Source organism: Rhizobium sp. BK491 (assembly GCF_014194925.1).
GTDB lineage: Bacteria > Pseudomonadota > Alphaproteobacteria > Rhizobiales > Rhizobiaceae > Rhizobium.
Window position 1 is genome coordinate 1,302,311 of the sequence record NZ_JACIAR010000001.1, and the last position, 53,447, is coordinate 1,355,757.

Annotated in this window: 66 protein-coding genes, 1 tRNA gene and 1 pseudogene (2 of these 68 running past the window's edge); 20 read left to right on the forward strand and 48 right to left on the reverse strand. The window is 59.7% G+C overall.

Features of this window, described 5'->3' with window-relative positions:
* The 7 genes from FHX05_RS06475 to FHX05_RS06505 form a co-directional block, all read right to left on the reverse strand.
* Positions 1-506, reverse strand: the beginning of a protein-coding gene (locus FHX05_RS06475; protein WP_348648307.1) for a phage portal protein. The gene continues 745 nt to the left of window position 1, outside the view; the window shows 506 of its 1,251 coding nt (coding positions 1-506); its start codon is at positions 504-506; its stop codon lies off the left edge, out of view.
* 1 nt (position 507) lies between these two features.
* A complete protein-coding gene (locus FHX05_RS06480) occupies positions 508-2,217 on the reverse strand; it encodes a terminase large subunit (RefSeq protein WP_183871013.1) in 1,710 nt (569 codons plus the stop codon).
* The gene (locus tag FHX05_RS06485; protein WP_183871014.1) at positions 2,204-2,689 is read right to left on the reverse strand and encodes a hypothetical protein; all 486 of its coding nucleotides are present in this window, start codon (positions 2,687-2,689) and stop codon (positions 2,204-2,206) included. Before FHX05_RS06485 ends, FHX05_RS06480 begins: the two co-directional genes overlap by 14 nt.
* Positions 2,690-2,770: 81 nt before the next feature.
* Positions 2,771-3,022: a hypothetical protein gene (locus FHX05_RS06490; protein WP_183871015.1), complete on the reverse strand. Its 252-nt coding sequence runs from the start codon at positions 3,020-3,022 to the stop codon at positions 2,771-2,773.
* A gap of 1 nt (position 3,023) precedes the next feature.
* Complete coding sequence (locus tag FHX05_RS06495; protein ID WP_246698848.1) at positions 3,024-3,425, reverse strand: HNH endonuclease; 402 nt, start codon at positions 3,423-3,425, stop codon at positions 3,024-3,026.
* Positions 3,426-3,600: 175 nt separating this feature from the next.
* On the reverse strand, positions 3,601-4,239 hold the full coding sequence (locus tag FHX05_RS06500) for a transcription termination/antitermination protein NusG (protein WP_183871016.1): 639 nt from the start codon (positions 4,237-4,239) through the stop codon (positions 3,601-3,603).
* Positions 4,223-5,374 (reverse strand): helix-turn-helix domain-containing protein, encoded by a 1,152-nt coding sequence (locus tag FHX05_RS06505; protein WP_183871017.1) that lies wholly within the window; start codon positions 5,372-5,374, stop codon positions 4,223-4,225. Before FHX05_RS06505 ends, FHX05_RS06500 begins: the two co-directional genes overlap by 17 nt.
* Before the next feature lie 80 nt (positions 5,375-5,454).
* Here FHX05_RS06505 and FHX05_RS06510 point away from each other — a divergent pair, with 80 nt between their 5' ends.
* Entirely contained in the window at positions 5,455-6,168 is a 714-nt protein-coding gene (locus tag FHX05_RS06510) for a hypothetical protein (RefSeq protein ID WP_183871018.1), read from the forward strand.
* Positions 6,169-6,210: 42 nt separating this feature from the next.
* Here the strand turns inward: FHX05_RS06510 and FHX05_RS06515 are convergent, their stop codons facing one another.
* The 6 genes from FHX05_RS06515 to FHX05_RS06540 are packed head-to-tail and all read right to left on the reverse strand — an operon-like array spanning position 6,211 to position 9,343.
* The gene (locus FHX05_RS06515) at positions 6,211-6,510 is read right to left on the reverse strand and encodes a hypothetical protein (RefSeq protein ID WP_183871019.1); all 300 of its coding nucleotides are present in this window, start codon (positions 6,508-6,510) and stop codon (positions 6,211-6,213) included.
* Positions 6,507-6,905 (reverse strand): hypothetical protein, encoded by a 399-nt coding sequence (locus tag FHX05_RS06520; protein ID WP_183871020.1) that lies wholly within the window; start codon positions 6,903-6,905, stop codon positions 6,507-6,509. The genes FHX05_RS06515 and FHX05_RS06520 overlap by 4 nt, the downstream gene beginning before the upstream one ends.
* Positions 6,902-8,449 (reverse strand): MT-A70 family methyltransferase, encoded by a 1,548-nt coding sequence (locus tag FHX05_RS06525; protein ID WP_246698849.1) that lies wholly within the window; start codon positions 8,447-8,449, stop codon positions 6,902-6,904. Before FHX05_RS06525 ends, FHX05_RS06520 begins: the two co-directional genes overlap by 4 nt.
* On the reverse strand, positions 8,446-8,643 hold the full coding sequence (locus tag FHX05_RS06530; RefSeq protein ID WP_183871021.1) for a DUF6525 family protein: 198 nt from the start codon (positions 8,641-8,643) through the stop codon (positions 8,446-8,448). Before FHX05_RS06530 ends, FHX05_RS06525 begins: the two co-directional genes overlap by 4 nt.
* On the reverse strand, positions 8,640-8,876 hold the full coding sequence (locus FHX05_RS06535; protein WP_183871022.1) for a hypothetical protein: 237 nt from the start codon (positions 8,874-8,876) through the stop codon (positions 8,640-8,642). The genes FHX05_RS06530 and FHX05_RS06535 overlap by 4 nt, the downstream gene beginning before the upstream one ends.
* Positions 8,873-9,343 carry a phage regulatory CII family protein gene (locus tag FHX05_RS06540; RefSeq protein WP_183871023.1) on the reverse strand — a complete coding sequence of 157 codons (471 nt, stop codon included), beginning with the start codon at positions 9,341-9,343 and terminating at the stop codon, positions 8,873-8,875. The genes FHX05_RS06535 and FHX05_RS06540 overlap by 4 nt, the downstream gene beginning before the upstream one ends.
* 104 nt (positions 9,344-9,447) lie before the next feature.
* Between FHX05_RS06540 and FHX05_RS06545 the strand changes: the two genes are divergently transcribed.
* Positions 9,448-9,591 (forward strand): hypothetical protein, encoded by a 144-nt coding sequence (locus FHX05_RS06545; RefSeq protein WP_183871024.1) that lies wholly within the window; start codon positions 9,448-9,450, stop codon positions 9,589-9,591.
* Between the two features lie 33 nt (positions 9,592-9,624).
* Here FHX05_RS06545 and FHX05_RS06550 read toward each other — a convergent pair whose 3' ends face one another.
* Positions 9,625-9,816 carry a Cro/CI family transcriptional regulator gene (locus tag FHX05_RS06550; RefSeq protein ID WP_246698850.1) on the reverse strand — a complete coding sequence of 64 codons (192 nt, stop codon included), beginning with the start codon at positions 9,814-9,816 and terminating at the stop codon, positions 9,625-9,627.
* A gap of 78 nt (positions 9,817-9,894) precedes the next feature.
* On the opposite strand from FHX05_RS06550, the gene FHX05_RS06555 reads away from it, so the two are divergent.
* From FHX05_RS06555 to FHX05_RS06590, 9 genes are all read left to right on the forward strand, one after another.
* Entirely contained in the window at positions 9,895-10,635 is a 741-nt protein-coding gene (locus tag FHX05_RS06555) for an XRE family transcriptional regulator (RefSeq protein ID WP_112337840.1), read from the forward strand.
* Positions 10,636-11,132: 497 nt separating this feature from the next.
* Positions 11,133-11,327, forward strand: coding sequence for a hypothetical protein (locus FHX05_RS06560; protein WP_183871025.1), 195 nt, complete (start codon positions 11,133-11,135; stop codon positions 11,325-11,327).
* An 81-nt stretch (positions 11,328-11,408) separates the two neighbouring features.
* Positions 11,409-11,819, forward strand: coding sequence for a helix-turn-helix transcriptional regulator (locus FHX05_RS06565; protein ID WP_183871026.1), 411 nt, complete (start codon positions 11,409-11,411; stop codon positions 11,817-11,819).
* Positions 11,820-11,878: 59 nt separating this feature from the next.
* A complete protein-coding gene (locus FHX05_RS30725) occupies positions 11,879-12,010 on the forward strand; it encodes a hypothetical protein (protein ID WP_281411843.1) in 132 nt (43 codons plus the stop codon).
* 2 nt (positions 12,011-12,012) lie between these two features.
* Complete coding sequence (locus FHX05_RS06570) at positions 12,013-12,219, forward strand: hypothetical protein (protein WP_183871027.1); 207 nt, start codon at positions 12,013-12,015, stop codon at positions 12,217-12,219.
* Positions 12,216-12,797: a hypothetical protein gene (locus FHX05_RS06575; RefSeq protein ID WP_183871028.1), complete on the forward strand. Its 582-nt coding sequence runs from the start codon at positions 12,216-12,218 to the stop codon at positions 12,795-12,797. The genes FHX05_RS06570 and FHX05_RS06575 overlap by 4 nt, the downstream gene beginning before the upstream one ends.
* Positions 12,798-12,999: 202 nt before the next feature.
* Positions 13,000-14,151 (forward strand): DNA polymerase III subunit beta, encoded by a 1,152-nt coding sequence (gene dnaN / locus FHX05_RS06580; RefSeq protein WP_183871029.1) that lies wholly within the window; start codon positions 13,000-13,002, stop codon positions 14,149-14,151.
* Positions 14,148-14,720: a DUF1643 domain-containing protein gene (locus tag FHX05_RS06585; RefSeq protein ID WP_246698851.1), complete on the forward strand. Its 573-nt coding sequence runs from the start codon at positions 14,148-14,150 to the stop codon at positions 14,718-14,720. The genes dnaN and FHX05_RS06585 overlap by 4 nt, the downstream gene beginning before the upstream one ends.
* Positions 14,717-15,256, forward strand: a complete 540-nt coding sequence (locus FHX05_RS06590; protein WP_183871030.1) for a hypothetical protein — start codon at positions 14,717-14,719, stop codon at positions 15,254-15,256. Before FHX05_RS06585 ends, FHX05_RS06590 begins: the two co-directional genes overlap by 4 nt.
* Before the next feature lie 19 nt (positions 15,257-15,275).
* Here FHX05_RS06590 and FHX05_RS06595 read toward each other — a convergent pair whose 3' ends face one another.
* Entirely contained in the window at positions 15,276-15,503 is a 228-nt protein-coding gene (locus tag FHX05_RS06595) for a DUF982 domain-containing protein (protein ID WP_183871031.1), read from the reverse strand.
* 82 nt (positions 15,504-15,585) lie between these two features.
* Between FHX05_RS06595 and FHX05_RS06600 the strand changes: the two genes are divergently transcribed.
* Together FHX05_RS06600 and FHX05_RS06605 are read left to right on the forward strand one after the other, a co-directional pair.
* Positions 15,586-15,954, forward strand: coding sequence for an HNH endonuclease signature motif containing protein (locus FHX05_RS06600; protein WP_183871032.1), 369 nt, complete (start codon positions 15,586-15,588; stop codon positions 15,952-15,954).
* A 106-nt stretch (positions 15,955-16,060) separates the two neighbouring features.
* Positions 16,061-17,125 (forward strand): annotated as a pseudogene (locus FHX05_RS06605) (recombinase family protein); the annotation flags it as partial.
* Between the two features lie 111 nt (positions 17,126-17,236).
* On the opposite strand, the gene FHX05_RS30830 reads toward FHX05_RS06605, so the two are convergent.
* The 9 genes from FHX05_RS30830 to FHX05_RS06645 all read right to left on the reverse strand — a co-directional run bounded on the left by FHX05_RS30830 (position 17,237) and on the right by FHX05_RS06645 (position 25,130).
* Entirely contained in the window at positions 17,237-17,608 is a 372-nt protein-coding gene (locus FHX05_RS30830) for a hypothetical protein (protein ID WP_348648308.1), read from the reverse strand.
* Between the two features lie 22 nt (positions 17,609-17,630).
* Positions 17,631-17,707 (reverse strand) — tRNA-Met (locus FHX05_RS06610).
* A gap of 163 nt (positions 17,708-17,870) precedes the next feature.
* Entirely contained in the window at positions 17,871-19,070 is a 1,200-nt protein-coding gene (mnmA, locus tag FHX05_RS06615) for a tRNA 2-thiouridine(34) synthase MnmA (protein ID WP_183871033.1), read from the reverse strand.
* 273 nt (positions 19,071-19,343) lie between these two features.
* On the reverse strand, positions 19,344-19,997 hold the full coding sequence (locus FHX05_RS06620; protein ID WP_183871034.1) for a CDP-alcohol phosphatidyltransferase family protein: 654 nt from the start codon (positions 19,995-19,997) through the stop codon (positions 19,344-19,346).
* Between the two features lie 6 nt (positions 19,998-20,003).
* Positions 20,004-20,405 carry a hypothetical protein gene (locus FHX05_RS06625; RefSeq protein ID WP_183871035.1) on the reverse strand — a complete coding sequence of 134 codons (402 nt, stop codon included), beginning with the start codon at positions 20,403-20,405 and terminating at the stop codon, positions 20,004-20,006.
* Entirely contained in the window at positions 20,402-21,352 is a 951-nt protein-coding gene (locus FHX05_RS06630) for a phosphatidate cytidylyltransferase (protein ID WP_183871036.1), read from the reverse strand. Before FHX05_RS06630 ends, FHX05_RS06625 begins: the two co-directional genes overlap by 4 nt.
* 2 nt (positions 21,353-21,354) lie before the next feature.
* Positions 21,355-22,002 carry a lysophospholipid acyltransferase family protein gene (locus FHX05_RS06635; RefSeq protein ID WP_112335291.1) on the reverse strand — a complete coding sequence of 216 codons (648 nt, stop codon included), beginning with the start codon at positions 22,000-22,002 and terminating at the stop codon, positions 21,355-21,357.
* A 208-nt stretch (positions 22,003-22,210) separates the two neighbouring features.
* Positions 22,211-23,806 (reverse strand): phosphoglycerate dehydrogenase, encoded by a 1,596-nt coding sequence (gene serA / locus FHX05_RS06640; RefSeq protein WP_112604080.1) that lies wholly within the window; start codon positions 23,804-23,806, stop codon positions 22,211-22,213.
* Between the two features lie 145 nt (positions 23,807-23,951).
* On the reverse strand, positions 23,952-25,130 hold the full coding sequence (locus FHX05_RS06645; protein ID WP_183871037.1) for a phosphoserine transaminase: 1,179 nt from the start codon (positions 25,128-25,130) through the stop codon (positions 23,952-23,954).
* Between the two features lie 266 nt (positions 25,131-25,396).
* On the opposite strand from FHX05_RS06645, the gene FHX05_RS06650 reads away from it, so the two are divergent.
* The gene (locus FHX05_RS06650) at positions 25,397-26,182 is read left to right on the forward strand and encodes a glycosyltransferase family 25 protein (RefSeq protein WP_183714756.1); all 786 of its coding nucleotides are present in this window, start codon (positions 25,397-25,399) and stop codon (positions 26,180-26,182) included.
* 10 nt (positions 26,183-26,192) lie between these two features.
* On the opposite strand, the gene FHX05_RS06655 is transcribed toward FHX05_RS06650, so the two are convergent.
* Both FHX05_RS06655 and FHX05_RS06660 read right to left on the reverse strand, forming a co-directional pair.
* Positions 26,193-27,026, reverse strand: coding sequence for an outer membrane protein (locus FHX05_RS06655; RefSeq protein ID WP_183714703.1), 834 nt, complete (start codon positions 27,024-27,026; stop codon positions 26,193-26,195).
* A 237-nt stretch (positions 27,027-27,263) separates the two neighbouring features.
* On the reverse strand, positions 27,264-28,115 hold the full coding sequence (locus FHX05_RS06660; protein ID WP_015340974.1) for an outer membrane protein: 852 nt from the start codon (positions 28,113-28,115) through the stop codon (positions 27,264-27,266).
* A 323-nt stretch (positions 28,116-28,438) separates the two neighbouring features.
* Here FHX05_RS06660 and FHX05_RS06665 point away from each other — a divergent pair, with 323 nt between their 5' ends.
* A complete protein-coding gene (locus FHX05_RS06665; RefSeq protein WP_183871038.1) occupies positions 28,439-28,999 on the forward strand; it encodes an SH3 domain-containing protein in 561 nt (186 codons plus the stop codon).
* An 87-nt stretch (positions 29,000-29,086) separates the two neighbouring features.
* Here the strand turns inward: FHX05_RS06665 and glmM are convergent, their stop codons facing one another.
* The 11 genes from glmM to ybgC form a co-directional block, all read right to left on the reverse strand.
* A complete protein-coding gene (gene glmM, locus FHX05_RS06670; protein ID WP_112335047.1) occupies positions 29,087-30,439 on the reverse strand; it encodes a phosphoglucosamine mutase in 1,353 nt (450 codons plus the stop codon).
* A gap of 368 nt (positions 30,440-30,807) precedes the next feature.
* The gene (ftsH, locus tag FHX05_RS06675; protein WP_041677649.1) at positions 30,808-32,751 is read right to left on the reverse strand and encodes an ATP-dependent zinc metalloprotease FtsH; all 1,944 of its coding nucleotides are present in this window, start codon (positions 32,749-32,751) and stop codon (positions 30,808-30,810) included.
* A gap of 115 nt (positions 32,752-32,866) precedes the next feature.
* Entirely contained in the window at positions 32,867-34,192 is a 1,326-nt protein-coding gene (tilS, locus tag FHX05_RS06680) for a tRNA lysidine(34) synthetase TilS (RefSeq protein WP_183871039.1), read from the reverse strand.
* A gap of 5 nt (positions 34,193-34,197) precedes the next feature.
* Positions 34,198-35,208 (reverse strand): tol-pal system protein YbgF, encoded by a 1,011-nt coding sequence (gene ybgF / locus FHX05_RS06685; RefSeq protein WP_183871040.1) that lies wholly within the window; start codon positions 35,206-35,208, stop codon positions 34,198-34,200.
* A 156-nt stretch (positions 35,209-35,364) separates the two neighbouring features.
* Positions 35,365-35,898 carry a peptidoglycan-associated lipoprotein Pal gene (pal, locus tag FHX05_RS06690; protein ID WP_015340980.1) on the reverse strand — a complete coding sequence of 178 codons (534 nt, stop codon included), beginning with the start codon at positions 35,896-35,898 and terminating at the stop codon, positions 35,365-35,367.
* Positions 35,899-36,051: 153 nt separating this feature from the next.
* Positions 36,052-37,356 (reverse strand): Tol-Pal system beta propeller repeat protein TolB, encoded by a 1,305-nt coding sequence (gene tolB / locus FHX05_RS06695; RefSeq protein WP_015340981.1) that lies wholly within the window; start codon positions 37,354-37,356, stop codon positions 36,052-36,054.
* A gap of 28 nt (positions 37,357-37,384) precedes the next feature.
* Positions 37,385-37,552, reverse strand: a complete 168-nt coding sequence (locus tag FHX05_RS30835; protein ID WP_348648149.1) for a hypothetical protein — start codon at positions 37,550-37,552, stop codon at positions 37,385-37,387.
* Between the two features lie 248 nt (positions 37,553-37,800).
* Positions 37,801-39,024 (reverse strand): hypothetical protein, encoded by a 1,224-nt coding sequence (locus FHX05_RS06705; RefSeq protein ID WP_183871041.1) that lies wholly within the window; start codon positions 39,022-39,024, stop codon positions 37,801-37,803.
* 9 nt (positions 39,025-39,033) lie between these two features.
* Positions 39,034-39,495: a protein TolR gene (tolR, locus tag FHX05_RS06710; protein WP_112335052.1), complete on the reverse strand. Its 462-nt coding sequence runs from the start codon at positions 39,493-39,495 to the stop codon at positions 39,034-39,036.
* A gap of 26 nt (positions 39,496-39,521) precedes the next feature.
* Complete coding sequence (gene tolQ, locus FHX05_RS06715; protein WP_041677650.1) at positions 39,522-40,244, reverse strand: protein TolQ; 723 nt, start codon at positions 40,242-40,244, stop codon at positions 39,522-39,524.
* 419 nt (positions 40,245-40,663) lie between these two features.
* Positions 40,664-41,119: a tol-pal system-associated acyl-CoA thioesterase gene (ybgC, locus tag FHX05_RS06720; RefSeq protein ID WP_112335292.1), complete on the reverse strand. Its 456-nt coding sequence runs from the start codon at positions 41,117-41,119 to the stop codon at positions 40,664-40,666.
* Between the two features lie 136 nt (positions 41,120-41,255).
* Between ybgC and FHX05_RS06725 the strand changes: the two genes are divergently transcribed.
* The 3 genes from FHX05_RS06725 to FHX05_RS06735 are packed head-to-tail and all read left to right on the forward strand — an operon-like array spanning position 41,256 to position 44,289.
* Positions 41,256-42,476, forward strand: coding sequence for an NAD-dependent epimerase/dehydratase family protein (locus FHX05_RS06725; RefSeq protein WP_183871042.1), 1,221 nt, complete (start codon positions 41,256-41,258; stop codon positions 42,474-42,476).
* Positions 42,477-42,490: 14 nt separating this feature from the next.
* Positions 42,491-43,339 carry a glycosyltransferase gene (locus FHX05_RS06730; RefSeq protein ID WP_183871043.1) on the forward strand — a complete coding sequence of 283 codons (849 nt, stop codon included), beginning with the start codon at positions 42,491-42,493 and terminating at the stop codon, positions 43,337-43,339.
* A complete protein-coding gene (locus FHX05_RS06735) occupies positions 43,336-44,289 on the forward strand; it encodes an NAD(P)-dependent oxidoreductase (RefSeq protein WP_183871044.1) in 954 nt (317 codons plus the stop codon). Before FHX05_RS06730 ends, FHX05_RS06735 begins: the two co-directional genes overlap by 4 nt.
* Here FHX05_RS06735 and FHX05_RS06740 read toward each other — a convergent pair.
* The 8 genes from FHX05_RS06740 to ruvC all read right to left on the reverse strand — a co-directional run bounded on the left by FHX05_RS06740 (position 44,234) and on the right by ruvC (position 49,286).
* Positions 44,234-44,797: a DinB family protein gene (locus FHX05_RS06740; protein ID WP_183871045.1), complete on the reverse strand. Its 564-nt coding sequence runs from the start codon at positions 44,795-44,797 to the stop codon at positions 44,234-44,236. The genes FHX05_RS06735 and FHX05_RS06740 overlap by 56 nt on opposite strands.
* A gap of 8 nt (positions 44,798-44,805) precedes the next feature.
* Positions 44,806-45,315 carry an NUDIX hydrolase gene (locus FHX05_RS06745; RefSeq protein ID WP_181476129.1) on the reverse strand — a complete coding sequence of 170 codons (510 nt, stop codon included), beginning with the start codon at positions 45,313-45,315 and terminating at the stop codon, positions 44,806-44,808.
* Positions 45,316-45,321: 6 nt separating this feature from the next.
* Positions 45,322-46,224 carry a metallophosphoesterase gene (locus FHX05_RS06750; protein WP_183871046.1) on the reverse strand — a complete coding sequence of 301 codons (903 nt, stop codon included), beginning with the start codon at positions 46,222-46,224 and terminating at the stop codon, positions 45,322-45,324.
* Complete coding sequence (ruvB, locus tag FHX05_RS06755; protein WP_183871047.1) at positions 46,225-47,265, reverse strand: Holliday junction branch migration DNA helicase RuvB; 1,041 nt, start codon at positions 47,263-47,265, stop codon at positions 46,225-46,227.
* 153 nt (positions 47,266-47,418) lie between these two features.
* Positions 47,419-48,033: a Holliday junction branch migration protein RuvA gene (ruvA, locus tag FHX05_RS06760; protein ID WP_183871048.1), complete on the reverse strand. Its 615-nt coding sequence runs from the start codon at positions 48,031-48,033 to the stop codon at positions 47,419-47,421.
* A 12-nt stretch (positions 48,034-48,045) separates the two neighbouring features.
* On the reverse strand, positions 48,046-48,459 hold the full coding sequence (locus tag FHX05_RS06765) for a type II toxin-antitoxin system VapC family toxin (RefSeq protein ID WP_183871049.1): 414 nt from the start codon (positions 48,457-48,459) through the stop codon (positions 48,046-48,048).
* Positions 48,460-48,461: 2 nt separating this feature from the next.
* On the reverse strand, positions 48,462-48,713 hold the full coding sequence (locus FHX05_RS06770) for an AbrB/MazE/SpoVT family DNA-binding domain-containing protein (RefSeq protein ID WP_112335060.1): 252 nt from the start codon (positions 48,711-48,713) through the stop codon (positions 48,462-48,464).
* 60 nt (positions 48,714-48,773) lie between these two features.
* A complete protein-coding gene (gene ruvC, locus FHX05_RS06775; protein WP_112335061.1) occupies positions 48,774-49,286 on the reverse strand; it encodes a crossover junction endodeoxyribonuclease RuvC in 513 nt (170 codons plus the stop codon).
* Between the two features lie 189 nt (positions 49,287-49,475).
* Between ruvC and FHX05_RS06780 the strand changes: the two genes are divergently transcribed.
* On the forward strand, positions 49,476-50,474 hold the full coding sequence (locus FHX05_RS06780; RefSeq protein WP_183871050.1) for an LLM class flavin-dependent oxidoreductase: 999 nt from the start codon (positions 49,476-49,478) through the stop codon (positions 50,472-50,474).
* A gap of 70 nt (positions 50,475-50,544) precedes the next feature.
* Here the strand turns inward: FHX05_RS06780 and FHX05_RS06785 are convergent, their stop codons facing one another.
* The 3 genes from FHX05_RS06785 to FHX05_RS06795 form a co-directional block, all read right to left on the reverse strand.
* The gene (locus FHX05_RS06785) at positions 50,545-50,982 is read right to left on the reverse strand and encodes a DoxX family protein (protein WP_112609502.1); all 438 of its coding nucleotides are present in this window, start codon (positions 50,980-50,982) and stop codon (positions 50,545-50,547) included.
* Positions 50,983-51,086: 104 nt separating this feature from the next.
* Positions 51,087-51,548: a tetratricopeptide repeat protein gene (locus FHX05_RS06790; protein WP_183871051.1), complete on the reverse strand. Its 462-nt coding sequence runs from the start codon at positions 51,546-51,548 to the stop codon at positions 51,087-51,089.
* Between the two features lie 25 nt (positions 51,549-51,573).
* Positions 51,574-52,548 carry an MBL fold metallo-hydrolase gene (locus tag FHX05_RS06795; RefSeq protein ID WP_183871052.1) on the reverse strand — a complete coding sequence of 325 codons (975 nt, stop codon included), beginning with the start codon at positions 52,546-52,548 and terminating at the stop codon, positions 51,574-51,576.
* Between the two features lie 344 nt (positions 52,549-52,892).
* Here FHX05_RS06795 and FHX05_RS06800 point away from each other — a divergent pair, with 344 nt between their 5' ends.
* Positions 52,893-53,447: the 5' portion of a sigma-70 family RNA polymerase sigma factor gene (locus FHX05_RS06800; RefSeq protein WP_183871204.1), read on the forward strand. It continues 198 nt past the right edge of the window; the window shows 555 of its 753 coding nt (coding positions 1-555); the start codon lies at positions 52,893-52,895; the stop codon falls past the right edge of the window.

Consider the following 53,447-nt stretch of genomic DNA (forward strand, 5'->3'; position numbering starts at 1 on the left):
AGTGTCTGCTGCACGCCTTTCTTTGGCGTATAGACATACGAAACCGAAAAGTCGGCATTTTGCACCGGTCGCATGGTGCTGCTATCCACCGGTATCAGTCGCGAGATCTTTTTCCCGCCGCGCCTGATATCGGTCGACTCGACGATCAGCGCATACCCATCCCCTGTCGCCAGTGCCTGCATTTGCAGGTATGCCTTGAAGTCATAGGCGCTTTGCCAGTTATTCGGCTCGCGATGCAGCAGGCGATAGAGCGGATGGTCGGTCGCCTTCTGCTTCGTATTCTCCTCGATGAGCTGCAGCGGCAACATGCCAATGGCGTTCGAAATCAGCATGAACGCGCGGAAGAGCGCGGGATTTCGCATCGCAGTCGCGACCGTGACAGGCTCGCCGGCCGCCGACTGGCTGCCATAGAAGAGGTAATCGATCACACGCGGATCGGTGAGATCGTACGCTTCTGATTTTGGCGACGTGTCGCGGCGCGAAAAGATGCGATTGAACAGTTTCACGTCAAGCCATCCTAATGCCACGGGTTTCGTAGACCGACACTCCAGAGGCTTCGGGGTTCTGGAACATCAGCATAGCGGCGTTGAACAACGCCATCAGCATGTCGATCTTGGCGGCGCCGGAAACTTCCTTTGTCACGACGTAGTTGCTGCCCTTGAGCGTTTGCTTGGCATTACCTACCGACCACGACATGATCGATTGGTCGCCATGGACAAATCGGCGATCTTCTAGTTTTAGTGGCACAGATGAAATCGCCGTCTGCAACTTCCACCCCTGCATGACGGCCGTCACAAGCGGCTGCGCCAGCCCCTTCGCTTCCAGGGCATCGACAAGAAGCGCCACACCAGCGGAATCGAGGCCGATGCCTGCTTGCTCAGGCAGCAGTCCGGCATCGAAAACCTTCTGGCAGATTTCGGCCGCCATCGTGGCTTGCTCCTCGCCGGATTTAGCAATCACCAGATCCTGATCATGCTCGAACTGCTTCAGGCGCGGTGCGATGCTCTTGCGCTGTTCGAAAACAGTGGATCTCGCCCAAGCCCTTCCCCAGCCAAGCCACCGCTTCGACCCGATTTCCCGGCCCAAGACATACAAGGCGGCCAGGTCGTCTGCGCCGCCCCAATCAACACCGATCGTGCAGACTTCCGACCTCCGGAGCAGCGCATCGAGGCCGGTCAGCTTCTCGTCAATACAGTCCGCCCAATGGAGGGCACCGGACCAGCCGTCACCGCCAAGACCGATACCGATCTCGATGTTCAGGTGCTGGCTCGTCCAGACCTGTTCGGTCTCCTTGCTGACCTTGCCGTTGTTCTCGTAGTCGTCGACCAGCGCCTGCGGATCGATGGACAGATTGAGGTTCGGCAGAACGCAATGCCAATTGCGCTTGTCGCTCCAATAATCCTTGTTGCGCTGCAGCTCGACGGGGAACTCATATAGTACCGGCAGCATGATCGGCGAGGAACCACCCTTTCCGTCGCGAATGGCCCGCGCCTTGTCTAGCTCAGTTCTCCAGATCCCCGCTGGCGGCTCATCGGACTGGGTTGTGATCATCAGAACCTGGCCGCGCTGCTTGGTGATGCCGCCGCCCCTGATCTGCTGCATGACACGAACCGCCTTCGAAACCTTGCCCAGCTCGTGCAGCTCGTCGACAATGGTGAGAACCGGAATTTCCCCGGTGACGATCGATGTATCGAAGGTCTTTACGTCCAGCTGCGTGCCGGTCTTGTGGCGTGTGATCGATTTTAGATGCTCCTGCACCTTGAAGATCTCGACCAACTTCGGGTCGTTCTCGATCATCAACTGCGCCTGGCTGAAGCACCTTTCCGAGATGTTTTGGCTCGGCGCGACGATAAGCATCTGGCGGTTCGGCGCCTCTTCCATATAAAGCGCGGTCAAACCGAGAGCGGCGACATAGGTGGTCTTGGAGTTCTTCTTCGGGACCATGCACAGCAGCTCCCAAACAAGCCGCTGTTTGGTCTCCGGATCTTCGCTGGCGAGGAACGCGCAGAGGATTTCCTTGAACCACTCCCCGCACGCGTCCGCCAGGGCTGGCTTTCCCGGCACATCGGGAAGCCGCAAACGGTTGAAGAATGCTAACGCCTTCGCCGCCTTCGTCTTGTTGAGCGGAACGTCAGCAATCGGCGTTTGACCGGCCTGCAGCTTGCTCCACCAGTCTGGACAGGCAAAGCGAGGCAGATCACCATCAATGGCGAGCATGCTGCGAAGCTTCTCGTTCAAGTTCGGCCGTTAGCTCGGCGTCGGCATCTAGCGCACGGCGTTCGTTCATCAGCTTCTTTCCGAGACGTTCGGCCGCAGGCTGCTTTTCGGGCGGCGGCGATGAAGACAATTCCCGTTCGATCTCCATGCGATCGTTGCGCTCCAGTAACCGACCGAATTCCTTGAATGCGCCGACATTGCCCTTTTCGGCAAGTTCCCAAGCCAGCTCCAACCGGCGCGCTTCGAGCTGATCTCGCGAGGCGTCGCGCCCTTTCAGCTCGTGAAAATAATTCTTCCGCAAAGTCGGCAACGAGACTGCCAGAGCGTTGGCAATTCTGGGGTTAGCCCAACCAAGCGCGACTAACATCTTGACTCTATTGCGGTTTTTATCCGTCACCTCATGAGCAGGCCGACCACGCTTGCGATCAAGCGGCTCGAATGGGTTGCCAAAGAGGTCGAAATTCTGCGTCACGAGAAAAAATCTCCAAATGAGGGGGGCGCGGGTCTAGGCCGGAAGGCCTTCTGAACTTTTGACCCACCCCCCCCTGTCGGGTCAGGCCGTGGGTGTCTCGCCGACCTCGACCATGACCGGCGGGTGCGCGGTGCCGAGGAGGCGAAGGTGGACAGATGCGCCAGCATTGAGGCGCGCAAGCTCGTCAGGCGTTGGCCGCCATGCTGTCACCATGCAAGGAGTGCCTTCGCCACCCACGGTGCAGTGGATGGCCTCGTCCCTTATCGGCAAGCCGAGATAGCCTTGGCTCTTTCCGATGATGCGGGTCGCGCCTTCGATCATTGCAATCTGCATGTCACCAACTCCGAAACGATTGCCGTTCCTGCTTCTGCTTCAGGCTGTCGTGGCAGGTCTTGCAAAGGCAATGCAGGTTGTTCTCATCCCAGAACAATACCTCGTCGCCATGGTGCGGTGTCTTGTGGTCAGCCACGAGCTTCGAGGTATCGGCCTCGATGCGACCGCATCCCTTCATCTGGCAGGTGAAGAGATCACGCACCAGAACAGACATGCGCAGCTTCTGCCAGCGTGACGTCTTGTACCAGGCGCGCCATGGCTGCGTGCGGTCACGCTGGCGATGACGCTCGGCTTCGGTTTCCTGCCTGTCCGATGGCGCAGCGATGCGCGAGCCCAACGCCTTCAGCCGTGGTTTGATAGACGAGAGCCTGCCCATAACTCTTAAATGAAAAAGGCGACCCATTGGCCGCCCATCTGTAAGTCATAGCTTGCGCACTGGCCCTGAATCGATGTCTCCGTTGAGACGTTCAAGGCGGGGTCCGACCGGTGTACCGACCCCGGAACTTCGTTCCCGCCTGCTACGGCGTTTTCAGGGGCTCACTTCAGGATCATCGGATCATCCGTAGGGCAATTTGTAGTCATACCTTTTCGAGGATTGCAAGAGGCATGAGGGTTGGCGTCGTCCTGCCGAAAATGTCGATCTCCACAACGGCATCACCACGGCCATCGTTCCGGCAAGAGACGATCTTGCCGCTGAAGGATGCAAACGGACCGGAGCTAACCCGCACCGTCTCGCCGGCCTTGAAGACTGTTGTTTCAAGCTCCCAGTCGAGCAAGCCCTCATCAGCCGATGCCTTGAATCTACTGACCTCCGAGTTCGGCACTCGGCGTGGATTATCGCAGCCACCGAGCACGCCTATGACGTGTTCGATCCCCTGAATTCCCAAGAAAGCCTCGTCGCTAGGCATGAAGCGGACAAGCACATAGCTGGTCATTGCAGGGATCATTTTCGACGGAATAACGCGACCTCTACGTCGATATTCTGGCCCCTTCCGCATAGGAACAACTGCCTCTATCCCGGCGTCGTCGAGTGTGTTTTTCACAGCTATTTCGCGTCCAGACATCACCCTGACGGCGAACCATGGCGAATCATCATGCGCACGAAGCGTTGCAGCGTGCAGCAGATCAGCCCTGATTCGGCGCATACGATCCTCGAACCGCTCCCCAAAGCTTGCTGCGATTAGCGTTCCGTCGAACTTGTCATGCTGCATCATCATGGCCCCTACTCTCGTTCAATCGCTTCTGAAATTCGTTCATGGCATCCTCTGGCCGCCCGTCCGGCACCTGCAGGCGGTTGAAGCCAGATGTCGGCCACGGCCAGCCCATGCGCTCGGCCAGCGCCTGCCAATCGGCCGCAAGATCCGATTTCGGATCGATGCCGGTAAACTGCTCGGAAATGCCGACTAGCAGCGCGGGAACAGGCAATGGCTTCTGCTCGGAAACCATGCGAGAGGCCTTCGGCCATCCGTATTTCGTCCGGCGCTCCATATCGACGGCGCGAGCCGCTTGCGGGCTGCTTGCCGCCTGTTGCCGCTGGAACGCTGTCATGGCAGGCCACGCGGTCGCCATCGGCTTCGACACTTCGGCAAGCAGCAGCGCCATCCATGGCTGGCTGAAAGGCGCATGGGTGGTGGGTGGCCCGATCTCGTCTTTCGGGTCGTCCATGCGTTTCCATGCCCGTTCGTTCAGATAAACGGCGGCATAGGTGAATTTCGGGTGCCGCGTCGCCTTCACCGCTGCAATGAAGGCCGGAGTCTTGTCTATGCACTCGGCGCGCTCTTCCGCCGTCATGGCGATGAAAGCGTCTCTCGCAGCCTTCTCGCTGCTGTTAAGGCAGGTCGGCCACTTCAGAAACCATGCTTTGAACTTCCGCTCGATCCTCTTCGGATCTTCATCCGGGGTCGCGCTCGCGCTCCCTCTCTCAGATGATGGTTCTAATGGTGGTTCTATTACGGTTCGGGTGTCACCGTGACACCCGTCTCCGTCTCCGGTGTCACCCGTGTCCTGCTGGATTGTCACCCCTTGGCCATCTTCAACGGGTGACACACTGTCACCCGTCTCTCCGGGCTTATAGGCGAAGAGGCGCCCCAGATCGTAGTCATAGGCATTCGCCACGCCCGGCCTTCCGGTCGCTTCCTTGACGACGACGAGCAGGCCTTCCTTGACAAATTCGGCAAGGATGCGCTGAACCGTTCGCTCCGAAAGCTCCGTTTCCGCAGCGAGCCGCGCCACGCTCGGATAGATGCCGCGCCCGTCATCGTCGGCGAAGTCCGCCAGACGCACCGCCAGAAGCTTTCGATTGCAGCCGCCGAGATTCATCTTGAACAGGCGGCTCATGATCATGATGCTCATGCCGCCATCCTCTCAATGCGGCAACATCCCATGTTTGCGGTGGCGTACAGGGCGGCCGATGTTTTGAATGGAGGTGGAACATGATTGAATGGCTCAAGCGATACTGTGGTCCAGTATCTATCCTGATCCTTCCGGGGACTGTGCTCTTGAGCTGGGTCAGCCCTTGGGAACACGCAGCATGGTTCTGCAAGACCAACGAACCTTGTGTGCAAGGCTGGTTCTCGGCGCTCAGCGGTTGGGCCGCTGCGTTGGCCGCCTACTTCACCATCCGAACCATGAACCACCAACGCGCGGAGGCAACTCGATATCAACGCGAGAACGTTGAATTGGAAATTATGGGGAGGCTCGCTCTTGCGCGCAAAATGCTCACTATCTTGCTTCCATGCAAGGCAGGGTGCGCATTGATGATGGTCCGCCTTAGTAGTGAAGACGCTGATCTGTATGAGATATTCAGCGAACTCCCCAAGTTCACGAAAGAGACGCGTGAGGCGATGGAGAGTCCAATCATTGCAGAATATGCGGAAAAAATCGGACTGAACCGATCTTTGATGCAAATAGCTCCAACCGAACAGATTCCTGGTATTTTGGGGGCGGCAGAGAGGTTTAGACGCAGCATGAACCTGTATCCGGTGATGAATGCCGCAACCCTGATCGAAGACGGACGCTCTCTCGCAAAACAGGTCGTCGGCTGGAACGCAAAATGTGTCTCCTTCCTTGATTTGCTTATAGACGATGCCATGCGATTTAGCACGAGATGGGCAAGCAAGATTGAACCTTCGGAGGAAGATGATTAGAGCGCGATCATCAGTGTGTATTGAGCTGCCACGACGCGACATTCAGGCCCCCAGGTTGCGCGGCGGCAGGCCGCTTGCGATTCTGTCCATGCGGCCGCGTGCGACTTCGATCCCGCAGTAGTCGACGGGACTGCCATCATCGCGGCGTGGATTGCGAAGAAAGGAAAGCTCGGCTTCGAGATAGGCGATGCCGGCATGGAATTGCGCGAGCTGCAGGCGACGGCGGATATGGCTCTCGTCGCGCAGAAGTTTCGCCAGCGACGCGCGGATCAGCCAGCTGGCGCGCTGCTGATCGGTCTCGGCATCTTCGAGATTGTCGACGTCAGGAAGAAAGGCGGTCATTCGGCCGCCTCCTGATCATCGTCAGGATATTTAAACTTCATCCAGCGCTGGATATCGGCAAGCAGGCCGCAAGGGTCTTGCGGGTCGTACCCGTCGCCACAAATGTCCGTGCCTGGCGGCCAATAGACGATTGCATTGCGTGGCAAGTGCTGGATGAAGACGAGATTATGTTTCCGCCAATAGCTCGAATGCCAATGCGTCGGATACATCGGTCCGCCGCTCATGGACGGCTCGCTCTTGCCTACGCGAATAAAATGGTGGGCCGGATACCTATGATACTTGATGAGGATATCGCGCGCACGTTTCGTCCACAGAACATACTGCCGCGAGCTGTTGAACTGCTGCGGCATATCGAAATCCGGGATAACTGGGTCTGCGTCGAACCACCTTCTCACGCGGCCTCGCCTTCCGGCGTGCCCGCCTGGTTGCCCCAGAAGTCCCATTTGCCGTTGAGCCGGATATCGCCCGGCTGCAGGCTCTCCTTGCGCTGGAAAAGCTCAAGCTTGCGCATGTCGGGATAAAGCCGCTCGATCTCCTCGGCGAACCAGACAGGCTTGCGGCTGTGCTCTGTCTTCGCCTCGCGGTAGAGGCTTTCCGGCTTCGGCGTGTACAGGTCGATGCCGGGGAAGTTGCCGCGCTTGCAGATGATCAGGTGCTCGGTGCGGTCGCGCACCCAGCGGCCCATGCCGATATTCACTTTGTCCCATGTGATCATGCTGACATAGGTGAAGCCCCACGCGCCTATGATGCGCAGCGCATCGGCAAGCCTGTTCGTGGTGGTCCAGAAGTAGAGAATGGCATCCTGCGTGAACGGGCTACGGTCGCCAGCGCAGAGCGACATCAGCTCGTCGACCGTCATGGATGGATATGACAGACCCTTGTCCTGCCCGGTCTCGTCGCTCCACGCCTCCTGCTGCCACGGCACATCGCAATAACCGACTGCGAATGCCGCGCGCGGCATCTCGCCCGCTACCCGCTTGCCCTGTTCGGCAATGTGGTTGATGACCGCCGCGCGGATCATGCGGGAATGCTGAAGCCGCTTGGTGCGGTTCTCCTTGGCGTCGGCAGCTTTGCGCTTCTCGTCGGCAAGCGCGGCTTCGACATAGAGAAGCTGCTTGTCCTGTGGAACCTGCTTAAGGCGATCGAGGAAGGAACCGTTGTCGAGACGCGAGCCGCGCAACCGGTGCAACGCCATATCGACGATCTTCTCGCCGCGCGATGCGTCACGCTGAACGGTTCTCTTGTCTTGCCCTGTCGCCTGCGCGGTGGATTCAGCAAACGACAACTTGTCGCTTGCTGTGCTTTGCCTCGCGCGGCCACCTGAAACATGCTGAGCCGTTTCCGGATGCTTTTCGAGATAGATTTCCTTGCGCCGCGCGACGAATAGCGCGCGGTCTGCCGGCGTCAGTTCGGCACGGCAAAGGTTCTCGTCGATCTCCCATAGCTCGCGGTCGAGATCGTCGAAGGCCTCGTGAAAGCACAACACCTTTTCCCAACCGAGTTGCTTTGCCGTTTCCAGCCTGTGCAGCCCTGCCGAGAGAATGACGCGCTCGTCGCCTTCCCGGCCCTGAACGGTAATCGGGGTTTTCTGCCCGATTTCGAGGAAGGACGGCTTCAGTCCGTCGACCTTGGACTGATCGGCAAGCCGCAAGCGCGTGCCGATCTCGATGCTGGCGATATCGCGCCAGACCGCCAAGCGGCCGCCCGCGGGATCTTCCGCAGGTTCAGCCACGGTCGCGGCGGGGCGATACTTCTTGGTGCCCGCCTCAGTCGGATACCAAAGGTCCGCATCCTTGCTGTCGCGGCGCAGCATACCTTTGACGTTGAGCTTGATGCATGTTCTGCGCTCGTTGTGGTCGGCGCTCCGCACTTGACCGTCGCGAACGGCAACGCCCATGATCGCGGAAACACGTTCATGCGCCGTCTTGACCGTATTCATCGCGCCGTCCTCCGCTCGAAACGGAGAATTCCGCGCAGGATCGTCTCTGGCTTGCGGCCTCGCGCAATGCGCGCTGCGGTCTCCTTGGGATCATAGACAAATGCCGCTCCGGCGATGGCTTGCCGGAGCGGCTTTGGCAGGGAATCGAATGCCCGCATGGCTTCGACCAGTGACGACCTGGTGCGCTTCATCATTCGCACCTCATCAAACGGTCGAGATAGTCTTCGCCCTTGGGCGTAAGTGTCACGAAATTGACGGCTACGGGCGTGCGCCGCAGATAACCGCCTCGCGCAGCGTTTCTCGCGCCGCATTGGTCATTCTCGCATTGCAGCAGGTATGATCGTCCGTGCCGCTGCTGATGAATGCGGACGCGGTAGAGGAGCGTCCGCCCCTTTCGGCTCACGCCGGGTTCGGTGACGGCGCTCATTCGTCATCTCCGTTTTCGATTTTGATGAGGACCTGCTCGATGGCGCGAATGGCTTCGCGCGCCTCCTTGGCGATCCGCTTGCGTTCCAGCGCATCGACATGCTTGTTCAGCAGCGCATCGAGGATGGCGCGGGAAACGTCCATGCTTTCCCGCAGAACATCGTGGGCATCCTGCTCGGTCACAGGTCCGCGTGCGGTGTCGGGTTCATCTGGCACGAGCCGATAGCCGAGAAGCCGCGCCATGCCGGCGGCGATGACCGGGCTTTTCGCCTGTCGATCCGCCTCGACAGCGACATCGATCGGAATGAGGCTGTTCGTGTTCTCGTCGTTGAACGACGAGTATTTTGAGAGCGTCGATGCATTGACGCGCGTCAGCAGCTCGAAGCAGCGGATGCCGCCGCCAAGGGTATAGCTGGCCTCTGTTACCCCCTTCAGGGAGCGGATCTCTTCCTCAGAAATTATGCGCAAGACAAAACCCCTCGAAAAATCAAGGAAACAAAACTCGGAAATGATTCGGTGCTCGCCGCGAGATTGCGGGCTATGCGTAGGTCAGCAGATCAACGGAGGCCCGCATGACCACGGCGCAAGAAAGCGGAAAAAGCCGCCAGAGCCCGGCCAACCGCTCTGGCGGCAGGAAGTGCCGGAAAGGAAACGGCACTCAGGGAACTGGCCGTGCCAGCCCGGTGGAGCTGGCGCGGTTGATCGGCGACCCATAGAGCGGCCCAGATCGCCGGATGGAAAAATGTTCATCATTCGGCGGCCTCCGGCATTTCGCCGAAGACATCGGGCCGAAGCTTATGGCGGGAAACGCCTGTTGCTTTCTCGACAGCGAGCACGCGATCAGCAGGCACGATCTCCCATTGCGCGACCGCCTGTGGCGAGATGCCGAGCGGGCGAGCGATATTGGTCCAGCCGCCGGCGGCGTCTCTGGCGAGTCTCAATGCTTCGATTGCTTGTTCCCGGTACGTCATGAGCGCGGATACAAGCATAACTTAAATTCTTTTTCAAGGTACTCTTAAATGGATAGCTTTAAAGAACCGCTTACAAATGCAAGCATGGCTAAGAAGGTAAAAAGCGAGAAGGCAATCCTAGTGGGCGCGGCAATCCGCGCCGCACGCAAGCAAAGACGCTTGGTAATGCAAGACATTGCAACGCACCTTAACGTTGATGTCGCTGCCGTGGGGAATTGGGAAACAGGCAACAATCTGCCCTCGACCGAAAACCTGTTGAAAACGGCAGAATTTCTCGGCGTCGATTACGCTGCCCTCGATCGCGGAGAGGTCTCTTTCAAAGATAAGGAAGCCTCACTCAACGAGGCAGAAATCGTCACGGAAGCCGAGCCGCCTCGCTTGGGGCCCATGGACATCAAGGTTCTTGGCAGTGGCGTTGGCGGCGACGATGGCGACTTTTTCCTCAACGGCGAAGTGGCGGGTTATGCTCGTCGTCCGCCCGGCCTAGCGCATATCGCCAATGTCTTTGCCATTCATATCCTATCGGACAGCATGGTCCCAAGGTATGACCCCGGCGAGCTTTTGTATTGCGGCGGCCGCGCACCGGTACCGGGGGATCACGTTCTCATTGAAATGCTGCCGGAAGACGGCGAGCGCAACGGGAAGGCCTACGTCAAAAAACTGGTTCGCAGGACAAAGGGCGAGATCATCTGCGAACAGTACAATCCCGCGACTACGATCACATTCGACGCGTACGCGTTGAAGAACATGTGGCGAATCATCCCGCTGCGCGAGTTGCTGGGCTTTTAGAAGCTACATAGGCGTCAGCCAGTCTCCTTCCCTCCGCCGTGAGGAAGGCTGCCTGCACAACAACGTTCTTTCCAGGTAAACCATCGGCTTTGCAGCTTGAGCAGGAAAGGCGCATAGCAACCGCCTCTAGGCGGTCCGTTGGCCTGATCCCAAATCGGTAAAGATCGGCAGGGCGCCGCCAGCGCGAGTGCCCGCATACCGCGCATTCAATCGAGATGGAGACGACATCGCAGATCGCCGGCCCTGTCTTGACATCCATTTTTTCACCCTGATGTTCTTTTTCTGTTCTCATAATTGATTCCTTTCTCCGGCGAGTCGAGTCGAATCTTAATTTCAAGCATTTTCAAGTTACGCTTGAATTATGATTTAAGTTATGCTTCTCATTAGCTCGTCCGGTGATCTCCTCCTCCCTAGCCGGATACCAAAGACCGCCGTCGCTCATCCTCCTCCCGAGCGACGGCGGCATGGTCCCAGGAGGCTTTTGAGAGGAAAGAACCATGCAGACAGCCGCATACAATCCCGTCCGAGTCCGCAACATCGCGCAGGAAATGGCCGACCTCGCCCGCGAGCGTGGCGAAGGCCTGACGAAGTCGGAATTTCTCCGGCTCGGTTTCACCGAAGAGCAGATCACTCGCTACGCGCACGATGCGTCGGTGCTCTACGCGCAGTCGCTCAATCGCGCGGCGGCTTGACCCGATCCGCTTTGGCGACCGCCACGTCTCACCCCTGGCGTCGGCGGTTTCCCAATCGGAAGCAGGTCAAGGAGATCGACCATGAAACAGACTTTAGTGCAGACTACGCGCGAGACGGATATCGCCATCGGCGCGACCATCAAAATCCTGCGAAAGCAGGCCGGACTTAGCCAGGAGCGACTGGCGGCGGCGATCGGCGTCACGTTCCAGCAGGTCCAGAAATACGAGAAAGGCACCAATCGTGTCGCCGTCTCCACGCTGATTGCCATCTGCCATGCGCTGGGCGCCGAACCGATGGCCGTCATTGGCCCGGTCTTGGGCAAGGCGCCAGCGGGCCAATCCCTTGCGGTTCTCCACCTTCACAACCGGCTTGCCGACGCAGAGGAGCGGCTGGAGGCGATCAAAGCCATTGCGAGCGGCAAGCTTCCTGTCGTGAGCGGCGCCGACATCGCCGCTGCTGCCGATCTCAATGGTTACTTCGTTACGCAGTGATCATCCGCTTAGGTTTCCGGCCTGCGGGCCGGTTTCCCAATCGGATGCGAGAGGCAACCATGAATTATTTCACTCCGGCAATCGGCAAGGTGCAGAAAGCGAAGCGCAACGGCTTCGCCGGCATCTTCCTGATCATCATCGTCAACGATCTGCTGGCAGCTGTTGCCGCCTTCTACGTGTTTGGAGGTTGACGGTGGATAAGGCGGATGTTTTGACCATCAGTAACGATCGCGGGCAGAGGCGGGATGTCTCTTGGTCTGAGTTCTGCTTCATATTTGTGGGCAGCAAGAACCGGGACGAGATCAATCGAATCGCCGCCGAATTGACTGCGAACGGCCGGTCTCACTGGATCGCTCCGGCAGATGGTGTTCGCGTCGATATTGAGCTGCAGAGGGCATGATGGACATCATCGGCCTTCACACAATCTACGGCGACGAAGACGGCCAGCGCACGCCATATATGACGCGCGCATGGATCGGCCGTCTTCGGCTGCATATATTCCATCGCGGCGACGCCGATCCGGATTGCCACGACCATCCGTGGGATTTCTGGACCTTTCCGCTGACGAGCTACGTCGAGGAAGTCGTCGACCGCGATATCGCCGCGCTGGCACAGACCGGTAGCTTCACCCCGGCGATCAAGCCGGATGCGCCCATCGTCGCACGCAATGTGGTTCCCGCCTTCCGCTGGACATACCGGCCGGCGACCCACTGCCATCGCGTGCTAGGCCGCTACAGCGGCGTCTATTTCACCTCAGGCGGCGTTGCTGCCGGGGAGATGGCGAGCGCCGCCGCGGAATGGCGCATTCCGCTGACGGACCGGCGGCGCATCGTCACCATTGTCTGGCGCGGCCGCAGCGGCCGGCGCTGGGGTTTTCTCAAATTTCGCGACGGCCGTTTCTGCTGGGTCCACTGGAAGGAATACGTCTTCCGTGGCGGCAAAACCGCGCCATGCGACAACGGCCAGGAGGGCGTTTAATGAGCTTTTGCCGATGCGAACTGATTGTTCATGACGGAAGAGTAGCCGAGATCGAGCGGCTATACCGTGCGGTCGCCGATGGCGAGCCCCGTCGCGAGGTCCTTCAGCTGATCTACGACATGTTCGGCTGCTCTTGTCAGCTTCGCCCCCCCCGTCGACGAGATGCGCCTTGCCGACCGCTGCCAGCCGGAGCGCAGCGCCCATGGCTAAGCAGCAATCCCTTTTCCGCGTCCATCGCAGCCAGCTCCTGCCCGCGCTCGACGCCGCTTTCGAGGCCGTCGACAAGCGCGCCAAGATCCCGCAGCTCGGGAATATCCTTCTCAACCCCGAAGGCGATACACTTACCCTTCGCGCCACGGATCTCGACATCGAGATCGAGGCCGGATGCGAGCTGCTTGATATTGCCGACGAGGCAGAAGCCATCACCATCAAGGGAACGGATCTGCGCGACATCGTGCGCAACCTTCCGGAATCAGCGGAAATCGAATTCCTGCCCGGCACCTACAACGGCCAGGTCCGCATCCGCTCCGGAAAATCCAGCTTCTCGATTTTCACGCTGCCCGCCAGCGACTTCCCTTCTATGTCCTCAAACCTCAAGGGCAAGACTTTCGAGATCGCCATGCCAGAGGTAACGGCCGCATTCGGCAAGGTCGCCCACGCCGTCCAGACCAAGGATATCGGCCGTCCGTGGATGACGGGCATTCACATGCATCCGATGCAGGATGAACGGATCGGCTTTGCTGCGCTCGATGGCATCGGCCTCGCCGCCGTGCAGATCCGCACGGAACGCCTGCTCGACTTTCCCGGCATCATCATTCCGCTCAAGTCCGCACAGGCGATCCGCAAGCTCTTCGACGAGGTGAAAGAGCCGGCGCAGATTGAGGTTGCCGATAATCTGATCCGCATCAAGTGCAACGGCGTTTCCCTTCTGTCGAAGCTGATCGAAGGCAAGTTTCCGGAACACTACCTGACTGCTGCGCCAGAAGACTACGAGCGCGAAATCTTCGTGACTGTCGCCGCCTTGAAGGCTGCCGTTGCTCGAGTCTGCCTTGTCGCCACGGAAGCGGATAAGGATGGCATCAAGCTCACCCTTGAGCGCGATACCATGCGGGTCGAGCTGACCAGCAAGGAAGGTGAGTCGGCGGTCGATTACGTGCCGATCCAGTACGAGGGTGACACCGGCTTTTCCATCGGCCTCAACAACGAGGCCCTGCGCGGCATCCTCAGCACCATCGAAACGCAGGACGTCATCATCCGTTTCGGCGGCTCGCTGCCCAACGCCGTGTTTCGTCCATCGGTCGGCGTCGATGAACTTTACGTGATCTCTCCGATGATGGCGCGAGGTGGCGAATGATGGGTAGCACGACGTTCCCATTTTCAAATGCGATGAATAAATCGGCAGTGATTTCCGACTGTGGCCTCTATCGCTATGAACTGTGCCGGCATTGGGACGCGTACCTTTATGCATTGCCCGTCTGCATGCTCAATCCATCCACAGCCGATGATCAGAAGGATGATCCGACCATCCGCGAGCTGATCCATTTCGCCAAGCTGTGGGGATATGGCGGACTATACATCGTCAATCTGTGTGCGTTTCGGGCGTCACATCCGTCAGACATGCAGGCCGCTTTAGATCCGGTCGGCCCACAGAACAATCAGTTCCTGCGCGATGCGCTGGACTATGCGCGAGATCACAATACACCGATGTTGGCCGCATGGGGCGATGGCGGCGCATTCAATGCGCGCGGAACTTGGATGTGTTCGAAAGCGGCTCACCACCTGGTTGACCTTGTGTGTCTCGGCAGAACCTTGGGCGATCATCCGAAGCATCCGATGTCGAGAGGCAAGAACCGCATTCCACGTGATCAACAGCCAATCATGTGGCGCAAGGTTCGTGACGGGAGCATGGGGTGGGTCGATTGATGAACCTCGACCAAGCCCGCACCTACCTGCCTGAAGCTCGCGACCTCGCTGGCCTCGCCAGCGAGCAGTTCGTCGAGTCCTATGACACCAAGACAAGCAGGGCGGAAATCTGCGTCGTCAATCGCATGACGGGCGAGATCGAGCCGATCGCGTACTTCACGCCCGATTGCTCCTATGACGACCGCCGGCTGCTGCTCAAGGCGCCCGAGCTCGTGCGCGCGCTGCTGGTGATAATGGAAACCGCGTTCGACAAGATCCGCAGCCTTGAGCCCCGGCCACCGCGCCAGCACGGCGGCAACGATAAGCCGAAGGACTACGCGGCCGAATGCGCCATGAAGTGCAACGACCGCCAGTTCCGCCGATTCCTCATGGACCGCCATAACGTGCCCGACGTAGCCGACGCCGAGCGCATCGCCGTGTCCGTCCGCAACATTTTGCGGATCAAGTCACGCGGCGAGCTGAACACGGACCCGGCCGCCGCGCAGCGCTGGATCGAATTTCGAGGGTCATTCGAGGCTTGGAAACGCCATGGATGATCATTGGACCGTCGAGTTTTCACTCGGGAAACACATAGATCTGGCTCTCGGTCAGGGCGTCCAGAAAGGCCTTTCGAGCCGTCGTTGGTTTTGTTTTACCTTCGAGCGCGCCAAGCAACACCGCCTGCGCTCGGGCGAAGGCTTTGCCTCGAATGCTGGAGGGCCATTCCTGCAGCATGAACTCAGCCGCTCGCTCCGGATTCGTGATCACGAGCCGCTGGCCGATCTTGTTCGTCTCAACGATCACCGGCTTTCCCCAACCAGACATGTCGAGATCCTCCCGCCTCTCAACGTTGCGGATGGGATGAAGTTCCTCGCAGGGAGTAGCCATGACCCGGCGTGACAAGATCCGCGCCCGCATCATGGAGCGCGTCTCCATCGATCCTGAAACAGGCTGCTGGATATGGACCGGCCCGACTTCGGGATCGAACGGGCGCGGCCATGGCTATCCGCGCATGTCGCTCAACGATCGCACCGTCGCCGTTCACATCGTCATGTGGACGAACGAACACGGCTATATTCCCGGCAACAAGGAGCTTGATCACGCCTGCCGCAATCGTCTGTGTGTGCGGCCGGATGAAGGTCACCTTGAGCTAGTCAGCCACAGCGTCAACATCAAGCGCCAGTGGAAGGCGCGCAAAGAAGCGTCGATGATCGGCCATAACGGCGGGCCACCGCTGGTCTGCGAGGAGGCTTGATGTCGCTGCTGCCTCCCAATCCGCTCCTGCTTGATTTTGTGCGCGCTTTGGCGAAAGCTGATGCGCGCCGCGATCGACTGGCGGCTGCGCAGCAAATGGAGAAGACATGTCATCACAGCGAGCAGCAATCTACGCCCGCTTCTCAACCGACCTTCAAAGCGAAAGATCGGTCGATGACCAAATTGCCATCTGTCGAGAATTCGCAGTCCGAAATGGCTACGTCGTCAGCAAAGCCTACTTCGACAAAGCGCGGTCGGGGGCGTCCATCCTTGGAAGAGATGGACTACTCAGTCTTATGGACGATGCCAGGGCTGGAAACTTCAACGTCATCATCGTCGAAGCGCTAGACCGCCTTTCCCGCGATCAGGAAGATCTGCCGCATCTTTATAAGCGTCTTACGCACCATGGCGTAGAGATAATTGCCGTGCACGACGGCAGGGCCGATCCGATACAGGTTGGGATCCGTGGTCTGGTTTCAACCCTATTTCTCGCTGATCTCAAGAATAAGATACGTCGCGGCATGACGGGCGTCGTGCGCGATGGCCGTCATGCTGGAGGTCGCGCCTATGGCTACCGGCCAACGCCCGGGCAACCTGGCGTGCTGCAGATTTACGAACCAGAGGCGGCCGTCGTTCGTCGCATCTTCGCTGAGATCTTGGCCGGCAGGCTCCCACGCGAGATCGCCAATGGCTTGAACCGGGACGGCATACAGCCGCCGCGAGGCGTGTCATGGAACGCCAGCACGATCAACGGTTCTGCCCAGCGCGGTAATGGCATCATCCGCAATCCGCTCTATGCAGGGAAGATTGTCTGGAACCGCGTCCGAATGGTGCGCGATCCTGAAACCGGGAAACGCATCAGCCGGATCAATGGCGCGGATGAACATCGCGAAGCGGATGCGCCTCACCTTGCTCTGATCGAAAGCCATGTGTTTGAGGCGGCTATAGAAATTGTCGAGGGCCGCGCGCGCAGGGCGAAAGGCGGTGAATATGTTCGGCGGCCTAAACGGCTACTGTCCGGCTTGCTTCGATGCAGTTATTGCGGCGGCGGCATGTCGATGCATGATCGACAGGGCGATGCAATTCGCATTCGATGCTCAAGGTCGATTGAGAGCGGCACATGCGAGAACAAGCGGCGCTATCGCCTGGACAAGATCGAAGCCGCCGTCGTCGCCGGACTGCGCACACAGATGCTTCATCCGGACCTGCTGACGGAATACGTCAGGGTATATCGAGAGGAAAGGCGCGACGAAGCAGCGAAAGCCGCGCGCGAGCGCTCGTCGCTAGAAAGACGGCTCTCCGATGTCAGCAGCCAAATGGATCGCCTGCTCCAGGCAATGGCTCGCGGTATCCTGCCGATTGAGGCAGTGGAAGCGCAATTCAAGCCTCTTGAGGCAGAGAAGGCGCAACTGGCCGCCGAGCTTGCAGTCGTTCCGCAATCGACAGCGGTCGAGCTGCACCCGCATGCGGTGACGCAGTATCGTAAGGCGGTCGAAGATCTTTCGGGCCGGCTTAGTGATCTGGATCAGCACGCCGATGCAGAAGCTCTCGCTTCCTTCCGTGCCCTCGTCGACCGTGTTGTTATCCACGACACGCCGACAGGTGGCGTAGAGGCCGAAGTAATCAGCCGCCTCTCGGCACTGATTGGCAATCACGCTGATATGTTGGGGGGACGAGTGGTAGCGGAGGAGGGATTTGAACCCCCGACACAAGGATTATGATTCCTCTGCTCTGACCTACTGAGCTACTCCGCCACGCCACATTTGATGTTGAACATCAAATGCAAAGGTCAAACGAACCGCCGCTCGAAAGCGCTAGCTCGTCGGTTGAGCGGCTTATAAGGTGCGGTTCGGCATGGTGTCAAGCGGATGATTTGGAAAAATCAGTGCTTTCTCTTGATGCCGACGCCGCCTGCTCTCAGGCGGCGACAGGACCTGTCAGCAGCGCCTTCAACGACGCCTCCGCAATGGGCTCGCGTTCCGAACGCTCGATGAAGCCGCCGCCATAGACGCGGGCGTCATCACCGGGTGCCGAATAGAGCGCGCAGGCCTGGCCGGGAGCCACGCCTGCCTCACCGACGGTGAGGTCGACATAGATGCCGCTGGCATCGGCATGCAGTACAGCCGGCGACGGCGCGCGGGTGGAGCGGACCTTGGCGAAACAGGCAAAGCCCGCGCCGAAAGCGGCCTGCGCCAGCGGTTCGTCGCCAAGCCAGTTGACATCACGCAGATAGACGCGGTGCGTTTCCAGCGCTTCCTTCGGGCCGACGATGACGCGGCGCGAGCGGGCGTCGAGATAGACGACGTAAAGCGGCTCGCCTGTGGCAACACCGATACCCCGGCGCTGGCCGATCGTGTAATGCAGGATGCCCTCGTGCTGGCCGAGCACGCGGCCGTCGAGGTGCACGATCTCGCCGGCAAGTGCCGCATTCGGCTTCAGCTTGGCGATGACATCGGAATATTTGCCCTGCGGCACGAAACAGATGTCCTGGCTGTCGGCTTTCTTGGCGACGACGAGGCCCATCTCTTCGGCAAGCGCGCGCGTCTCGGCCTTGGGCATGCCGCCGAGCGGAAAGCGCAGATAATCAATCTGCTCCTGCGTTGTCGCAAAGAGAAAATAGCTCTGGTCGCGATCGGCATCGGCCGGGCGATAGAGGGCGCGGCGATTTGGGTGCTCCACAGATGGATTCGGGCGCGAGCGGATATAATGGCCGGTCGCCAGCGCATCGGCGCCGAGTTCCTTGGCGGTCAGCAGAAGATCGGCGAACTTGACCGTCTGGTTGCAGGCAACACAGGGGATCGGCGTTTCGCCAGCGACATAACTCTCGGCGAAGGGATTGATCACCGTCTCGCGGAAGCGCTTTTCATAGTCGAGTACATAGTGCGGGATGCCGAGCGTTTCGCAGACACGGCGTGCATCGTCGATATCCTGACCGGCGCAGCAGGAGCCGGCGCGATGCACGGCCGCGCCATGGTCGTAGAGCTGCAGCGTGATGCCGAGCACATCATAGCCCTGCCGCTTCAAAATGCCGGCGACGACGGAGCTGTCGACACCGCCCGACATGGCGACGACGACGCGAGTATCTTCCGGCCTCTTGTCAAAATCCAGTGTATTCACGGTCGTTGCCGCCAGTCTTGAACGATCTTCGATGCTGCCGAGCGGGAGACGCTTCTCCGAAACGTTGTCACCCTCTCACGATTTCATTGCGCATGATCTGATCCAAAAACCGCTGCACACTTTTCAGGATCATGCTTGCTGCCGCCGGATGCCATGCAAAAGCGGCAAATTTTCATTACACAGGGCCTTTAGCCGCTCTTTGCAGCCAGCCTCAATTGTGGACGGATATAGAAAGGATTGCCAACCCATGCAAGGGGTGGGCGAAATCGCGAATCATCCCTTTGCCTTCAAATGCCGGATCAGATTGCGGCTACGTCTCAATACCGTGACCGCCGAGCCGATGGCGACGATCCAGAGCGCGATCGTCAAAATCCAGCTGCCGCCGCTCCATAACGCCTCGATAATCGAAAGCAAAGCCGCAGCGGTGGCGACCGCCATGCGATGCTGCTTGGCCATAGGACCGCCGAAATCGCTGGGATTGCCTGTGGCACGGCCAAGCTCGCGGACATAGGCGGTCAGTACAGCAAAGGCGGCGGCGGCCCAACCGAGGCCCGGCATCGCAATGCCATAGCCGATACCCGCAAAGATGAGGATATCAGCAATGCGATCCGGAAATTCGTTCCAGAACGGTCCATCGGCCTCACCTTTCCCGCCCTCGACCGCCACCATACCGTCAAGCAGATTGCAGAGCAGACGCAGCTGGCAGAACAAGGCGGCGAGGATCAGCAAGATCACTCGCGCCCCCTCACCGCCAGCGACGCCGGAGAACCAGAATGATGCTCCCGCCAAAGCTGCCATGAGCATACTCGCGTGAGATATCTGATTTGGCGTCACCGAAAGCCCGGTCATGCGCCGCGCCAGTGCCTGTGCCCACCGCGTGTTGCGGCTCGCCAGCGGCCGCCTGTCGCCTGTTCCCTCGCCGGTCATACGCCCTCACCCCTCATGACTTCGCGGCCTTCCGCCCGATATCGAATAATTGTAGATCGCCGCATAGCTGGAAGAGACCAGCAGCGGTACAGCAATGGTCTTCAGGATCTCCGGCGTGCCGCTCAGCGCATGGATGACGATCAGGATCATTGCCGAGCCGAGGCAGGCGATCAGCGGCGGCGCCCAAAGGCGCGTAGAGCCGCCGAACCGCCGCGACAAAGCTTCGACCACGGATTTCAGGAACAGCGTCAGGCAGCCCGAAAGCACACCTTGCACGAAGCCCGCGATCAGTGGCCTCGGCATCGGGTGCATACGGTTGGCGAAGAAAGCCCAGCCGCCCATGGCGAGGAAGGCGAAAAGCACATGCACGATGCTGCTGCCGGCAAGCGCTTTCAGCTTTCCTGTCATGACAGCGACCACCAGTAGCGCACGAGATGGAAGAAGATCGGCGCGGAAAAGACGACCGAGTCCAGACGGTCGATCAGCCCGCCATGCCCCTCGATCAGGTGACCCCAATCCTTGACGCCACGATCCCGCTTGATCGCCGACATCACGAGCCCGCCGAAGAAACCCATGAGCGTGATGACGAAGGCGAGAAGTCCTGCCTGCAGCGGCGTGAACGGCGTCACCCACCAGAGCGCCGCCCCGATCAGCGAAGCGCTGATGACGCCGCCGACGAAACCCTCCACCGTCTTCGATGGCGACAGGCGCGGCGCGATCTTCGTTTTCCCGAACAACTTGCCCCAGACATATTGCAGGACGTCGCTGAGCTGCACGACGATCACCAGAAAAGCGATCAGCAGCACATTGCGGCCTTCATAGCCCGGAATGTGCAGCGTCAGCAGCGCCGGCACATGCGAGGCGCAGAAGACGCAGATCATCAGCGCCCATTGCACCTCGGCGATCCGCACCAGAAACCGCTCCGTGTCGCCGCGCAGCACCGCGATGATCGGCATGAAGAGGAAGGCGTAAACGGGGATAAAGATCGAATAGATGCCATATTGCTCGGCCCAGAGCAGATAATATTGCAGCGGCAAGGCCACAAAGAAGGCCGCGGCAAGTGCCCAGTGATCCGCCCGCTTCGTGTTGATCAGCGTCATGAATTCGCGCAGCGCCGCAAAGGAGCAGAAGGCGAAGAGCAGGATGACGCCGGCGCGCCCTGCAATGAAGGCGATGCCGATCAGCACTACCATCACCCACCAGGCCTTGATGCGCGCATTCAGATTTTCGATCGCAGCATTCGATCCGTCAGGCGACAGCCGCCGCTCCAGCACGTAGCCGATGACGGAGGCGACAATCAGAACGCCGAAAATGCCAAGAACGAGGTGGATCAGATCCGCACTTGCCGCGCCCATGCTCAGTCTCCCGCCCGCTTGGGCGCCAGCGCCAGCAGCGCCGCTTCGGCTCGCGCCAGAAACTCCGCCTTCTCTTCGGTCTCGCCGATATGCAGCGCCTCGCCGAAGGTGACCGTGCAGATCAGCGGAATGGGTACGAACTCGCCCTTGGGCATGACGCGATTGAGATTGTCGATCCAGACGGGCACGAGATCGATATCAGGGCGAGCCTGCGCAAGATGGAAAAGCCCGCTCTTGAAGGGTTGCAACGGCTGCTCGGTGAGATTGCGGGTGCCCTCTGGAAACAGGATGAGCGAGGAGCCGGCATCGAGCGCCTGCGTCATCTGCGTGACCGGATCTTCCTTGCGCGCTTCACGATCCCGTTCGATCAGCACGGCGTTGAAGACGTCCCGGCCGATGAAGCTGTTCAGCGGCGATTTCAGCCAATAATCGGCGCCCGCCACCGGGCGTACGCGGCGGCGCAATCGTGGCGGCAGGACAGTCCAGATCAGGATGAAATCGCCATGGCTGGAGTGATTGGCGAAATAGACGCAGCGGCGGGTTTGCATGCCACTTTCGGGCCAGATCGCCCGAACGGCGGTAATTGCTCGCGCAAAGAGCACGATCGCCACGGAAACGGGTTTCGCCAGCCATTCGATCGGCGTGCCCATTCCTTCCCCGAGGATGTTCTTCCGCAAAGCCTCCATGACATAGAGATAGGCGCGTTTCATCGCCCCCGATAGCCTGTGCACCGGGCTTATCCACAACCCTCACAACCATGAAGAAAGCCCGGCGCAACTTATGTCGCGTCGGGCTTTCGGATTGGCTCTTGGGAGGAGCGAATTCTATAGCTGCCGCCCTTCTTAAGGGCGGGCAGGCTCAATCGACGTTGAATACCAGCGGCTTTGCCTGACGGATCGCCTGATGCGCCGTCAGCTTGCCGAGCACCTCATCACTGATCGGACCGTCGACATAGAGAAGCGCGATGGCATCGCCACCCTGCTTGTCGCGGCCGAGCTGGAAGTTGGCGATGTTGACGCCGGCGGAACCGAGCGTCGTGCCGATGAAGCCGATCATGCCGGGAACGTCGGTATTGGCGAGGTAGACCATGTGGTTGCCGACATCGGCGTCAAGGTTGATGCCCTTGATCTGGATGAAGCGCGGCTTGCCGTCCGAGAAGACGGTACCGGCAACGGAGCGGCTCATGCTGTCGGTGGTAACAGTCAGCTTGATGTAGCCGTCATAGACGCCGGTCTTGTCGCGCTTGACTTCGGCAAGAACGATACCCTTTTCCTTGATCATGATCGGCGCCGAAACCATGTTGACGTCGGCAACCTGATTGCGGATCAGGCCGGCAAGCAACGCGCTCGTCAGCGCCTTGGTGTTCATGTTGGCGGTGACGCCGTCATAGAGGATCTCGATTTCCTTGATCGGATCGTCCGTGACCTGGCCGACGAAGGCGCCGAGAACGTCGGCGAGCTTGATGAACGGCTTCAGGATCGGGGCTTCTTCAGCGGTAATCGAGGGCATGTTGATGGCGTTCGAGACCGCGCCCTTGACGAGGTAATCCGCCATCTGCTCGGCGACCTGCAGGGCGACGTTTTCCTGAGCTTCGGTCGTCGAGGCGCCGAGATGCGGCGTGCAGACGACGTTCGGCAGGCCGAAGAGCGGGCTTTCCTTGGCCGGCTCGACTTCGAAGACGTCGAAGGCGGCGCCGGCGACATGGCCTGATTTGATGGCGGCAGCAAGGGCTGCCTCGTCAACCAGGCCGCCGCGGGCGCAGTTGATGATGCGCACGCCTTGCTTCATCTTGGCGATCGCAGAGGCGTCGATGATGTTGCGGGTCTTGTCGGTCAGCGGCACGTGCAGCGTGATGAAGTCGGCACCGGCGAAGAGCTCGTCGAGCTCGACCTTGGTCACGCCCATTTCCTCGGCGCGCTCCTTGGACAGGAACGGGTCATAGGCCAGAACATGCATCTTCAGGCCGAGGGCGCGGGCAATGACGATGGAGCCGATGTTGCCGGCACCGATGATGCCGAGCGTCTTGCCGGTGATTTCGACACCCATGAACTTCGACTTTTCCCACTTGCCGGCCTGCGTCGAGGCATCGGCGGCCGGAAGCTGGCGGGCAACGGCAAACATCAGTGCGATGGCGTGTTCGGCCGTCGTAATCGAATTGCCGAACGGCGTGTTCATGACGATGATACCGCGGCGCGAGGCGGCGGGGATATCGACATTGTCGACCCCGATACCTGCGCGGCCGACAACCTTGAGGTTCTTGGCCGCTTCGATGATCTTCTCCGTCACCTTGGTGGCGGAACGGATGGCAAGACCATCGTAATTGCCGATGATTTCGAACAGCCTGTCCTTGTCCTTGCCAAGCTGCGGCTGGAAATCGACTTCGACGCCGCGGTCACGGAATATCTGGACGGCGGTTTCCGACAATTCGTCGGATACGAGAACGCGAGGTGCCATGGAGGCCTCCTGAAAAAGATCAGCTAAGACGCGCAATCCGGGAAAGGTATGAAAACGGCTTTCCGTAGGGAATTGCATGAAAACAACGAGAATTTCGGGATTCGGGGCTCCGCCTGTCCTGGCGGAGCCATAAACGCTTCAAGCCTCAGGCAGCAGCCTGGGAGAGCGTCGCCTTCTGCGTTTCGAAAGCCCAGGCGAGCCAGGGCATCAGCTTCTGCATGTCGGAAGCTTCGATCGTGGCACCTGCCCAGATGCGCAGGCCCGACGGCGCGTCGCGGTAATGGCCGACGTCATAGGCGACGCCTTCCTTCTCAAGGAGCGCAACCAGGCCCTTGGCGAAATTCGCCTGGCCATCGGCATCAAGCGCGACGACATCCTTGTCGACGATCTTCAAGCATACGGAGGTGTTGGACGCCGTCTCCGCCTTGACGGCGAGATTGGCGATCCAGTCTTTGGCGGCGACGAAGTCATGAATGACCTTGGCATTGGCATCAGCACGGCCGATCAGCGCCTTCAGGCCACCGAGATCCTTCGCCCAGAGGAGCGCGTCGATATAGTCTTCGACGCAGAGCATCGAAGGCGTATTGATCGTCTCACCGGTAAAGATGCCTTCGATCAACTTGCCGCCACTGGTCATGCGGAAGATCTTCGGCAGCGGCCAGGCCGGCACATAGGTTGTCAGGCGTTCGACGGCGCGCGGCGACAGGATGATAACACCATGGGCGCCCTCGCCGCCGAGAACCTTCTGCCAGGAGAAGGTGACGACATCGAGCTTGGCAAAATCGAGGTTCTGAGCGAATGCGGCCGAAGTAGCGTCGCAGATCGTCAACCCCTTGCGGTCGTCCGGAATGAAATCGCCGTTCGGAACGCGCACGCCGGAGGTAGTGCCGTTCCAGGTGAAGACCACGTCGCGGTCGAAATCGACAGCGGAAAGATCGGGCAGCTCGCCGTAGCCGGCTTCAAGCTTGCGGACGTCCTTGAGCTTCAGTTGCTTCACGACGTCGGTAACCCAGCCCGCGCCGAAGCTTTCCCAGGCGAGCATGTCGACGCCGCGCTCGCCGAGCAGCGACCAGAGCGCCATTTCGACGGCACCGGTGTCGGAAGCCGGAACGATGCCAATGCGATAATCGGCCGGCACTTCTAGAATTTCGCGGGTAAGATCAATGGCCTGCTTCAGCTTCGCCTTGCCAACTTTCGCGCGGTGCGAACGGCCAAGAGCCGCGTCGGAAAGAGCGTTAAGCGTCCAACCGGGGCGCTTCGAGCATGGACCAGAAGAGAAATGGGTATTATTCGGACGGATGTCCGGCTTGGCGAGCTTAGTCATGATGCTATCCTCTCAGATAGAAAGCTCCTCGTTGGGGAGGAGTGTCCCGCCGCCGGATATATTGGAAGCAGCCCGTTAGCGCAACAATAAAAATTGCGCATGGCGCTCCCTCACGATTTCGTGCGAGATTTTGATGCCAGGCAAGTCACGCGCAATGGAAATAAGCCAAATTTAACGCCACAAAAGCTGGTTTCTATGCTGATGCACAATCATATATGGCTAGGCGCTCGCCGTTTTGCGCCGATGGAAATTATCAAGTGTGCTCGATGTCCCTAACTGCGCTCGCCGAAACTTCTTTTACACCGTCACAAACCATGCCGGTCTATCTTATCAATATCGACCGGGCAGCCGAACGACTGACGGAGATTCAGCGGCAGAGCGATGAGTTCGGTTTTCGATTCGAGCGTATTCACGGCGTCGACGGTGCCCTCATCCCGCGTGACGAATGGATCGATGTAGATCACGATCGCTTCCAGCGCCGGCATGGCCGCACCATCCTACCCGGTGAGTATGGCTGCTACCGGAGTCACCTGCTGGCGCTGCAACAGTTTTTGGCGAGCGACGACCAAATGGCCGTGGTCATCGAAGATGATGTTGCGCTGGATATCGATTTCCTCGCACGCGCCGTGGCCGCGAAGAATGCTGCGCCCAATGCCGACCTGATCAAGCTCGTCAATCACCGCTGGAACGGCTTTCGTGCCATGGGCCGGAGCAGCAAGGGAGATATCGTCGGACGCTGCCTCTTTGGTCCACAAGGCTCGACGGCCTGCTATCTCGTCACGCGCAAAGGCGCCGAAAAGATCGTGAAATCGCTGGCCATCATGTCGCTGCCCTGGGATGTGGCCGTGGAGCGTGGCTGGGACATGAATGTATCTATCGTGAGTACGCGCGCGAATATTGCCGGTTTTAGCCGGCTGCAGCGAACGACGATGATCGGCTGGCGTCGCGACTACCGCGCGGCCAAGGCACCGGCTTGGCGGCGCATACCCGCACACATCTTCCGAACCGTGGATTTCTTTCGGCGTATCGCCTACGTACTGACGACGCCGTAAGCCTCGGGTTTTACCAAGTAGTGATCCGCAAGCCCACGCGAATCTCATGGCGCGACAACGCGCCGTCCCGGCCTGCCGTGCCGCCGGCGCCTGCAGCCGAATCTGCGGCGGAATAGCCGAACATGTCACCACCCGCGATATGGGAGAAGCGGTAGCCAAGATCGACCTTGATATTCGGCGCAACCTCATAAGCCACACCCGCCATCAAAGCGTAGGTCAGGCGCCAGTCACTGTCACCAGGATAGCGTGCGCTGACTGGGGCAGCGCCGCCGCAGCCCGACGTGCCATTGACACAGGAGCCGATGGCGTCGACGTTGCTCCAGGAAACCCGCGTGGCGCCGAGGCCGGCACCGACATAGGGCGTGAAGCCGGCGAGCGTCCCGAGATCGACATAGCCATTGACCATCAGGCTGCCGGCCCTGAAGGAAGAACGAGCTCTCGTGGAGCATCCCGTGCCGCCAGCCCCGCCGGAACAAGGCGAATCGCTCGAAATGCGGCCATTGAAATCACCGCTGAAGAAATCGCCCGTCACATCCGCGCGGAACAGATCGTTGAACTGATAGCCGACACCGAGACCGCCGGAAAAATCCCCGCCGAACCGGGTCGAATCAAAGCTGCTCGAACTGTAGTCGCCACCCGCAGGATCATAGGCGCGAAATTTCGTGTCGGTGCGGCTGGCATTGACGGCATAGCCGACATCGCCGCGCACATACCATCCCTTGGCATCCTTGACGCTCACCTCCGACATCTTGATTTCCGGCGGTGTCGCATCGGCCGCAAACGCAACACCAGCCGATGCGCCTGCCATCGCCGCGGCCAGCGCCAAAGCGTCAAAACGGATCATTACCCCTCGCCTTCCATCCTCGGGCTCGCGCCCGAATGTCGAACCGGCTAGCTCCCCTTGATATCTCATATGTCTGGGTCTGAGCGGGAAGGCTGCCATTCTCATTTCATTAACCATAAGGAATTCATGGTTAATGAAGCTTTAAGGCGACGGAGAATTGCTTAACGGGATAGAGGAAAAACAAAAGCCGCCCGGCGAGAAACCGGACGGCTTTTCAATAACTTGAATGGATATTGCTTACTTGTAAACCGGTGCCTGGACCGGGATATCAGCCGGCGGCATGTAGCTTGCCGTCTGGCAGCCTCCGAACGTATAGCGGGCACCGATGCGGGCTTCGTGCAGGTTCAGGCCCTTGTCGTAACCGGGACCGCCATTCTCGTTGTAACCGAACATGTCGCCGCCCTGAACGTGGCGATAACGATAACCGACATCCGCCTTGAGGTTGCAGGTCAGATCGATGGAGGTACCGGCCATCAGCGCATAGGTAAAGCGCCAGCTGCCGCGGCCGTTATGCGAGACCGTTCCGTCGCAGGAATCCGGGTTGGCGTCGGAGCAGGACGTGTTCTTCAGATTGCTCCACTTGACGTAAGTGCCGCCGAGACCGCCGCCGACATAGGGAGTGAAGATGCCGTAGGTGCCGAGATCGACATAAGCGTTGGCAAGCAAGCTATAGGCCGTCAGGGAGGCAAGATCGCGCGAGGTTGCCGCAGTCGGAGTAAAGCCCGGGCCGCAGGCGCCGCAATCGCCCTTCGTGGAGCCCTTGAAATCGGACTTGAAGAGATAGTCGAGCGTCAAGTCCGTGCGAAGGTAGTTGTTGATCTGGTAACCGACACCGCCACCGAGCGTGACATTGCCATCCAGCTTGGCGCGATCGAAATCGACTAGGCTGGCATTGGAGCCCTGGAAGTAGTTCGCGCCGCGCAGGTTCGTGAAGGCATAGCCGACATCGCCGCGCAGATACCAGCCGCTGGATTGAGCGACCGTCACTTCCGGCGCCGGCTGTACCGGTTCGGGCGTATAAAGATCAGCAGAAAAGGCCGACGTGCCGACAAGCAAAGTGGCAAGTGCCCCAATCAGGGTTTTCATCATGGCTTTGGCTCCAAATTTCTTGCCCTTGGCACAGCAAAAGCTTGCCAATTGAAATGACATGACGGGAATAATGATGAAAAGGAGTTAAAACCTGATTAACTACGAATATTTACCGTGTTTATTTAGGAATTATACTTTGTTTCATATATTAGAGAAAATTGATACTTGAATGAAGAGAACGAGATAAGAAGCGGCGCCCACCTCCTTTTTTAACTCAGGCACCGGATCTGCGGATGAACCCAGAGGCGGCAGTTCCTAAACCGTTTGGCAAGAATCGAACCATTACAGTGTTGTCGCCGGAGAGATAACTCAGGAGGGAGTCATTGACTTACCATCGCATAATATCGGCCGGCCTGGGCCTTGCTCTGATCTTTCTGAGCTCCGTGGCCCTGGCAGGCGCGATGCCGGTAAAGCCGGTAGCCGCCACAGCCACCGCATGGAACAAGGGGCGTGAAACCGGCTTGCCAATCCCACGCTATGTTTCCCTCCGCGCCCAAAAGGCGCGCATGCGCGTCGGCCCGTCGACGATCTATGCCACGAAATGGATCTATATGAAGCCGGGTCTTCCCCTGGAGATCATCGACGAATACGGCCATTGGCGGCAGGTTCGTGACGATACGGGCGTTACCGGCTGGATGCACAGCGCCCTGCTTTCGGGAGCGCGTACGGCCCTGATCGCTCCCTGGCTGGCGAAGAATGCCACATTGCGCGCCGATTCGAATCCCGCCGCCACGACGATCGCTGAGCTGCAGCCCCGCGTGCTGGTTTCACTGCAATCCTGCACCGGAACGTGGTGCCGCATCTCCGTCCGCGACCACTCCATCAGGGGTTATATCCGGCAGGACAAGCTCTGGGGCGCTTATCCCGGAGAAATGTTCCGGTAGAACTGCCGTCATTCCGAAACCGAAAACATAATGGCCGCCCGATAGGACGGCCATGCTATTTTATCCGCAATTACGTCTTTTGCCTGCTCAGGCAGCCGAGCGCACGCTCGAGATCACGTCGATCAATCCGCCGACGATGCGCTCGATCTGGCCGCGATCGTCCCCCTCCGCCATGACGCGGATCAAAGGTTCCGTGCCGGAGGGGCGGATCACCAGCCGGCCGTTGCGGGACAGCTCGCTTTCTGCATCGGCGATCGCCTGGCGCACATGAATATCCTCCAGCGGCTTGCCGCCGGAAATACGGACATTGCGCAGCAGCTGCGGCACCGGCTCGAAACGGCGACAGACTTCGCTGACCGGCTTGCCCGTGCGCTTCACTGCGGCAAGGATCTGCAGTGCAGCCACCAGACCGTCGCCCGTGGTGCCGTAGTCGGAAAGCACGATATGGCCCGACTGTTCGCCGCCGACATTGTAATCGTGCTGGCGCATATGCTCGACGACATAGCGGTCGCCGACAGCCGTGCGCGCAAGCGACATGCCGCGATCATCAAGGAACCGTTCCAGTCCGAGATTGGACATGACGGTTGCGACAATGCCATTGCCGCGCAACGTCTGACTCTCGGCCCAGCTTTCAGCAATGACGGCCATCAGCTGGTCGCCATCGATGATCGTGCCGGTTTCATCGACAATGATGACGCGATCGGCATCGCCATCCAGCGCAATGCCGATATCGGCACGCACTTCGTCCACCTTCTTCTGCAGGGCGACCGGGCTGGTGGAGCCGCAATTCAGATTGATATTCGTGCCATTCGGCTCATTGCCGATGGTCACGACATCGGCGCCAAGCTCCCAAAGGGCGGCCGGGGCAACCTTGTATGCGGCACCATTGGCGCAATCGATTGCGATCCGCAGCCCCTGCAGCGTCACATCGCGCGGCAGCGTACGCTTGGCATGCTCGATGTAGCGATCGTGGACACCGTCGATACGCTTGGCGCGGCCAATATTCTCCGATTTGGCCAGATGCTCCGACATGTCCTTGTCGAGCATGTCCTCGATCTTCATTTCGAGATCGTCGGAGAGCTTATAGCCATCAGGGCCGAAAAGCTTGATGCCATTATCCTGATAGGGATTGTGCGAAGCCGAGATCATGACGCCGATATCGGCGCGCAGCGAGCGCGTCAACATCGCGACTGCCGGCGTCGGGATAGGTCCGAGAACGAAGGCATCGACGCCGGCTGCGGTAAAGCCTGCCACTATGGCATTTTCCAGCATATAGCCGGAAAGGCGCGTATCCTTGCCGATGACGACCCGATGGCGATGGCTGCCTCGATGGAAGATCGTGCCGGCAGCGATACCCACGCGCATGGCAAGATCTGGCGTCATCGGATAGATGTTGGATTGACCGCGAATTCCGTCAGTTCCGAAATAACGGCGTTTCATATGCACTCCTGTCGTTGCCGCGTCCTCGCGAGGAATACGGCGGCATCGATATCGCCGCTTGGAAACCCGCGGCACTGCAAACATCGATGCTTCTGGCTCATGCCATAGATTGTAAAATTCGGCACTTAAATTACCGAGAACGCCTATTACACCGCGTTACCATTAATAAGCACTAAAAAACTGCATCGGATCGTGACGGACATAGTCCGATCCACAGCCTGCCGCGTCTCCGTTACTTCAGACTGATACGGCACTATGCAAAGGGTCAGCAGCTCGGCCCATCGCCTCTCCCTCGACCTTTCAGCAAAAAGGCCAGCCGCATTTTCATGGGCTGGCCTTTCAATTTCGAGGTTTGAACCTCTCACGCCTTAACGCGGCTGCGGTTCGAAACCGCCTTCAGGCTCGTCACCCTTGGCACCGAGCGAGCCGTCCTTTTTCGCGCCGGTCTTCGGCACGGCCGAGCCACGGCTCGGCGGCGTATCGTCACCGAGATCGCGCGCCGGCTTTTCGCCGCGAAGCAGAGCTTTGATTTCGTCGCCACTCAGCGTCTCATATTCGAGCAAGCCCTCGGCGATCGCCACGAAGCCATCGTGATGCTCCGTCAGGATATCCTTGGCCTGCTGATAAGCCTGATCGATCAGGCGGCGGACCTCATTATCGATCGTCTGCGCGGTCGCCTCGGACACGTTCTTCGACTGCGAAACCGAGTGGCCGAGGAATACTTCCTGCTGGTTCTCGCCATAGGCAACCTGACCGAGCTGATCGGAGAAACCCCATTGTGTGACCATTGCACGGGCAAGCTTGGTCGCCTGCTCGATATCCGAGGATGCACCAGAGGTGATGTTTTCCTTGCCGAAAGTCAGTTCTTCAGCAACGCGGCCACCCATCATGATGCAGAGCCGCGACACCATCCACGTATAGCTCATGGAGTAGCGGTCGCCTTCCGGCAACTGCATGACCATGCCGAGCGCACGGCCGCGTGGGATGATCGTCGCCTTGTGCAACGGATCGGCGACGGCAACCTTGAGTGCCGTGATGGCGTGACCGGCTTCGTGATAGGCGGTGAGCTTCTTTTCCGCCTCGGTCATGGCCGAAGAGCGGCGCTCGGCGCCCATCATGATCTTGTCCTTGGCGTCTTCGAATTCCTGCATGGTGACCAGGCGCTTGTTGCGGCGGGCGGCCATGAGGGCAGCTTCGTTGACGAGGTTCATGAGATCGGCACCGGAGAAGCCGGGCGTGCCGCGAGCGAGCGTCTTCAGATCGACGTTCGGCGCCAGCGGCACGTTGCGGGCATGAACCTTGAGGATGCGTTCACGTCCGACGATATCCGGGTTCGGCACCACGACCTGACGATCGAAGCGGCCCGGACGCAGCAGCGCAGGATCGAGAACGTCGGGACGGTTGGTCGCGGCGATCAGGATGATGCCTTCATTGGCCTCGAAGCCGTCCATCTCGACCAGCAGCTGGTTGAGCGTCTGCTCCCGCTCGTCGTTACCGCCGCCAAGACCGGCGCCACGATGGCGGCCGACGGCGTCGATTTCGTCGATGAAGATAATGCAAGGTGCATTCTTCTTGGCCTGCTCGAACATGTCGCGGACACGGCTTGCGCCGACGCCGACGAACATTTCGACGAAGTCGGAACCGGAGATGGTGAAGAACGGCACATTGGCTTCGCCGGCAATGGCGCGCGCCAGAAGCGTCTTACCGGTACCGGGAGGGCCGACAAGCAGAACGCCACGCGGGATACGGCCGCCGAGACGCTGGAATTTCTGCGGATCGCGCAGGAATTCAACGATTTCTTCCAGATCCTGCTTGGCTTCATCGACACCAGCGACGTCATCGAAAGTGACGCGACCATGCGCCTCCGTCAAAAGCTTTGCCTTCGATTTGCCGAAGCCCATGGCACCGCGCGAGCCGCCCTGCATCTGACGCATGAAGAACAGCCAAACGCCGAGGATCAGGAGCATCGGCAACAGCGTGCCGAGATAGCTCAGGAAGCTCGAGGAGCCATCCGATTCCGGACGGCCGACGATGTTGACGTTCTTGCTTTGCAGGCGCTCAAGCAGGCTGTCATCCACGACCGGAGCATAGGTCTGGAAGGGCGTGCCGTTTTCGACATAGCTGCCGACGACGCGGTTGCCGGTGACGGTAACGTCACGAACGCGGCCGGAATCAACTTCCCGAAGGAACTGCGAATACGGTATTTCCCTGGAGCCTGTTTGTGCCGGCGCGTTCTGAAACATGCTGAACAGGGCAATCAACAGCAAGGCTATGATTGCCCACAGAGCGAAATTACGAAAATTAGGGTTCATCGAACTCCCCAGCACTGAAACTCCCGCCGTCAAGCGGCGGTATTACTTGATCCCTAACATAGGGTTGCGCCAAGCCCTTGCCAAGGCAAACCGCATCGCCGCATGTTTTTTCCGTCTATAGGGCCGAAATCGGCAGCCGCCTATAGGCTTCACGCCCGAAAGCGACCGAGAGGCTATTGGCAAATGTGAGATCAAATCGTGTCAAAAAGCGGTCGAAGGGCGCGAGACGGGGTAGAAGCGCGACGCTCGCCGCCTTGTCCCCTCCTTCCGGCACGATCGACGGCATCGCCGCCTGAGCGCCTTTCACCACGCCTCCCGGCAGATTTGCCGGAAAAATCGTCGCATTTCCCGCCCCCGGAGCGCTGACGCGGACTGCCGTCTGGCCGAAATTCTCGATTTCAAAGCGGCCATCCCAGTTGACTTTTTCACCAGGCAGGACCGAAACCGGAGCGATATTGCGGCTCTCCCGCATAAGATAAAGCGCATCGCGCCGCAGATCGAAGATCACGCCTCCCGCCGTACGCCGTCCGAGGTTCGCACCGTTCACAAATTCGAGAACACGCTCCATTTGCGTACGTCCCGGCGGATAGGAACTGCCACCGAAGATGGCGGCAAGATAAGACAGGGTATAGGCAACGACCGCTGCATCAGCGGACAGACCGGGCCGCGCGACGGCGCAGAGCGCACCCGCATGGATTGCGACATGCTCGTCCAGCCACACTGCAGCCCGCTCGGAAAGCGCGGCGCGATCGGCGCCACCATCAGCCGGCATTTCGGCCACCGGCTCCCTTGCAAGCTCCATGCGGGTGCGTACGCGCTCGTACCGCACATCCTCGTTGCTGGGGTCGTCGAGCCAGGATACATCGCGCGTCACGAGATAGGTCCTGATTTCAGCCCGCCGGCAGGAGAGAAACGGCCTGACAATCCAGATACGCCGATCGAACAGAACCGCATCGGCGATGCCCGTGCCATAACCGCCCTGCCCCCGCCGCGCGCCGCGCATGGCAATCGTCTCGCGCTGATCGTCCCACGTATGGGCGGTTACGATCGCATCGGCCGAAATCTCGGAGGCGAGCTCCGCAAGCAGCGCATAACGCGCTTCACGTGCTGCGGCCATGATGCCGGTTCCGGGCTTTTCCCCCTCCCAGCGACGGATAAAATGGGAAATACCGCGCGAGGCGCAGAGGGCCGCGACTTCTCGCGCTTCGTCCGCTGATGCGGCACGCAAGCCATGGTCGATCGTTGCTGCGGTAAGGGTAATATCGTCGTGAGGATGGGATTTCAGCCGCTCGGCAAGGGCAATCAGAAGCCCGGTGGAATCGCTGCCGCCCGAAACGGCGACGAGAATATGAGCAGGCTTCGAGAGAGAATGCAGAAATTCGCTGGTTGCGGCTTCAGGCGTAATGGCTGTGGCATCGCTGGTCACAGCGTCAATGGACATGGCGGTCAGCAGGCAAGCCGCTTCTGTTCGCTGGCAACCTTGCTGGTCACAGCCTTGGAGGCCTTCGGATAACGCTTGGTGACCTCGCGAAGCGTGGCGCAGGCGGTATCCTTGTTGTCGAGAGCGGCCAGGGACATGCCGAGCTTCAGGAGCATTTCGGGCGCCTTTTCCGAAGTGCTATATTTCTGATGAGCATTCAGGAAAGTCTTGGCAGCATCATTGTACTTGCCCTGCGAATAAAGCGCTTCGCCGAGCCAGAAATTCGCATCCGCGGCCCGCGAGCTGCTGGGATAACTGTCGAGATATTGGCGGAATTCCTGTTCGGCGACGCTATAGTCGCCGGACAGGACGTGGCCGTAGGCAGCCTTGTATTGATCGTTCTCGCTGCCGAGCGATGCGGTCTGCGAGCTGGAGCCTGCACTTGGCGGCGCACCCGAACCGTTGTTGGCCCCTGTAATCGAGGAGCCGATCTGGTCACCGCCCTGGTCGAACTGGATAGAGCCAAGCTCGCTTGGCGGCTTGCCAGAGCCGGCGCCGCGTGCACCTGCGGTGCTGCCATTCTGCGAGTTGCTGATAACGCCGGCAATATCGTCCTGATTGCCGCCGCTCTGCGCGGGGACATCGGCCTCGCTCTTCTTCATGGTGCCGCCCGACGCAGGCGCGCTGCCGCCGCGCTTTTCCAGCTGCTGGAAGCGGAATTCGTTGTCCTCCTGTGCCTTGCGGATCTGCTCCTGCATCTGGAGAAGCTGGTAGCTCATCTCCTCGACGCGGCCGTTCAGCTGGCGCATCTGGTCTTCAAGCTGCTGAAGGCGCATTTCGGCATCGCTGTTTTGAACGTTGATGACAGGTGCCTGGCCGTATTGCGCTTGTCTTTGATTTGCGTTGCCGGGAGCTGCCTGCGCGGAGGCATCGCGGCCTCCGAGATGCATTCCAAACAACGACAAGGCAGAAGCATCGCGCTCGCTACCCACGATGGCAGCGAGACAAAGCATGCTCGCCACGACAAGTTTTCTCATATGGATCGTCCTGTCCTATTGATTCTTCGGGCCGGAGGGCTCGAACAGGAGATTTTTACAATTGCTCTCAAAAAGCAACGGAGTTCGGCCAAAGTGTGGTCAAAAAAGTAAAGGCGGCACGAGGCCGCCTTTTGCATTTCGATTGGTCTTTGACGATCAGGAGCCGGCGCCGTTGAGCACGGTGACCGCGCGACGGTTCTGCGACCAGCAGGACTCGTTGTCGCAGGTAGCGACCGGGCGCTCCTTGCCATACGAAATCGTCTTCATGCGGTTCGCCGGAACACCACGCGAAGCGAGATAGCTTTTCGCGGCGGCAGCGCGGCGCGCGCCGAGAGCAAGGTTGTACTCGCGGGTGCCGGTCTCGTCGGCATGGCCTTCGACCGTGATGGAATAGTTCGGATAGCGGGCGAGCCACTGAGCCTGACGATCGAGCGTCTGTGCTGCTTCGGAGCTGATGGAGGAGCTGTCGACAACGAAGAAGATGCGGTCGCCGACATTGACCGTGAAGTCCTGCGGCGAGCCCGGGGTGGCATTGCCGGCACCGTTCAGGCCAAGACCGTTGGCATCGTTCGGCAGACCCTTCTTGGAAGCGCAGCCGGCCAGAGAAAGGCCAACGAAAAGCGCGATCATGATCGGGTTGCGGGCAAGGTTCTGCATATGGCCAACGGCCTGGGTTGCGGTGCGGCTCATGGCCGGTCTCTCCTTAAGTCTCTATCAGGGTTGCCAGACTGTAACCGGGTTCGGTTAATCGGATTCCAACAAGTATGGTTAATGATGTCCTAAAATTGTCGCCAAACGGTCCACTCACAGGACTTTGCGGCGATAACGTGGCAGCCCTTCCCGCTACTCGAGCAACGGCGACCATGCCGGGTCGGAAGCGAAGCCAGGGGTCGGGATCTTCTGCTCGTTATAACCGGTCAGATCGATCGAATAAATTTGCGGTCCGCTCGCACCCGACGGCGCGCGGAAGAACATGATGACGCGGCCGTTCGGCGCCCAGGTCGGTCCTTCGCTGTAGGAGCCGGAGGTCAGGATTCGCTCGCCGGAACCGTCCGGCTTCATGACGCCGATGGAAAAATTGCCGCCGGCCCGTTTGGTGAAGGCGATCAGATCGCCGCGCGGCGACCAGACCGGCGTGGAGTAGGAGCCATTACCGAAGGAGATGCGGCGCTGGTTGGAGCCGTCGGCATTCATGACATAGATCTGCGGCTGTCCACCACGGTCGCTTTCGAAGGCAACCTGCGTGCCATCGGGTGAATAGGATGGCGAGGTATCGATCGCGGCCGTAGACGTCAGACGGGTCGTGGTGCGCGAGCGCAGATCCATCGTGTAGATATTGGCATTGCCTTCCTGCTGAAGGCTCATGATGACGCGCTGCCCGTCCGGCGAGAAGCGCGGCGAGAAGGTCATGCCCGGAAAGTTGCCGACCAGTTCGCGCTGGCCCGTCTGCAGCTGCAGCAGATAGACGCGCGGCTGTTGGTTGGCGAAGGACATGTAGGTAACTTCCTGGCGATTAGGCGAGAAGCGCGGCGTCAATACCAGGTCGCTGCCGTCGGTCAGCATGCGCGCGTTGGCGCCGTCCTGGTCCATAATGCCGAGCTGAGTCTTGCGGGCCGTTTTCGGGCCACTTTCGGCGACGAACACGACGCGGGTATCGAAATAGCCCTTTTCGCCAGTGATCTTCTGATAGATCGCATCGGCGATGATGTGCGCGACACGGCGCCAGTTATCCGGCTGGGCAAAGAACTGCTGACCGATCATCTGGCTGTTGCCGAACGTATCCCAGAGGCGGAATTCGGCACGAAGGCGGCCGCCTTCCTGCGTCACGCGGCCGGTCACCAGGGCCTGCGCATTGATCGAGGTCCAGTCCTGGAAGCGCGGGGTCGAATCCGGATTGGTGATCTTCTCGATGAAGGCCTGCTTGTTGATCGGAGCGAAGAGTCCGGAGCGCTGCAGATCGGCGGCGATGACGCTCGAGATCTGCGGGCCGAGCGTATCATTCGACAGAAGGTCGGTGATAGCGATCGGCATGGGCTGGACGTTGCCCTTATTGATATTGAGCTCGACCACGGCATAGGCCGGAGTGGATGCCACAGCCATCAGGCCTGCTAGCACCACCAGGAGGCGGACGAAGGATTTTCTGATCATATGTGCCAAGCCTTTCAGCATTAATTCGTCACAGAGCCGGTGCGAAGTTAAGGCTAACTTCTTTCCAGGTGTCATATTGATCTATTGGCAGGTTCTTGAACGGGGCAGCCCGAAGCACAGCTCGCATTGCGGCTGCCGCCATGGCTTGCTGCGTCGCCTTGGGGCCACCGGTAACGGTAACCTTCGGCTCGCCCACGATTTCTCCGCTTCGGCTGATCCTGAGATGCACCCGGACGCGGACATCTCTCGCTCCCTCAAGCCCCGGAGGAAAGTTCCAATACTTCGCGACGTTCTCGCGGATGTGGTCCCCAGTCGAATTTCCAGGCTGCTGCTTAACGCTTGCAGCCTGCACCGACACGGCACCAGCCAACATCACGCCCAAGGCCACAAGCAAGCTCATGCCGAGACGGAGACAGTGGTTCGTCAAAAGCCGCGCTCTCCGCATCACATCCCCAGATCCGCTGCACTGAAATTGACGACGACTTCCTGCCAGTCCTCATATTTGTCCACGGGAAGAATCGACATGAACTCCGATTGCGCGCGAAGGACCGCGCGTACAGCGGCGGACTGCATGGCACCTTGTGTCGAAGCCGGTCCCCCGTTGGTCGTCGCTTCCGGCTGACCGACGATCTGCCCGGATTTGTCGAGCTTGAAGTGCACCTTGATTCGCACATCGCCGGCGCCTTCAAGACCAGGCGGGAGGTTCCAGTATTTCTGGATCAGATCACGCAGGCCATCCTGCTGGCTCTGGCTGAGCTTGCCGGCACCAAGCGACTTCTTGCCGCCAAGCGAAGCGACTGGCGTATCGGCACCCGCGGAAGCCTGCTGCGACGAGCGCTTCGCGCCGCCTTTCGACGAGGTGTTGTTGAGAAGATTGTTGATCTGATCGGCAAGACCATCGTCGAGGCCCTTGCTGGAGGCCTTTGGGGTCTGACGCTTCTTGTCAGCGTCCTTCTTTCCGTCGTCGGCCGAGGTATTCTTGCTCGTGCTTTGCGTCGTCGTTTTGTCCGTCGGCTTTGCGTCGGCGACCTTCACGTCCGGCTTGGGCGTCGGCTTGACCTCCGGCTTCTGCTCGGCGGTCTTCGGCGGCGTCGGCTGCGGCTTGATATCCGGCACAGGAACATTGTTCGGCAGCTGGATTTCAGCCTGCTCGGTCGGCTGCGGCGTCGGCGGGGTCGGCGTTGCATCGGCCTTCGGGGTCGGCGGCGTGGGATCCGGCTTCGGGGTCGGCGTCACGTCCGGCTTCTGCTGCGGAATGGCGGCCACTTCCTTGGGAGCGGCCTCCGTTTCCTTCTGCTCGATCGTCTTGACGTCGTTCGGCCTCGGATCGTCCTGCGGTACAGGGGTATCCACCTTCTTCGGCGCTTGAGCCGCAGTCTCGCTCTCCGGCCGTTGCGTCGGCACGACCGGGTTCTTGATATCCACCTTGTTCTCGCCGGTATTCTGGGCGTTGGCGACCTGGTCCTGCTTGGTCGTCGGCTTGCGCGCGGCGTGATCTGTGACCGGCGCCTTCTTCTCGCCCTGCTGCAGCTGATCCGCCGTCACGATATCGACATCCATCGCTGTGCTTTCCGGCGTCTCCAACGGCGCCGGCGCACTAAGCGACACCATGGCGCCGATCAGCACCAGGATGTGAATGACAGCAGATGTAGCAAGACTGCGCTTCATGTCGGTTCGTCAGTGATCCGTTGTCTGCTGCTGCGTAACCAGGCCGATGTTCTTGTAACCGGCTTCCTGAATGCGGGACATGACGTCGGCGATGACGCCGTAAGGCGCCTTGCCGTCACCACGCACGAAAATGCGCTCGTTATAGCCCGTCGTCGCGATCGCCTTCAACTTGTCGGCGATCTCGGTCACGTTAATCTGCGTCTCCTGCAGGAAGACCTGGCCATCGGCCTTGATCGAGATCGTGATCGGTTGAGTCTGGGCGTTCAGTGCGCCGGCCTGCGTCTGCGGCAGGTCGATTGGCACGCCCGACGTCATCATCGGCGCCGCCACCATGAAGATGATCAGCAGCACGAGCATGACGTCGACCAGCGGCGTCACGTTAATCTCGGAAATCGGGCCGCCACGGCCTCCGCCACGACGACTGCCACGGCGGCCACCGCCGCCACCATTACCTCCAACAGACATTCCCATGTGAATACTCCGGTTCTGTCCGCGACTTACTGCGCAGCCTGGCGCGGCTGCAGCTTTTCATCGATCTGGCGCGAAAGGATGGCGGAGAATTCATCCGCGAAGCCTTCCATGCGGCCCGAAAGCTTGCCGGCATCGGCCGAGAACTTGTTGTAGGCGATAACGGCCGGAATAGCGGCTACGAGACCGATCGCGGTTGCCAGAAGCGCTTCGGCGATACCCGGTGCGACGACCGCAAGGTTGGTCGACTTCGAACCGGCGATCGCCTGAAACGAGGTCATGATGCCGACGACCGTGCCGAAGAGACCGATGAACGGACCGGCGGAGCCGATGGTCGCGAGCGATCCGAGGCGGGCGGTCAGATGTTCCGATTCACGCGCCAGCGTCACGTCCATCGCGCGGTCGATACGCATCTGCAGACCGATCGGCGAGCGAGCGCCTCGCTCGAAGGATTTCTTCCATTCGCGCATCGCTGCAACGAAGATGGCGCCGAGGCCCGTATTGTTACGCTCCGAAAGCGTGCGGTAGAGCTCTTCAAGCGACTGGCCCGACCAGAAAACCTGCTCGAAGTGATCGAACTGCCGCCGCGCTCGCGCGTAGCTCAGATATTTGTCGATGACGATCGCCCAGGTCCATACGGACGCTGCCAGCAGGCCGATCATGACGAGCTTGACCACCAGGCCTGCCTGCATGAAGAGCGACCAGAGGGTGATGTCCGGTGTGGTGGCCGCTGCCAATGCTACTTGTTCCATTGATCCAAAATCCCCGAATCCAAACGCCCGGTGCTAGACCGGGCGGCTAAAAGTGATCTCACAAGAATTGTTTGGCAGCCGCCGCTGAACGCCCTGGTCAAGCCTTCCAAGCTTACAACTGCCTTCTTGCCGTCAAATTTGGTCAAAGGAAGGCGTGCACCGCACAAACTCCGACATAATCAGTAAGACACTATTATGGTTAAAAGAATGTTAGCGTCGAAACACGAAGGATTTAACGGCGGCGAAGGTTATTCTCGCTCCAGGGAAGAACTGACCGGACGAAACCGGCGACAAACGCAGACAAAGCTTGCGCGGCGAATTCCTTCACATAAAACTCAAGTTATTGCAAGCCGCCTCTTGTCGATCATGCTATCCTTATGCAAGGCAGCCCTGATGCGATGAGCATTCCAAGTTACTGATTACCCAGCACTTTCCGACGCCGTGAGCATTTGTGCGGCAAGCTTCTCCGGCAGGCGGCGCGGACGCCCCTTTGCATTGATCACGGCAATGATGACCTTCGCGGCAATCAGCAAGGTCTCGTCGCGCCGGATTTCCTGAGACAGCACCATCTTGGCGCCACCGGCCTTTTCGGTGACTGTGCGGATCGTCAGCAGGTCATCCATGCGAGCCGGTCCCTTGAAATCGATCTCCATGCGATGGACAACGAAAACCAGCCCCTCTTCATCGGCATTCAGAAGTTCGCGCTGTTCCACTCCGAGACAACGCAGATAGTCGGTGCGTCCCCGCTCGAGGAAATGCAGATAGCGCGCGTGATAGACGAGCCCGGAAAAATCCGTATCCTCATAGTAGACTCGCTGCACCAGCCGGTGGCTTCCGGCTTCCAGTTCCCCAGCTATCAGAAAGGGGCTGTTCATCGTTGCCGCATCTCCTTGAATGTCCGGCATCTCTTTGGCCGAAGTTCTGCCATCAAGCAAGCTTTGAACAATTGTCATAGAGTCCGACTATCCGGAATGGTGCCGGCTAGCGGATCGGCGCAGAAGGAAATATCTCATGAAAATAGCGGTTATGGGCGGCGACGGATTCATTGGCTGGCCCACCTCGCTCCATCTCTCCGACGCCGGTCATGAGGTGCATATCCTCGATAATCTCTCCCGCCGATGGATCGATACGGAACTGGGCGTCCAGTCGTTGACGCCGATGGATTCGATCCAGGAACGCACCCGCATATGGCACGCCGAAACCGGCCGCCGCATCCATTTCCACCTGATCGATCTCGCCAGGGACTATGAGCTTCTGAAAAAATGGCTGTCCGAGCATCGCCCCGATGCCATCGTCCATTTCGCCGAGCAGCGCGCCGCCCCCTATTCGATGAAGAGCGACCGCCACAAGAACTACACGGTCAACAACAACGTCAACGCCACGCACAACCTCCTGAACGCGCTGGTAGACCTCAATCTCGACGCCCATCTCGTGCATCTCGGCACGATGGGCGTCTATGGCTATTCGACGATCGGCGCTGCCATCCCCGAGGGCTATCTGCCCGTCGGCATCGAGACGACCGATGGTCGCACGGCGAGCCAGGAGATTCTTTACCCCGCCAATCCCGGCTCGATCTATCACATGACGAAGTGCCTCGATCAGCTGCTCTTTCAATTCTATGCCAAGAATGACGGGCTGAGGATCACCGACCTGCATCAGGGCATCGTCTGGGGCACGCATACCGAGCAGACGCACCGGCATGAGCAACTGATCAACCGGTTCGATTATGACGGCGACTATGGCACGGTGCTCAATCGCTTCCTCATCCAGGCGGCGATCGGCTATCCCCTGACCGTCCACGGCACCGGCGGCCAGACCCGTGCCTTCATCCATATCCAGGATTCCGTACGCTGCATCGAACTCGCTCTGAAGAACCCGCCGGCTCGCGGCGCCCGCGTCGAAATCTTCAACCAGATGACCGAAACGCATCGAGTGCGCGATCTTGCCGACATGATAGCTAAGATGAGCGGCGCGGAAGTCGTGCGCCTGCCCAATCCGCGCAAGGAAGCTCCGGAGAACGACCTGATTGTCAAAAACGACAAGTTCCTCGATCTCGGCCTGGCACCGATCACGCTGGAAGCGGGCCTCCTCGGTGAAATCGTCGATGTCGCTAAAAAATATGCCTATCGCGTCGATCGGTCGCGCGTTCCGGCCATCTCTGCCTGGACCAAGGATCTCGCCGCGACAGTCAACCATGATCCCGAGGGCAAGAGGCTGAAGTCCGTGTCATGATGCCGGGAAGCGAAATGCTGCAGGGTCTGCGTGCACAAACGCGACCGCGTGCCGGGCAGGCATTCGTGACGCTCGTCACGAATGCTGATTACGCGATGGGCGCACTGGCGCTGGCGCGTTCGATCGTCCGTAGCGGCACGAAAGCCGATATCGTCGTGCTGCATACGGAAGGGGTTGGCGAAAGCGACCTTGCCCCATTGGCAGCGCTCGACTGCCGGCTGGTGGAAGTTGAGCATCTTCCGCTTTCGGATGCCTTCAATGAGCGGCATGCCCGCGGCAATCTTCATACAGCGGCTCCCTTCACCAAGGGCCGCAAGCCCTCCTTCCACACGCCGCTCGACAACTTCTGCAAGCTCAGGCTCTGGCAGCTGATCGAATACGACACCTGCGTCTTCATCGATGCGGATGCGCTCGTGTTGAGAAACGTCGACCGGCTCTTCGATTACCCGGAGTTTTCCGCCGCACCGAACGTCTACGAGAGCCTTGCCGATTTCCAGCGGCTGAATTCCGGCGTCTTCGTCGCCAAGCCGTCGCTTGCGACCTTTCGGCACATGCTGGAGCACCTCGATCGCCCCGACGTCTTCTGGAGGCGCACCGACCAGACCTTTCTCGAGGCCTTTTTCCCGGATTGGCATGGGCTGCCCGTCTTTATGAACATGCTGCAATATGTCTGGTTCAGCATGCCCGAGCTCTGGAACTGGAACAGCGTCTCGATCCTGCATTACCAGTATGAGAAGCCCTGGGAGGAAAATCACCCAAAGGCTGAGCAGCTGAAGCCATTGATCGAGCTATGGCATAGCTTCCATTCCGGTCGGAACATGCCCGATATCGCCACGCTCGCAAATCCGAAAGCGGCGGCATGAAAGTCCTGATTTCAGGCGGAGCGGGTCTCGTCGGCCGATACATCGCCGAAGAGCTGCTGTCGGCCGGTTACAAGGTTGCAATCGGCGCACGGAGCCCCCCGTCATCTGGCGTCTTTTCCCATCTGGTCTCCTTCGCTCCCATGAGCCTCGATCCGGCGGAAAATCAAAGCCGCGCTTTCGACGACGCCTATCTCTTCGTGCACGCGGCCTTCAACCATGTTGCTGGCAAATATCGCGGCGGTGAAGGCGATGATCCGGAAAGCTTTCGCCGTCTCAATCTCGACGGTACGGTAAAGCTGTTCGAGACCGCCAGAAAGGCTGGCATCCGCCGCTGCATCTTCCTCTCGTCACGCGCGGTCTATGGCGATGGGATTGCCAAGGAGCCGTTGACCGAGGCGACCAAACCAGTACCGAGCACGCTCTATGGCGAGGTGAAGCGCGACGCGGAGCACGCCCTGTTTTCCCTGTCGGCACCCGGTTTCACAACCGCGAGCCTGAGGGCGACAGGCGTTTATGGCGAACTGCAGCCGAACAAGTGGGACGAGCTGTTTGACGATTACCTGAACGGCAAGCCGGTTCCTTCCCGCGCCGGAACCGAAGTTCACGGCCGCGACCTCGGCCGTGCGGTTCGTCTTCTGCTGGAAACCGAAGCCAGTCGCATAGACGGTCAAGCCTTCAACCTGTCGGATATTCTGACCGACACGCACGAGATCCTCAGCCATCTCCAGAGCGCGACAGGCTGTCCGCACCCGCTGCCGCAACCTGCGGAGCTCGGCGCGGTCTCTGTCATGGATACGGCGAAAATCCGTGCGCTTGGCTGGCAAGCTGGCGGAAAACCCCTGCTCAAGCAAACGATAGAGACACTGGCTAAATCGGGATACCCAAAGGCGGGTATCAGCGCATCAGCTTCGTTTCGTCCCAATCGAGCGCCATCAATTCCGCATCCCTGAAGCGCGCATCGTCGGAAACGACGAATTCGTCGAGCTGCGGCGGCGCGACGCTGCTTCCGGCCAGCATGGCATGCACCTGCCCGCGATGATGCGTCTGATGCTGGAACAGATGGTTCAGCACATCATCCGCCCTTTCTCGCTGGATGCGGCCGTCGCGTTGGATATCGATGATCCGCATGGCGGTCTCCGGCGTCAGCCCCTCACAAAAGGCGACCAGCCTGCGATCGACATCGGCCTGCTCCTGGCTCAACCTGTCCAGCCGGTCATAGGGCTCCTCGATGTCAAAAGCTTTGAGGCCCAGAGTACCGCCTTCCAGCGCGTCGACGTAGAACCAATCGACCGTAAGGATATGATTGAGGGTTGCCTTGATCGACGGAAAAAAGCTGACACGCTTGGCCTCGAATTCGCCGGGCAGCAGAGCCGCACAAGCCCGATGGAGCCGGACATTCGCCAAGGCATTGTTATAGGCGAGCTTGCGAAAGCTGCGAACCGGATCGAAAGCGGACATAAGCCCCCCTAAGCCTTGTCGAGATCACCATCCCGCCAAACGAGATGGCGAGACGTCAGCGGCAGGTTTTCGATTTCCTCGGCGATGAAATAGGGCGGGATATCGAGCGCAACCAGCGCCTCGCGCGTCGCTCGCACCCATTTGAACTCCAGATCGTTGTCGCCATCCTGGATTCGATGCACGATCTTCGCAGGATCGAAGGGAAAGTCGGCAGGAATATCCATCAGATAGTAGAGGCCGAGCTCGTGCCAGTCGAGCTGCTCGTAATGGAAGAAATTCTCGACCGACCACAGCAGGCGCCCGACCGTAACGTTAACGCCGATCTCCTCCATCATCTCCCGCCGCAATGTCTCTTCCGAGGTCTCGCCGATCTCCGCGCGACCGCCGGGAAAAGTCCAGAAAGGCTCGTGCACGGCGCGATGCACCAGGACATGGCCGTCGCGAAAGCCAAGGCCTGCGACGCGCATCTGGAAGCGTGTTCGGCCGGCATTCAATCTGATGAGTTTGCGCTTCGGCATGATCCTCTATCCCAGGTCGATCACCAGAATCTCCGGCGGCACGCCGAAGCGTACTGGCGCGATAGAACACCCGAGGCCGCCCGACACAATGATATGGCGCGCCTCCTCAATGATATGACCGTAGACATACCGGTCACCGTAGCGCGAAGGTGAATAGGGCGACCAGCCGAAAATCCTCACCTGTCCGCCATGCGTATGCCCCGACAAAGTGAGCGACACGCGCTGGGGAACCGCAGGAAAGATATCGGGCTCATGGGCCATGAGGATGACTGGTGCGTCGTCACCGATCTGCGCCAGCGTGCCGCCGAGATCGTCGAGCCCCTTGGTAAGAGGCCTCTTCCAGCGCATGCTGCGGCGCAGGGCCAGCTGATCCTCGACGCCGGCAAGCCAGAAGCCTTGTCCATTCTTCTCTAGGCGCGCCGCGCGGTTGGAATAGACTTCGATGCCGACAGCTTCCAATGCCCGATGGCTGAACGTCGGGCCGCGACCGGTTCTCTGGGCCGTCGCGTCATGCCACCAGTCGTGATTGCCGATAATGGCGTGGACGCCAAGCGGCGCCTTCAGCTTTGCCAATTCCGCCGCCCAGATGCGATGATCGACACGGTTGGTAATGAGATCGGTTCCGGACGTGTAATCGCCGAGCAGCACGATGATGTCGCCACCAAGCTCATTGGCATGGGCACAGATCGATGCGATGCGCTCGGCATTCATCCACGGCTCACAGGCATGGAAATCGGCAAGCGCGACGACCCTGAGCTTCAGCCCAGGCGTCCATCCTGGTGGGGTCAGCGCATAGCGGGTAACATTCAGCCGAACGACCGGCTCGTAGCCGAGAGCATATCCCCCGAGTGCCATCAATCCGAATATGCTGCCGCCGAAAAGCTTCAGGAAGGCACGACGGCCAAGCATTCAATCGTCCTCCCGGAACAACCCGAACTGCGCGGCCTCCAGATCCTTGGGCGGCTGCATGCCGAGATGTTTCCAGGCAATCGCGGTCAAGACCCGACCGCGCGGTGTACGCTGAATGAAGCCCTGCTGTATCATATAGGGCTCGATAATATCCTCGATCGCATCGCGCGGCTCGGAAAGGCCAGCGGCGATAGTCTCGATACCGACAGGCCCGCCGCCGAAATTGACCGCGATCATGTTCAGATAGCGCTTGTCGAGCTGATCGAAGCCGACATTATCAACGAGAAGCCGTGTCAGTGCCTCGTCGGCAATCTCGCGCGTCACCGCTTCAACCTTGGCGACCTCGGCAAAATCGCGCACGCGCCGCAGCAGGCGGCCGGCAATGCGCGGCGTGCCGCGAGCCCGACGCGCGATCTCGCGCGCGCCCTCATCCGTCATGCCAAGACCCATCAACCTGGCACCACGCCGGACGATCAGCTCCAGCTCCTCGACCGTATAGAAGCTCAACCGTACAGGAATGCCGAAACGGTCGCGCAGCGGCGTGGTCAGGAGGCCGAGGCGGGTCGTAGCCGCAACCAGCGTGAACTTGGCGAGATCGATCTTCACCGAACGCGCCGCCGGGCCTTCGCCGATGATGAGATCAAGCTGGAAATCCTCCATCGCCGGATAGAGAATTTCCTCGACAGCCGGATTGAGACGATGGATTTCGTCGATGAAGAGCACGTCCCGCTCTTCGAGATTGGTGAGCAGCGCCGCAAGATCGCCCGCCTTGGCGATGACCGGGCCAGACGTCGAGCGAAAGTTGACGCCGAGTTCCTTGGCCATGATCTGCGCCAGCGTGGTCTTGCCGAGGCCGGGCGGGCCGACGAACAGCACATGATCCAGTGCCTCGCCACGACCCTTGGCCGCCTCGATGAAGACCTTCAGATTGGCGCGCGCATCCGCCTGGCCGGTAAATTCGTCCAGGGATTGCGGCCTGAGCGTCGCATCGATGTCTTCGCCCCGCTTTTCCGGCGATATCAGACGTGCGGCTTCACTCATGTCAGAGGTTCCATTCCCGGTATGCGTTTTGCGGCTTCTGCGCCGAAGGCGTTATCACATCCAGCGCCTCAAAAATACTCTGTGACTAAGGAGTGCCGAGGCCCGATCTCTCGACTTTGCGACAATAGTCAGGATTGCGGATGGTGCAAAGCCTCACCGCGCGAGTTCCTTGAGACCGAGCCGGATCAGCTTGGCGCTATCCGCACCTTCGCCGGCCGCCTTTATAGCCGCCGCAACGGCGTTGGCTGCTTGATCGCGGGAGTAGCCGAGATTGGTCAGCGCCGAAACGGCATCGGCCACGGGTGCTGCGGCAACGCCTTCGCCCAGCTCCTGCTTGAGCGAGATATTGGCCGCGTCGCCGGCAAAAGCCGGCGCCTTGTTCTTCAGTTCCGTCACGATGCGCATGGCGACCTTGGGGCCGACACCCGGCGCTCGCGAGACGGCGGCGCGATCCTGCAAGGCGATCGCATTGGCAAGCTCGGCCGGCGTCAACGTCGATAGCAGCGCCAGCGCCACTTTCGCACCGACGCCCTGAACCGTCTGCACGATGTTGAACCACTCGCGTTCCAGCGCCGTCATGAAGCCGAAAAGCCGGATCTGATCTTCGCGCACATAGGTCTCGATGAAGAGAATGCAGGCCTCGCCGACCGACCCGAGCTTCGACAGCGTCCGAGCCGAACAATAGGCGACGTAGCAGACGCCGTGCACATCCACGAGCACATAGTCTTCGCCGATCTCTTCGATTGTGCCTTTCAGCTTGCCGATCATGGATGATGTCCGTCAGGGATGGGTTTCTGGGGTGATGAGGTCGAGCGAGGGAAAGTAGGAGCGATAGCCCTTGGGATCTCGTGTTAATATGGAATAGCCACGCACCGCAGCGTGTGCGCCGATCATAAAATCAGGAAGAATGCGTTCTCTCCCACCGCCAGCCTGACGATAAATCCTGAAAGCCGCCGCTGCGGCAAATGCCGCTGACCACGGCAGGCTTTCACGGCGGAATTCGCTTTGCGGCAGCAGTTCGTCCACTTGATCCATACTGCTGTATCGCACCGAGAATTCCGCATAGATGATGGGGTTGATAATGACTGCTCCTCGCTTGAAAGCGGAAAGAACCTGCGCGCTGGACCAACCATGCCAAACTGAACCAGGGATGGCCAAATCAACCAACACATTCGTATCGACGATAGTGACCATGATTACCGGTCACGAGTCATCGACATCAGTGCTTCGGCATCGATCTCCTGATCGCCGGTGCCTTCCAACCGCTTGAGGGTAGCCATAAACCGATCGAGCCGCTGCCGATCCTCGATGTCCCGCTTACCGTTCTTGGGCGAAACAACCAGCTTTCCATCCTCGACGGAAAATATGACTTCGCTATTGAGCTCTATGCCAGCCAACTCGCGCAAGTCGCGGGGGATGGTCACCTGCCCTTTGGATGTCACACGCATTCTTACTCTCCAAACTTAAAGTAAGAATTATCATTACCATAAGAACAAGTCAAGAACAAACTATCCGGCCAGCGCTGCCTGCCGCAGCCGGCTGGCGCCGCGGTTATGGGCGTGACAGACGGCGATAGCGAGCGCATCGGCCGCGTCATTGCCCTTGAACTCGACCTTGGGCATCAGGATCTTCAGCATCATGTGAATCTGCTGCTTCTCGCCGTGGCCGACGCCGATGACGGCCTTCTTGACCGCATTCGGCGCATATTCCGAGACAGGCAGGCCAGCGCGCGCCGGAACCAGCATGACGACGCCGCGCGCCTGACCGAGCTTCAAGGTTGCCACCGCATCCTTGTTGACGAAGGTCTGTTCGACGGCGGCCTCATTGGGCTGATAGCTGTGAACAACCTCGGCAAGTCCGTCATGCAGCTGGCAAAGGCGGGATGCGAGATCCATGTCGCCGTCCGAGGTCACGGTCCCCGACGCCACGAAGCGCAGGGAATTGCCAAGCGTATCGATGATACCCCAGCCGGTGCGGCGCAGGCCCGGATCGATGCCGATGATGCGAATCGTATTCTGCATAAGCCAACCTATCTTTCAGGCTCGACATGTGCCAGCAAAATGTGAACAAAACAAAAACAAGCGTCTGATTGGATCGCCAAAGCCGCGCTGAAAACATCGTGACGAAATTGCGGCGATGGGTTTGGAATAGGCGGACAGCGCTCCTACATGTGCAAGCGACCCTCCCTTCCACCACGCAGGTTTCTTGCCATGGTCCCCTTTTCCATCCTCGATCTTTCGCCCGTTGCCGAAGGCAGCACCATCAGCCAATCCTTCGACGGCTCGAAGCGCATGGCGCAGAAGGCGGAAGAGCTGGGCTATAACCGATTCTGGCTTGCCGAGCATCACGGCATGCCGGGTGTTGCCAGCGCCGCGACATCGGTCGTCATCGGCCATGTCGGCGCGGCAACCTCGCGCATCCGCATCGGTTCGGGCGGCGTCATGCTGCCGAACCATTCACCGCTCGTGATTGCCGAACAGTTCGGCACGCTGGAAGCGCTGTTTCCCGGCCGCGTCGATCTCGGCCTCGGCCGCGCCCCGGGCACCGACATGCGCACGGCGCAGGCCCTGCGGCGAAATATAGATGCCGGCGCGCAGAGCTTTCCTCAGGATATCGTCGAACTGCAGCACCTCTTCAGCCCCGCGGACGACAATCAGATCATCCTCGCCGTTCCCGGCCATGGCGCCAATATACCTATCTGGCTGCTCGGCTCCAGCCTCTACAGCGCCCACCTCGCAGCTATGCTGGGCTTGCCCTATGCTTTCGCTTCGCATTTCGCCCCGGAAGCCTTGATGGATGCCATCGCCATCTATCGCGAGCGCTTCACGCCTTCGGCCACGCTCGACAAGCCCTATGTCATGGTCGGCGCCATGGGAGCGGTGGCGGAGACGGATGAGGAAGCGCAGTATCACTTCACCTCCGCGCAGCAGCAATTCGTCAATCTCCGCCGCAACGTGCGCGGCCCCTTCCCGCGCCCGCGCCGTGACATGGATGAGTTCTGGACGCCAATGGAAAAACTGAACGTGGAAAATACGCTGCGCTATGCCGTGGTCGGCTCGCCGGCAACGGCGGAGGCGAAGCTTTCGCAATTCATCAAGGATACGGAAGCCGATGAAGTCATCATATCGATGCCGATTCACGATATCGAGGCACGCCTGAAGTCGGTGGAACTCTTCGCGACGCTTCCAAGCTTCAAGAAGGTCTCCTGACCTTCGAAAGCGAACGGTCTAATCCGGTGAGCCGATCCAGCATATACGGCTCACCGGGCGATCGGCGGGCTCAAGCCACGAGCCTCGTCTTCCAATGACGCCGGATGAGCATGTCGAGCGACAGCTTGCCGGCGCCGGCGACGATCAGCGCGAACATACCGCCCGCGATCGCCAGATCCTTTTCGAAATGCAGCAACTCATTATGGCTGGCGAAGTTGGTGTGAAAAAGTAGCGCCGTCAGCACACAGAATAGGCCAAGGCCAAATGCCGCAAGGCGCGTCATAAGCCCGAGTGCGATGGCGAGGCCGGCGCCAAGCTGCAGCACGATGGTGGCAATGGCGATAGGGGCAGTGACGCCAAGCCTCGCCATGGCCTCCAATGCGGTGTCGAGATTGCTGGCAAGTTCGATGCCTTCTTCCAGAAAGAGCAGCGATAGCAGCAGGCGGCCGAACAGCAATGCCATGTCGGCCATATTCACAAGAACGGCACTCTCCTCTTCGAATTCCATGGCCTTTCTCCTTCCTGTCGATATTCGTGCGGCTTCCGGTCCTGTCCGGCGGCATCCCCTCGACATGACCGAGTGAAATGCCGCCGGAACGATGGAGATCGGGCTCAGTTGCTGGCCTTGGCGGCGATTGCCTTGGTCAGGTCCTCAAGCTCCTCGCATCCCGCCGGGCAGAGCTTGGTGAGTACTGCCAGCTGTTCGCGGGCCTTGGGCATATCGTCGGTTTCGACATAGAGCTCGCCGAGATATTCGTGCGCGCCCTTGTGATCCGGCTGCAGTTCCAGGGCCTTGGTGTAGTAAGTGAGCGACGTCTTGAAGTCGCCGGTCTTGCGCAGGGTGAAGCCCATCAGATTGTAGACATCGGCCTGCTGGTGCTCCTCGGCGATATCGCGAAGCTCGGTGAGTGCGCCGGCATAGTCCTTCGCATCGATCTTGGTACGCACGGAGGTCAGGTCCGGCGCATCGGTCGATTCCATATTGTCGACGGCAAAGGCAATGCCTGCCGTTGCGGCCGGAAGGATGGCGACGACGCAGAGGCCTGCAATCCCGAAAATGACATGTCTGAACATGGTAATTGCTCCTGTTTTTGGCCGCTCAGGCCTGGATGGTGGGGGTGAATCCGTAGGCATTGCCGTCCTTGACGAAGGTGCCGGAGCCCGGGAACGGGAAATGCGAGCCGCAAATCCTGATCTTGTCGGCAATGACGCGATCGATCAGCCTGCGGCGGGTGGCGACGGCCATCGGGCCATCCTGGTCGTAGGCACCTTCCCATTCGGGATGAGGCGCCAGCAGTGCCGGCACATACATGATGTCGGCCGAGACCATCAGCTGCTCGCTGCCGCCATCGATGAGGAAGACCGAGTGGCCCGGCGTATGACCGTATGCGGCAAGCATGTGCACGCCGGGCGCTACTTCGGCATTGTCCTCGACCAGCTTCCAGTTCTTCCACGTCGGGAAGACGGAGGCGATGCGCCGGCCGGCTTCCTTGCGGCCCTGCGCCAGCTTGTCGACGCGGCCGGGATCGGTCCACCAGTTGTATTCGGCGGCGTTGACGATCAGCTCGGCATTAGGAAAGACCGCCGCGTTCGTTCCCTTTTCCATCAGGCCCCAGACGTGGTCGGGATGGAAATGCGAGATCATGATCGTATCGATCTTCTTGTAGTCGATGCCGGCGGCAGCCATGTTGGCCGGCAGATGCGTGGCATTGGTCTGCCATTGCCCGACACCGGAGCCGGCATCCATCATGATCTTGCGCCCGCCGATATCGAGAACGACGACGGTCAGCGGAATGGGCATGAAGTCTGTGGTAAGGCCGGCCTTGGAGAGCGCTTCCTTGGTGTCTTCGACGGAAGCATTCTTGATAAAGGCCGGATCATGCGGTTTGCGCCAGATGCCGTCATAGATGGCCGTGACCTCGATCGAGCCGACCTTGTATTTGTAGAAGCCGACCGTCGGCTCAAGCGGGGTGGCGGCAAAGGCTTGCGGGATGAATTCGAGCTTCGACGACAGCCCGAAGGCTGCCGCAGCTGCGGCTGTGCCGAGCACGGCGCGGCGGGTCATATCAAACATCGCAATATCTCCTCAGGGTTATGGCTTTTCGGGCCAGGTGGAGCTCGCAAGCAATCGCGGCCGTCCACTGAGGAAGAAGATCGATAGCAATGAGCGCTTATTCCCAATCGCGCGAAAAATTCTCACAAACCGTTGAAATGTATGAGGTTATTTTTCATGAGACTGGATTGGAGCGGCAGAATGGCGGGCCTCCGCATTCGGCATCTGCGATTTTTTGCTTTCGATCGGGAATAAAACCCGCGCGGGCGCGATCTAGTATCGCAGGCAACATTGCAAGCACCGTATCCGAGGCTTACAGTCGGTATCGGCGTTTTGCGGGGATCATGATGACAGACGCCCAATTTATGACTTCGATGACGCTCGGCGAGTTCCCGATATGGAGCTTGCGCCCATCGCAAGATGCCGCGGTTGGCAGGTCGGGTTGGTTTCCAAACTGCCTGCGCGCTTTCCTTGCGGCACTGAAGCCGAGCGGGCACATTGTCCTCACGACTACGGCAGACTCATCGTCGCATGAAATGCCTGCACAGCGTGCGACCGCCTCCCCCGACGAGGCTATGCGCCGCTTTCAGCGCACCATCATCCCGCATCTGGACGCCGCCTATAATTTCGCGCGGTTCCTGAGTCGGGATGCCGATGCCGCGCAGGATATCGTGCAGGAGGCATATCTTCGCGCCTATCGTGGCTTCGGCGGCTTTCGCGATGGCGACGCCCGCGCCTGGACCTTCACCATCGTCCGCAATTGCTACCATGCCTGGCTGCGGGAGGGCCGGCGCAAGACGCGTTACGAGCAGCCGATGACGGACGAAAGGGATTCGGAGGAAAGCTCGCCCTCCCTCGACCCCACCTCAGAGGAGGATACGCCCGAGGCGGCCTTCATCCGCAAGTCGGAAACGCAGCGC

What these genes read in the sequence shown, in the direction of transcription:
- FHX05_RS06705 (WP_183871041.1), bottom strand. Translation starts at nt 39,024, where the DNA reads ATGAAGCGCAGTCTTGCTACATCTGCTGTCATTCACATCCTGGTGCTG.
- ybgF (WP_183871040.1), bottom strand. Translation starts at nt 35,208, where the DNA reads ATGAGAAAACTTGTCGTGGCGAGCATGCTTTGTCTCGCTGCCATCGTG.
- FHX05_RS30725 (WP_281411843.1), top strand. Translation starts at nt 11,879, where the DNA reads ATGAATTATTTCACTCCGGCAATCGGCAAGGTGCAGAAAGCGAAGCGC.
- FHX05_RS06780 (WP_183871050.1), top strand. Translation starts at nt 49,476, where the DNA reads ATGGTCCCCTTTTCCATCCTCGATCTTTCGCCCGTTGCCGAAGGCAGC.
- FHX05_RS06495 (WP_246698848.1), bottom strand. Translation starts at nt 3,425, where the DNA reads ATGGGTCGCCTTTTTCATTTAAGAGTTATGGGCAGGCTCTCGTCTATC.
- tolR (WP_112335052.1), bottom strand. Translation starts at nt 39,495, where the DNA reads ATGGGAATGTCTGTTGGAGGTAATGGTGGCGGCGGTGGCCGCCGTGGC.
- ruvC (WP_112335061.1), bottom strand. Translation starts at nt 49,286, where the DNA reads ATGCAGAATACGATTCGCATCATCGGCATCGATCCGGGCCTGCGCCGC.
- FHX05_RS06535 (WP_183871022.1), bottom strand. Translation starts at nt 8,876, where the DNA reads ATGAGCGCCGTCACCGAACCCGGCGTGAGCCGAAAGGGGCGGACGCTC.
- FHX05_RS06795 (WP_183871052.1), bottom strand. Translation starts at nt 52,548, where the DNA reads ATGTTTGATATGACCCGCCGCGCCGTGCTCGGCACAGCCGCAGCTGCG.
- FHX05_RS06525 (WP_246698849.1), bottom strand. Translation starts at nt 8,449, where the DNA reads ATGAATACGGTCAAGACGGCGCATGAACGTGTTTCCGCGATCATGGGC.
- FHX05_RS06645 (WP_183871037.1), bottom strand. Translation starts at nt 25,130, where the DNA reads ATGACTAAGCTCGCCAAGCCGGACATCCGTCCGAATAATACCCATTTC.
- FHX05_RS06565 (WP_183871026.1), top strand. Translation starts at nt 11,409, where the DNA reads ATGAAACAGACTTTAGTGCAGACTACGCGCGAGACGGATATCGCCATC.
- FHX05_RS06770 (WP_112335060.1), bottom strand. Translation starts at nt 48,713, where the DNA reads ATGCGTGTGACATCCAAAGGGCAGGTGACCATCCCCCGCGACTTGCGC.
- FHX05_RS06735 (WP_183871044.1), top strand. Translation starts at nt 43,336, where the DNA reads ATGAAAGTCCTGATTTCAGGCGGAGCGGGTCTCGTCGGCCGATACATC.
- FHX05_RS06545 (WP_183871024.1), top strand. Translation starts at nt 9,448, where the DNA reads ATGACCACGGCGCAAGAAAGCGGAAAAAGCCGCCAGAGCCCGGCCAAC.
- FHX05_RS06765 (WP_183871049.1), bottom strand. Translation starts at nt 48,459, where the DNA reads ATGGTCACTATCGTCGATACGAATGTGTTGGTTGATTTGGCCATCCCT.
- ftsH (WP_041677649.1), bottom strand. Translation starts at nt 32,751, where the DNA reads ATGAACCCTAATTTTCGTAATTTCGCTCTGTGGGCAATCATAGCCTTG.
- tolB (WP_015340981.1), bottom strand. Translation starts at nt 37,356, where the DNA reads ATGATCAGAAAATCCTTCGTCCGCCTCCTGGTGGTGCTAGCAGGCCTG.
- FHX05_RS06750 (WP_183871046.1), bottom strand. Translation starts at nt 46,224, where the DNA reads ATGCTTGGCCGTCGTGCCTTCCTGAAGCTTTTCGGCGGCAGCATATTC.
- FHX05_RS06725 (WP_183871042.1), top strand. Translation starts at nt 41,256, where the DNA reads ATGAAAATAGCGGTTATGGGCGGCGACGGATTCATTGGCTGGCCCACC.
- FHX05_RS06740 (WP_183871045.1), bottom strand. Translation starts at nt 44,797, where the DNA reads ATGTCCGCTTTCGATCCGGTTCGCAGCTTTCGCAAGCTCGCCTATAAC.
- FHX05_RS06660 (WP_015340974.1), bottom strand. Translation starts at nt 28,115, where the DNA reads ATGATGAAAACCCTGATTGGGGCACTTGCCACTTTGCTTGTCGGCACG.
- tilS (WP_183871039.1), bottom strand. Translation starts at nt 34,192, where the DNA reads ATGTCCATTGACGCTGTGACCAGCGATGCCACAGCCATTACGCCTGAA.
- FHX05_RS06625 (WP_183871035.1), bottom strand. Translation starts at nt 20,405, where the DNA reads ATGACAGGAAAGCTGAAAGCGCTTGCCGGCAGCAGCATCGTGCATGTG.
- FHX05_RS06555 (WP_112337840.1), top strand. Translation starts at nt 9,895, where the DNA reads ATGGATAGCTTTAAAGAACCGCTTACAAATGCAAGCATGGCTAAGAAG.
- FHX05_RS06505 (WP_183871017.1), bottom strand. Translation starts at nt 5,374, where the DNA reads ATGAGCATCATGATCATGAGCCGCCTGTTCAAGATGAATCTCGGCGGC.
- glmM (WP_112335047.1), bottom strand. Translation starts at nt 30,439, where the DNA reads ATGAAACGCCGTTATTTCGGAACTGACGGAATTCGCGGTCAATCCAAC.
- FHX05_RS06745 (WP_181476129.1), bottom strand. Translation starts at nt 45,315, where the DNA reads ATGCCGAAGCGCAAACTCATCAGATTGAATGCCGGCCGAACACGCTTC.
- pal (WP_015340980.1), bottom strand. Translation starts at nt 35,898, where the DNA reads ATGAGCCGCACCGCAACCCAGGCCGTTGGCCATATGCAGAACCTTGCC.
- FHX05_RS06650 (WP_183714756.1), top strand. Translation starts at nt 25,397, where the DNA reads ATGTCCCTAACTGCGCTCGCCGAAACTTCTTTTACACCGTCACAAACC.
- FHX05_RS06560 (WP_183871025.1), top strand. Translation starts at nt 11,133, where the DNA reads ATGCAGACAGCCGCATACAATCCCGTCCGAGTCCGCAACATCGCGCAG.
- FHX05_RS06585 (WP_246698851.1), top strand. Translation starts at nt 14,148, where the DNA reads ATGATGGGTAGCACGACGTTCCCATTTTCAAATGCGATGAATAAATCG.
- FHX05_RS06630 (WP_183871036.1), bottom strand. Translation starts at nt 21,352, where the DNA reads ATGGGCGCGGCAAGTGCGGATCTGATCCACCTCGTTCTTGGCATTTTC.
- FHX05_RS06730 (WP_183871043.1), top strand. Translation starts at nt 42,491, where the DNA reads ATGCTGCAGGGTCTGCGTGCACAAACGCGACCGCGTGCCGGGCAGGCA.
- FHX05_RS06510 (WP_183871018.1), top strand. Translation starts at nt 5,455, where the DNA reads ATGATTGAATGGCTCAAGCGATACTGTGGTCCAGTATCTATCCTGATC.
- FHX05_RS06785 (WP_112609502.1), bottom strand. Translation starts at nt 50,982, where the DNA reads ATGGAATTCGAAGAGGAGAGTGCCGTTCTTGTGAATATGGCCGACATG.
- FHX05_RS06635 (WP_112335291.1), bottom strand. Translation starts at nt 22,002, where the DNA reads ATGGGCACGCCGATCGAATGGCTGGCGAAACCCGTTTCCGTGGCGATC.
- FHX05_RS06655 (WP_183714703.1), bottom strand. Translation starts at nt 27,026, where the DNA reads ATGATCCGTTTTGACGCTTTGGCGCTGGCCGCGGCGATGGCAGGCGCA.
- FHX05_RS06600 (WP_183871032.1), top strand. Translation starts at nt 15,586, where the DNA reads ATGACCCGGCGTGACAAGATCCGCGCCCGCATCATGGAGCGCGTCTCC.
- FHX05_RS06620 (WP_183871034.1), bottom strand. Translation starts at nt 19,997, where the DNA reads ATGACCGGCGAGGGAACAGGCGACAGGCGGCCGCTGGCGAGCCGCAAC.
- FHX05_RS06480 (WP_183871013.1), bottom strand. Translation starts at nt 2,217, where the DNA reads ATGCTCGCCATTGATGGTGATCTGCCTCGCTTTGCCTGTCCAGACTGG.
- tolQ (WP_041677650.1), bottom strand. Translation starts at nt 40,244, where the DNA reads ATGGAACAAGTAGCATTGGCAGCGGCCACCACACCGGACATCACCCTC.
- ybgC (WP_112335292.1), bottom strand. Translation starts at nt 41,119, where the DNA reads ATGAACAGCCCCTTTCTGATAGCTGGGGAACTGGAAGCCGGAAGCCAC.
- ruvB (WP_183871047.1), bottom strand. Translation starts at nt 47,265, where the DNA reads ATGAGTGAAGCCGCACGTCTGATATCGCCGGAAAAGCGGGGCGAAGAC.
- FHX05_RS06500 (WP_183871016.1), bottom strand. Translation starts at nt 4,239, where the DNA reads ATGATGATGCAGCATGACAAGTTCGACGGAACGCTAATCGCAGCAAGC.
- FHX05_RS06530 (WP_183871021.1), bottom strand. Translation starts at nt 8,643, where the DNA reads ATGATGAAGCGCACCAGGTCGTCACTGGTCGAAGCCATGCGGGCATTC.
- FHX05_RS06790 (WP_183871051.1), bottom strand. Translation starts at nt 51,548, where the DNA reads ATGTTCAGACATGTCATTTTCGGGATTGCAGGCCTCTGCGTCGTCGCC.
- FHX05_RS06515 (WP_183871019.1), bottom strand. Translation starts at nt 6,510, where the DNA reads ATGACCGCCTTTCTTCCTGACGTCGACAATCTCGAAGATGCCGAGACC.
- serA (WP_112604080.1), bottom strand. Translation starts at nt 23,806, where the DNA reads ATGGCACCTCGCGTTCTCGTATCCGACGAATTGTCGGAAACCGCCGTC.
- FHX05_RS06490 (WP_183871015.1), bottom strand. Translation starts at nt 3,022, where the DNA reads ATGCAGATTGCAATGATCGAAGGCGCGACCCGCATCATCGGAAAGAGC.
- ruvA (WP_183871048.1), bottom strand. Translation starts at nt 48,033, where the DNA reads ATGATCGGCAAGCTGAAAGGCACAATCGAAGAGATCGGCGAAGACTAT.
- FHX05_RS06575 (WP_183871028.1), top strand. Translation starts at nt 12,216, where the DNA reads ATGATGGACATCATCGGCCTTCACACAATCTACGGCGACGAAGACGGC.
- dnaN (WP_183871029.1), top strand. Translation starts at nt 13,000, where the DNA reads ATGGCTAAGCAGCAATCCCTTTTCCGCGTCCATCGCAGCCAGCTCCTG.